This window comes from Candidatus Hydrogenedentota bacterium, from assembly GCA_035416745.1.
Taxonomy (GTDB): domain Bacteria; phylum Hydrogenedentota; class Hydrogenedentia; order Hydrogenedentales; family SLHB01; genus UBA2224.
Genome location: DAOLNV010000045.1, coordinates 1 through 44,941, shown reverse-complemented (window position 1 = coordinate 44,941; position 44,941 = coordinate 1). Strand labels below are relative to the sequence as shown.

At 61.4% G+C, this 44,941-nt stretch carries 40 protein-coding genes and 1 pseudogene; 21 read left to right on the top strand and 20 right to left on the bottom strand.

The window, feature by feature from the left end; all coding sequences use genetic code 11:
• On the top strand, positions 1-2,124 hold a 2,124-nt coding region (locus PLJ71_13930), incomplete at its 5' end, for a carboxypeptidase regulatory-like domain-containing protein (protein ID HQM49782.1).
• Between the two features lie 3 nt (positions 2,125-2,127).
• Here the strand turns inward: PLJ71_13930 and PLJ71_13925 are convergent.
• From PLJ71_13925 to PLJ71_13910, 4 genes are read right to left on the bottom strand one after another with little or no spacing between them, the layout of a single operon-like run.
• Entirely contained in the window at positions 2,128-2,913 is a 786-nt protein-coding gene (locus PLJ71_13925) for an SDR family oxidoreductase (protein HQM49781.1), read from the bottom strand.
• Positions 2,914-2,916: 3 nt separating this feature from the next.
• Positions 2,917-3,723, bottom strand: coding sequence for an aldolase/citrate lyase family protein (locus tag PLJ71_13920; protein HQM49780.1), 807 nt, complete (start codon positions 3,721-3,723; stop codon positions 2,917-2,919).
• Between the two features lie 37 nt (positions 3,724-3,760).
• On the bottom strand, positions 3,761-4,723 hold the full coding sequence (locus PLJ71_13915) for a Gfo/Idh/MocA family oxidoreductase (protein ID HQM49779.1): 963 nt from the start codon (positions 4,721-4,723) through the stop codon (positions 3,761-3,763).
• A gap of 22 nt (positions 4,724-4,745) precedes the next feature.
• Positions 4,746-6,173, bottom strand: coding sequence for a trimethylamine methyltransferase family protein (locus PLJ71_13910; protein ID HQM49778.1), 1,428 nt, complete (start codon positions 6,171-6,173; stop codon positions 4,746-4,748).
• A 239-nt stretch (positions 6,174-6,412) separates the two neighbouring features.
• Here PLJ71_13910 and aroB point away from each other — a divergent pair, with 239 nt between their 5' ends.
• The 3 genes from aroB to PLJ71_13895 are packed head-to-tail and all read left to right on the top strand — an operon-like array spanning position 6,413 to position 9,063.
• A complete protein-coding gene (aroB, locus tag PLJ71_13905) occupies positions 6,413-7,495 on the top strand; it encodes a 3-dehydroquinate synthase (protein HQM49777.1) in 1,083 nt (360 codons plus the stop codon).
• 40 nt (positions 7,496-7,535) lie between these two features.
• Entirely contained in the window at positions 7,536-8,357 is an 822-nt protein-coding gene (locus PLJ71_13900; GenBank protein ID HQM49776.1) for a tetratricopeptide repeat protein, read from the top strand.
• 46 nt (positions 8,358-8,403) lie between these two features.
• Positions 8,404-9,063, top strand: coding sequence for a hypothetical protein (locus tag PLJ71_13895; protein HQM49775.1), 660 nt, complete (start codon positions 8,404-8,406; stop codon positions 9,061-9,063).
• Positions 9,064-9,108: 45 nt separating this feature from the next.
• Here PLJ71_13895 and PLJ71_13890 read toward each other — a convergent pair whose 3' ends face one another.
• The 8 genes and pseudogenes from PLJ71_13890 to PLJ71_13855 form a co-directional block, all read right to left on the bottom strand.
• Positions 9,109-11,046 (bottom strand): SPASM domain-containing protein, encoded by a 1,938-nt coding sequence (locus PLJ71_13890; protein ID HQM49774.1) that lies wholly within the window; start codon positions 11,044-11,046, stop codon positions 9,109-9,111.
• Complete coding sequence (locus PLJ71_13885; protein ID HQM49773.1) at positions 11,046-11,858, bottom strand: ABC transporter permease; 813 nt, start codon at positions 11,856-11,858, stop codon at positions 11,046-11,048. Before PLJ71_13885 ends, PLJ71_13890 begins: the two co-directional genes overlap by 1 nt.
• An 11-nt stretch (positions 11,859-11,869) precedes the next feature.
• Positions 11,870-12,892, bottom strand: a complete 1,023-nt coding sequence (locus tag PLJ71_13880; GenBank protein ID HQM49772.1) for an ABC transporter ATP-binding protein — start codon at positions 12,890-12,892, stop codon at positions 11,870-11,872.
• Positions 12,889-13,596: a CPBP family intramembrane metalloprotease gene (locus tag PLJ71_13875; protein HQM49771.1), complete on the bottom strand. Its 708-nt coding sequence runs from the start codon at positions 13,594-13,596 to the stop codon at positions 12,889-12,891. Before PLJ71_13875 ends, PLJ71_13880 begins: the two co-directional genes overlap by 4 nt.
• Positions 13,593-14,222 carry a GNAT family protein gene (locus PLJ71_13870; protein HQM49770.1) on the bottom strand — a complete coding sequence of 210 codons (630 nt, stop codon included), beginning with the start codon at positions 14,220-14,222 and terminating at the stop codon, positions 13,593-13,595. Before PLJ71_13870 ends, PLJ71_13875 begins: the two co-directional genes overlap by 4 nt.
• 8 nt (positions 14,223-14,230) lie before the next feature.
• Positions 14,231-14,764 carry a GNAT family protein gene (locus PLJ71_13865; protein HQM49769.1) on the bottom strand — a complete coding sequence of 178 codons (534 nt, stop codon included), beginning with the start codon at positions 14,762-14,764 and terminating at the stop codon, positions 14,231-14,233.
• A gap of 432 nt (positions 14,765-15,196) precedes the next feature.
• Positions 15,197-15,343 (bottom strand): hypothetical protein, encoded by a 147-nt coding sequence (locus PLJ71_13860; protein ID HQM49768.1) that lies wholly within the window; start codon positions 15,341-15,343, stop codon positions 15,197-15,199.
• 312 nt (positions 15,344-15,655) lie between these two features.
• Positions 15,656-15,949, bottom strand: a pseudogene (locus PLJ71_13855) (hypothetical protein).
• Positions 15,950-16,220: 271 nt separating this feature from the next.
• Between PLJ71_13855 and PLJ71_13850 the strand changes: the two are divergent.
• From PLJ71_13850 to PLJ71_13830, 5 genes are all read left to right on the top strand, one after another.
• Entirely contained in the window at positions 16,221-17,375 is a 1,155-nt protein-coding gene (locus PLJ71_13850; protein ID HQM49767.1) for a sialidase family protein, read from the top strand.
• A 153-nt stretch (positions 17,376-17,528) separates the two neighbouring features.
• Positions 17,529-19,340: an L-fucose isomerase gene (locus PLJ71_13845; protein HQM49766.1), complete on the top strand. Its 1,812-nt coding sequence runs from the start codon at positions 17,529-17,531 to the stop codon at positions 19,338-19,340.
• A gap of 149 nt (positions 19,341-19,489) precedes the next feature.
• Positions 19,490-21,463 (top strand): glycoside hydrolase family 127 protein, encoded by a 1,974-nt coding sequence (locus PLJ71_13840; protein HQM49765.1) that lies wholly within the window; start codon positions 19,490-19,492, stop codon positions 21,461-21,463.
• A 40-nt stretch (positions 21,464-21,503) separates the two neighbouring features.
• The gene (locus PLJ71_13835) at positions 21,504-22,532 is read left to right on the top strand and encodes a uroporphyrinogen decarboxylase family protein (protein HQM49764.1); all 1,029 of its coding nucleotides are present in this window, start codon (positions 21,504-21,506) and stop codon (positions 22,530-22,532) included.
• A gap of 238 nt (positions 22,533-22,770) precedes the next feature.
• The gene (locus tag PLJ71_13830) at positions 22,771-24,519 is read left to right on the top strand and encodes a divalent metal cation transporter (protein HQM49763.1); all 1,749 of its coding nucleotides are present in this window, start codon (positions 22,771-22,773) and stop codon (positions 24,517-24,519) included.
• Positions 24,520-24,609: 90 nt separating this feature from the next.
• On the opposite strand, the gene PLJ71_13825 is transcribed toward PLJ71_13830, so the two are convergent.
• Entirely contained in the window at positions 24,610-25,461 is an 852-nt protein-coding gene (locus tag PLJ71_13825; protein HQM49762.1) for a carbon-nitrogen hydrolase family protein, read from the bottom strand.
• A gap of 271 nt (positions 25,462-25,732) precedes the next feature.
• On the opposite strand from PLJ71_13825, the gene PLJ71_13820 reads away from it, so the two are divergent.
• The 7 genes from PLJ71_13820 (at position 25,733) to PLJ71_13790 (ending at position 31,560) form a co-directional block, all read left to right on the top strand.
• Complete coding sequence (locus PLJ71_13820) at positions 25,733-26,479, top strand: glycosyltransferase family protein (protein ID HQM49761.1); 747 nt, start codon at positions 25,733-25,735, stop codon at positions 26,477-26,479.
• An 81-nt stretch (positions 26,480-26,560) separates the two neighbouring features.
• Positions 26,561-27,595, top strand: a complete 1,035-nt coding sequence (locus tag PLJ71_13815; GenBank protein HQM49760.1) for an isocitrate/isopropylmalate dehydrogenase family protein — start codon at positions 26,561-26,563, stop codon at positions 27,593-27,595.
• Between the two features lie 62 nt (positions 27,596-27,657).
• Entirely contained in the window at positions 27,658-28,110 is a 453-nt protein-coding gene (locus PLJ71_13810; protein HQM49759.1) for a DoxX family membrane protein, read from the top strand.
• 34 nt (positions 28,111-28,144) lie between these two features.
• A complete protein-coding gene (locus PLJ71_13805) occupies positions 28,145-28,954 on the top strand; it encodes an SDR family NAD(P)-dependent oxidoreductase (protein HQM49758.1) in 810 nt (269 codons plus the stop codon).
• A 310-nt stretch (positions 28,955-29,264) separates the two neighbouring features.
• On the top strand, positions 29,265-30,005 hold the full coding sequence (locus PLJ71_13800) for a lysoplasmalogenase (protein HQM49757.1): 741 nt from the start codon (positions 29,265-29,267) through the stop codon (positions 30,003-30,005).
• 16 nt (positions 30,006-30,021) lie between these two features.
• Positions 30,022-30,723, top strand: coding sequence for a lysoplasmalogenase (locus PLJ71_13795; protein ID HQM49756.1), 702 nt, complete (start codon positions 30,022-30,024; stop codon positions 30,721-30,723).
• Between the two features lie 21 nt (positions 30,724-30,744).
• Positions 30,745-31,560 (top strand): glutaminyl-peptide cyclotransferase, encoded by an 816-nt coding sequence (locus PLJ71_13790; protein ID HQM49755.1) that lies wholly within the window; start codon positions 30,745-30,747, stop codon positions 31,558-31,560.
• Positions 31,561-31,670: 110 nt separating this feature from the next.
• Here the strand turns inward: PLJ71_13790 and PLJ71_13785 are convergent, their stop codons facing one another.
• From PLJ71_13785 to PLJ71_13775, 3 genes are all read right to left on the bottom strand, one after another.
• Positions 31,671-31,883, bottom strand: a complete 213-nt coding sequence (locus PLJ71_13785; GenBank protein ID HQM49754.1) for a DUF4177 domain-containing protein — start codon at positions 31,881-31,883, stop codon at positions 31,671-31,673.
• A gap of 43 nt (positions 31,884-31,926) precedes the next feature.
• Positions 31,927-32,307 (bottom strand): CoA-binding protein, encoded by a 381-nt coding sequence (locus tag PLJ71_13780; GenBank protein ID HQM49753.1) that lies wholly within the window; start codon positions 32,305-32,307, stop codon positions 31,927-31,929.
• Positions 32,308-32,381: 74 nt separating this feature from the next.
• Positions 32,382-33,209, bottom strand: coding sequence for a hypothetical protein (locus PLJ71_13775; protein HQM49752.1), 828 nt, complete (start codon positions 33,207-33,209; stop codon positions 32,382-32,384).
• A 224-nt stretch (positions 33,210-33,433) separates the two neighbouring features.
• Between PLJ71_13775 and ilvD the strand changes: the two genes are divergently transcribed.
• The 4 genes from ilvD (at position 33,434) to PLJ71_13755 (ending at position 38,693) form a co-directional block, all read left to right on the top strand.
• Positions 33,434-35,104 (top strand): dihydroxy-acid dehydratase, encoded by a 1,671-nt coding sequence (ilvD, locus tag PLJ71_13770; protein ID HQM49751.1) that lies wholly within the window; start codon positions 33,434-33,436, stop codon positions 35,102-35,104.
• Between the two features lie 176 nt (positions 35,105-35,280).
• Complete coding sequence (locus PLJ71_13765) at positions 35,281-36,279, top strand: NAD-dependent epimerase/dehydratase family protein (GenBank protein HQM49750.1); 999 nt, start codon at positions 35,281-35,283, stop codon at positions 36,277-36,279.
• A gap of 54 nt (positions 36,280-36,333) precedes the next feature.
• Positions 36,334-37,707, top strand: coding sequence for a BNR repeat-containing protein (locus PLJ71_13760; protein ID HQM49749.1), 1,374 nt, complete (start codon positions 36,334-36,336; stop codon positions 37,705-37,707).
• A gap of 5 nt (positions 37,708-37,712) precedes the next feature.
• On the top strand, positions 37,713-38,693 hold the full coding sequence (locus PLJ71_13755; protein ID HQM49748.1) for an NAD(P)H-dependent glycerol-3-phosphate dehydrogenase: 981 nt from the start codon (positions 37,713-37,715) through the stop codon (positions 38,691-38,693).
• Positions 38,694-38,744: 51 nt separating this feature from the next.
• Here the strand turns inward: PLJ71_13755 and PLJ71_13750 are convergent, their stop codons facing one another.
• The 3 genes from PLJ71_13750 to PLJ71_13740 all read right to left on the bottom strand — a co-directional run bounded on the left by PLJ71_13750 (position 38,745) and on the right by PLJ71_13740 (position 41,887).
• The gene (locus PLJ71_13750; protein ID HQM49747.1) at positions 38,745-40,337 is read right to left on the bottom strand and encodes an FAD-dependent oxidoreductase; all 1,593 of its coding nucleotides are present in this window, start codon (positions 40,335-40,337) and stop codon (positions 38,745-38,747) included.
• 110 nt (positions 40,338-40,447) lie between these two features.
• On the bottom strand, positions 40,448-41,263 hold the full coding sequence (locus PLJ71_13745; protein HQM49746.1) for a sugar phosphate isomerase/epimerase family protein: 816 nt from the start codon (positions 41,261-41,263) through the stop codon (positions 40,448-40,450).
• Between the two features lie 228 nt (positions 41,264-41,491).
• On the bottom strand, positions 41,492-41,887 hold the full coding sequence (locus PLJ71_13740) for an ATP synthase subunit I (protein ID HQM49745.1): 396 nt from the start codon (positions 41,885-41,887) through the stop codon (positions 41,492-41,494).
• A 322-nt stretch (positions 41,888-42,209) separates the two neighbouring features.
• Here PLJ71_13740 and PLJ71_13735 point away from each other — a divergent pair, with 322 nt between their 5' ends.
• Entirely contained in the window at positions 42,210-43,754 is a 1,545-nt protein-coding gene (locus PLJ71_13735; protein HQM49744.1) for a sulfatase-like hydrolase/transferase, read from the top strand.
• A gap of 38 nt (positions 43,755-43,792) precedes the next feature.
• Here PLJ71_13735 and PLJ71_13730 read toward each other — a convergent pair.
• The coding region (locus PLJ71_13730; protein ID HQM49743.1) for a hypothetical protein at positions 43,793-44,941 on the bottom strand (1,149 nt) is incomplete at its 5' end.

Here is a 44,941-nt window from a genome sequence, read left to right as displayed (position 1 = left end):
TTTGTGGGTATAATCAAGCCGGAAAAAGGACGGCCTTGGGGGTGCGCAATGGCACAGACCGACGATCTCGCGCTCTACACGCAATGGCGTCAAGCGAAAGACCGGGAAGCATTCCAGGAATTGGTATCGCGCCACACTCCAATGGTCTATGGCGTATGCCGGCGCATTCTCACCACCCAATCCGAGACGGAAGAAGCCACTATCGAAGTCTTCCAGATGCTCGCCCATGCGCCTGCGGGGCCCCAGACGCATCTCGCAACCTGGTTGCACGCAGCCGCCACCACCCGCGCCCTCCAACGAATCCGTCTCCAACGCCAACGGCCTCCCGTCGAGCCCAAAGCCCCCCCCAGCACTGAAGTGAACTGGGAAACCCTCCAAACCGAGATCGACTCGGCCCTGCTCGCTGTCCCGTGGCAATCACGTATCCCGCTCGTCGGCCAATACATAGATGACAAGACTCAGTCCGAAATCGCGGAGGAAACAGGACTCGACCGCCAGCGTGTGATCGCCGACGGGGTGACGGGCCTCGAGGCGCTGCGAAAAGAGCTGGGAAACCGAGGGCTAGCCCTCACCGAGTCCCGCCTGAAGGAGTTGCTTGCGACGCACATGATAGAGCCTGTTCCTTCCACGCTTGTTTCCAGGCTCTCTGAACAGGCCATCGCGGAACCCCTTGCAGGGCGCCGTCTTGCCGCCGGCCTAGAAGTCGATGAAACCATCAAGAGAAAGTCTGCTGCCGCATGGGCGCTCCCGCTTGCTGCTGCCGTGGCCGTCATCGCGGGCATTGCCATATGGATGGCCGGCCGCGGCGCGCCCGAACCCCCCGTGAAACCTCCAGAGACGGGCCGCGTCGAGACTGCTGAGGCGCCATCCCCCGGCCCGGAGAACCCGTCCGCCGCGGTTCGGCCAGGGGCGATGCCCGGAGAAACCCGGACACCGGAAAACCGCGGGCCGCGCACCGCATCAACAACGCCCACGGAAGCCGCCCAGCCGGTCACGTACCGGGGGTCCGTGCGCGATGTCAAGGGAAATCCAATAGCGGACGCAAAGGTTTTCCGGGGGTCCCTGCCGCCTTCCCCGGAGACCGCTGACGCCAAGGTGAAGACCAGCCCCACGGGCCAATTCGAATTGGCGGATGTGCCCGCGGACACACGCCAAATCAGCGTGTGGCACGAGGACTACAAACCTGCCACCGTCCCAGTGTCCAGTGAAACCGCGTCACCACTGGAAATCGCGCTCACACCAGCGGCGCGCGTGACAGGGATAATCACCTACATTGGCTCTCCTGTTCCTGAACAGACCGTCGAGTTGGTAAACGCGGCGGGCAAGACTATTCGCACCGAGACGGGAAAGAACGGAGTCTACACCTTTTCCGGCGCGGACCCCGGCACAGTCCAGTTGCGTGCGCAACTGGAGGCCATGGAACCGGTCAATCGCCGCCGCACCATGTACAGCACGGCGGTCCTCGAGACCGGGCTGACCACCAGCGCGGATTTCACTTTCGGCGCTCTTGATGCGGCAGCGGAGGGCACGGTGACGTTCAATGACGAGCCCGTTCGGGGCGCAAAGCTCGTCGCGCGCGTCCAAACCCCCAGCGGCGGCGAAGAGCATTTCGACGCCTCCGTTCAAAGCGATGGCACGTATCTCGTCGAGTCCTTGCCCGCAGGGCCCACTATCCTGCAACTCCAGGGCCTTCGCGTTGGACGCACCGAACTACTGCGAAGCATAAGCGTGCAAACCCGAAGCGGACAGACTGCTCCTTGCGATTTCGTGTTGTCCGGCGATTCGACTGTCGTGGTGCAGGTTTCCGGCGTCGTTCCGGGAGCGACGGGCATCGTTGCGGCAATCGAACCGGGGACAAGCCTCCTCGATTTCGATTGGCCGGATTACGAGCTTACGCCGGTGAACCTGCTGGCCCGCATACCCTTGACGCAGGACGGCGAGTATACGCTGGAGGGATTGGAGGCTGCGGGATGCACCATCTGCGCCTACGCGAAACCGCCCGCCCCGCCCCCCGCCACGGAGACCCCCGGAGCCGGACAAGAGACACCGGCGCCCCTCTACGACGCGGCCGGAATCACCCTGCAGGCGGCCTCCGAAACCGTTATCGTGCTCCAGCTTCGGTAAAGGCTACTTGGCCGTGTACCCGGCGTCAACCGGAATTGTCGTCCCCGTGATATAAGTGGAGGCATCACTTGCCAGGAATACGATGATCCCCTTCAGGTCGGTGTCGCCCGCAAGCCGGCCGAGAAAAGTCTTGTCGCTGTATTGGCGCACAAACGGTTCGGGGTGATCCGGCGTCCGGTATCCTCCCGGCGCGATACAATTGCACCGCACGCTTTTCAGTCCATAGTAGCTCCCAATGAACCGCGTGAAATTGACCATCCCGCCCTTGTGGAAGAAATAGTCGGGGGCCCAGCCGCTCATGGTTGTGCCCCGGTAAATGGTCGGGTCAGGCGCGATGAGCCCCTGGATCGAGCCCACGTTGATGATCGAGCCGCCGCCTTTTTCGGCCATGATATCGCCAAACGCACGGGTTATCACAAACAGCCCGGTCGCGTTTACCGCCATGCTGTGAGCGAAGGTCGAGGCGTCGCTCTGGTATCCGTTCTTCATGGGCCGCGCAACCGAATTGTTCACGAGAACATCAATCGTCCCCGCTTGCTCGAGGACCTGATCGCGCAACGCGAGTATCGAGGCCTCATCGCCCTGATCGTACTGCAAAGCGGTCACGTCGTAGCCCTGCTCACGATGCGCGGCCGCCACTTTCTCGAGAGCATCCCGGTTTCGCGCGGCCGTAAACGTCTTTGCCCCGGCTTCCGCCAGGGCCTCCACAATCTGACGCCCGTAGAGACCCGCGCCGCCGGTCGCAAGCGCCACTTTGCCCTTCAGCGAAAACATGTCCAAGACGTTCATGACTCATCTCCCTTCACGCTGCTTCCGGAGGTACCTGGCTTCGTGCTCCCGGAAACCGGCCGATATTTGCTGATAATACTGACTCAGGGCAAGCACATCGGCGCCCAGGTTCACAAAACGGAACCCCATGTCAATGAGCTCCTGAAGATTTCCCAGGCCGCCGACGGTCCCCGCGACCTTGCCGTGCTTGTTGGCGCACTCGGCCACGCGCCGCCGCGCTGCCAGCAGGTCCGGATGATCAAATTGCCCCGGCGCGCCAATGCCATGACTGAAATCGCCCGGGCCGAACAGGATGATGTCGATGCCGTCCAGCGCACAGATGGCGTCGAGCTCGTCCATCGGTTCGGGATCCTCGATCTGCACGATGACGAACCGCTCCTCGTTCGCCTGCTGCAGATACTCGACAAACGGCACATTGCAGTATTTCCCGTCCGCATTGCCGCCGTCGACGGGCCGCCGCCCGACAGGGTGAAACCGCGTCATGCGCACAACGTTCCGGGCGTCGGCAAGACTCATGACATGAGGCACCATGATGCCCGCCGCATCCAGTTCGAAGGGCCGGACATAGTCGCTGTAGCTGCCGCGGGCAACCCGCACCAACACATCCACATCGTAGGCTTTTGCCGCGTATATCTGCTTCTCGATGTCCGAGAGATCGGTCGGCCCGTGTTCCATGCAGAGCCAGAGACAGTCAAACTCGAACATGGCGGCGATTTCCGCGGCGCGGGCGTCATACAGGTTCATTTTTGTACAGCACGCGATGCCGCCATCGCGAAGCTTCTTCAAAACACGGCTTGGCCGTATGCGCATTGCAGTTTCCTTTCACGAATACGCCGGTGCTTCCGGCTCATTTAATCTCTTCGAGAGGTATTTCCCGTCCGCCCTCTTCCCGGCTGCGGATCCCCGCAATGACGAGCTTCATCAGTTCCTCCGTCTCCGAGAAGGGGAAAGGATATACACCCGAGCGCAGGAAATCCACGAACGCCACGAGCTGCGCTTTGAAACTATAAAACGAATCCATGCTCTTGACATACGCCGCGCCGCGGGTCCCGCACAGCATGAGATCGCCAAAACTGCCGTACATGTCCCCCGTCGCAATAACCACCACGTCCACTCCGCGTTTGTGCTTCAAGTGCGCCACGTTGCGGTCGAGCGTACCCGTATTGCGCACGGATGCAAACCCCGGGCCCACGATGGGGTACATGCCCTCGAGGGCATGGATGCCGTAGCGCTCCCACGTCTTCGGCGTGGTGATCGTCACGTAACGCAAAGCGCCCAGATTATGGGTCGACACCCGGTAGGGCATGTACTCTTTACAATACCGCATCGAGCTGGAGGACAGGATAGGGCGGTTCTCGTTGATGACCCACCGCCGGAATTGCTGAAGGTCCGGCTCGTTATCCACCAGTGGCTTGTCCACGAACACCGGCAGTCCTGCCTCAACAAACGGGCGGCACCGGTCGACGTGTTCGTGGCCCTTATCCGTCGCCACAATAACGGCATCAACCTCGCCGATGACGTCTTCCGCGCGCTTCACGACGTTCGGAACGCGGGAAGCCGCCGCCACCTTGGGCGCGTCGGCCGGGTCATCGGTCCACACATGGGTAACCTTCGCTCCGGGAATGCTCAGGTTCTCCTCGGGCTCTTTGGAAAGGTAGTCCGGAATCGTCGGGAAGGGGCACTTCGCCATCTCCTCCGCTTCGAATCCGTTAAATATGGCGCTCCACGAATACGGATGCCCGTTCCCATCGACCATGCCCAGCATGGCCAATCGCAGTTCTTTGCTGCCCAATCCCGAAAAGGTTTTCATGGTTCCCCCTGTCACTTGCCTCTCAAATCCCGAGTTTCCTGTATTCGTCGTGAAAATACCGCCGAAGATTCTCCTGCACCTGCCCGGGCAGGGGGGATTCGCACTCCGACGTCAGCGCGGCCGCCTTTTCGTGCGCGCGCTCGAGCAGTGACGGCGTCTCGTCGTACCCGCCCCCGAAATCAAACAGCTCATGCTGGAAGAACTCCCCACCGCCCATCAGCGACAGCGTCACGTCGTCCGTGAGGAAGTTCGCGCCGGGTCCCGCAGCCGCCAGGCGGTCAAGAGCCAGGCTCGCGTCATCCAGGGGAATGCCGCGCAGCAAGTGCTCGGCTGCGCGCAGCCACGCCTCGTGAATCAGCATCATTTCGGCCGACATGCCGTTGGCATTGTGGCAGGAACCGATGCCGGCAAGGAGGTCTGCGCCCGAGGCCCGCGCCGCAGCCATGAACAGAATGCCCTCGGCCCCGTTCTGCTGGTCGTAACGATACGTGAGCGAGCCGCCGCATTCCGCCGAACACGGCAGTCTGTACGCCTTGGCAAGCTGTACCTGAGCCGCCTTCCACAGGACTTTGTCCAGCGTATAGTACAAATCGTGCCCCGACCGCATGTCTGTCACCGACGGCCCGAACACATAGAGAAATGGCTGGCCCGGCTTGACGGCCTGCGACAAGGCCGCCATGAATACGTTCTCCGCGTTCCCCAGAAGCAGCGTTCCTGCGAGCGTATATGGCGACGTCGACCCCGCCATCGGACATATCGTGGGCACCACGGGAAAATCGTATTCACACGCATGAAGAAGCAAGTCGCCGTTCATCCCGGCCAGGGTCAACGGCGACAGGACCGCCACGCCGGCGGAGATCAGCCGGCTGCCGCGCAAGTCGCGCCCGTCAGCCACGATCGCACCAATCTCCAGCCACTGCTGAAAGCTATCCCACGTGGCGGCCAGGACACAATAATGCTTCCCGAAATGAAGAACATGCTCCTCGAGCGCACGCAGACTGGAATGCGGGCCTTCGACGTCGGCCACGGGGAAATCCATGCGGCTGGCCGCCACGACGCACTCCAGCTTCTGGGCGATGACCGTATGCTTACGCAGATCCGCAAGAACAGGCCGCCGGGGACGCTGAAGGCCGTAGTCGATGATCCAGGGGTCCGTGACGATAGCCAGGCAATGCGGACTGCCCCCGCCGTACGTCACGCGCGTACCGTCTTGCCATGATACGTCAAACGAAGACGGGGCCTGAGCCAGCAGTTCGCGCAACAGTCCCCTGGGGAACCGCACGCGTTCGGCCGCATCCTCCACCCGTGCGCCCGCGGATCTCGCCCTGGCCCGCAGAACAGGGTGGGTGACGCGAAAACCCGTCTTTTCCAGGAGGACCTCGGTGGCCTCCCGGACCCGCGCAACATCGCCCTCGCTGAGCACATCGAACGCTAGTGGAAAACGTTTCATGACCGTCTCTGAATCCCGCCTGAACAGTGGGCAAGGCGCATACGATAGCCGATTGACGCCTCAAAATTAAAATGCCGCGACTCGGAAAGGGCCGGCGCCGCTTCGCGCATCCGAAGAGCCCCCATGGACGCCAAGCATGGCCGAAGGGGCATTTAACCTGCCGGTTATGCTACCCTTGGCGTGCTCGGGAAACGGATTGGGCGCCGCTTCCCGGCCACACGGCGAGGAGTACGGCTTCAATGGAAACCCTGACCCTGGCTCTCGGAGACCGGGGATATCCGATCCACATTGGCGAGAATTCCCTGAGCCAGTTGCCCGCGGAATTGGCGCGGCTGCGGGCAAAGGGCGCGGTCGCCGTGTGCACCGACGCCAATGTGGCCGAAATCCATGGAGAGCAGGTCCTGGGCCTCGTGCGTTCGGCCGGGCTCGCGCCGGTGTTGTGCGTCATGCCTGCCGGAGAAGAAGCCAAACAGCTCGCACGCGTCGAGGAATTCTGCGGGATGTTCCTCGAAGCAGGGCTGGACCGGTCGAGCGTCGTGATAGCCCTGGGTGGCGGGGTGCCCGGCGACGTGGCCGGGTTCGCGGCCGCAAGTTTCATGCGCGGGGTCCGATTCATACAGATCCCAACGACCATCGTGGCGCAGGTCGATTCCAGCGTAGGCGGGAAAACGGGCGTCAATCACGCCCTTGGCAAGAACGCCATCGGAGCGTTTCACCAGCCGTCCGCCGTGATCATCGATCTGACCCTCCTGAAGACCCTGCCGGAACGGGAACTGCACGCGGGGCTCGCGGAGGTCATCAAACACGGCATGATCGCCGACGCCAGCCTGTTTGAATACCTGGAGCGCCAGGTGGCTCCGATTCTGAACAAAGACCTTAAGGCCCTGATGCTGCCGGTCAGGCGCTCGTGCGAAATCAAGGCCGCCGTGGTGGCCCAGGACGAGCGCGAACACGGCATGCGCGCTATCCTGAACTATGGGCATACGTTTGGTCACGGAATCGAGGCTGTAACGGCGTACCGCCGGTTCCTTCACGGCGAAGCCGTTGCCCTCGGCATGCATGCCGCTGCCGTTCTTGCTCGCAACCTCGAATTGATCGAGCAAGACATTGTTGACCGGCAACGGGCGTGCATTGAAGCATACGGCCTGCCCATCCGGTGGCCTGCTATCCCCGTCGATGAAACGCTCGCGGCCATGAAACACGACAAGAAGGCGCGCGCCGGCACGCTTAAATTCATCGTGGCCGACCGGATCGGCCACGTGGTGCAACGGACGGATATTTCGGAGAACCAGGCTCGCGCGGCCCTCCTCGCCTTGAGGTAGAATACAGACCCCGCGGGAGCGGGAAAGAGGATTACCCATAATGGCATTCGGCGGCGACAATGCGGAAAGCTACTACGACGACGGCGTCACGGCCAGCATGAAAGGCGACCTGAAACGCGCGGCCAAGTGCTTCGAACTCGCCATAAAAAAGGACCCCTCCTTTATCGTAGCCTACCATCAGTTGGGCAAATGTTACCTGCGCATGGGCGCCACGAAACAGGCGGTGACCCTGCTCCAGCGCGTTGTAAACCACATGCCCGACAAAGCGCCGTTTCGTCTCGACCTCGGCCAGGCTTATCTGGCCGGTGGCGAGCACGAACGGGCGCGCGAACAGTTCGAATACCTTCTCGCGTGGGATGCTTCCCAGGCACGCGCTTACCTGGGCCTCGCCCAGGTGTCTTTCGCCATAGGCCGGTTCGACGAATCCGTCCACCATGCCCGAATGGCCATCGAACTCGGCGGAACGAACTTCGCAGCCCTCTTCATCCTGGGCAAAGCCGGTATGGTCTCGGAGGACCCCTCGCTCGCCCTCGAATCCCTGGACCGCGCCGACAAACTGCTCGAGAAATCCCTCGAGTTGAACCCCGATCAGGTGGAGGGCTACTATTTGCGCGGCGAGGTCGCCTACGCACGGAAACAATATTCTTCCGCCTTGGAGCAATACCGTGCGGCAGACGCCAAAGCCCAGCAAGGCGCATACTATTCAGCATTCGGCGAAAACTTCCGGTCTATCGATATCCTGGCCAAGATGGGTCTGTGCTATCGTCAACTGGACCGTATAGACCGGGCAAAGGAGCTTGGGGCTGAGATCTTGGCAATCGATCCGGAGCACAAAATCGGGAAAGCACTAAGCGCGCTCTAGAACGGCGCGCCGGCCGGGTACGAGGGGCCGCGAGACGGAACATGTCATGGCCGATGTAAACCTGCAACTGGTGCGGGAGTTCTTTGAACTCAACATGTTTGCCGTGCTGACGAACTGGCAGCGCGAATCGCTCCGCCAGCGCGGCGCTGACAGCAGCCTTCAGGTCTTCGTCGAAAACGTCAACCCCGCCCTCCCCCGTGAACTCGATTTCGTATTGAACCCCGCCGACCTGTGCGCGCTTGAGCGGGCCCTGGTTGAAGTGCGGGCCTGGCATGCCGACAAGTTCTATCCCTCGGTGATCGAGTCCAGCCCTGTGCTGTGGCAATTCGTATCAGCGGAATCCCTCGCGTTTGCGCGTGAAATCTTTGGCGCCCGCCCCTTCGAGACCATCCTCGTGATATCCGAGCTCCCGTCTTCTCCGGACCCGCGCGCCCGGTCCATTCAGCTCTTGCAGGACGCTGGTATCGGCCACGTTCTCGAGTTCTCGAGCGTGCTGCGAGATCTCCTTGACAAAGTCAGCATGCACGAGAACTACGCGACGTCCCCCACCCTGCAAATCCTCCGGCTCATGAAACGCTACAAACTGGTGCGCAACCAGCAGCTCGAATTCGCTTTCCTGAACGAGCCCCCCGTTGCGGATTCCGCCCCCTGCGTTGAAACCGTTGCCGAACCCGAGCTCCTTCCGCCCGACGACGGCGCAAGCTGACTTTCTCGTTCGCCCCGTTCAAGGCGCTCGGAAAAGCGCGAGAAGCTACAAGTTCGACACTGTCACGCCGTAGACGTGAACGTCCCGGTACTTCTCATGGAGATAGAGCGCTTCTCGCAACGTCCCCTCCCGGGAGAAGCCGCAGGATTCCAGAAACCCCTGCAAAGGCGCCTCATAGTCCGCGGCCGGGACCGTGATCCGCCGCAATCCTTGCTGCTGAGCAGCCTGCTTCAGCAAGAAGATCAACCCCTTGCGAATGTCGGGAGACGCATAATCCGCTTCCTTGCGGAAATACACCCACGCCGTTGCCGCATCGAGACCCTTTTCCGGGCGGACTTTCAGAAGCCCGAAAGGCGTGCCGTCCTTGCGCGTCAGGACCATCTCCTGGTCGATGGCTTGCGGATGCATGGCATCCATCTCGCGTTCGTATTTCGTGGCAATAAACGCCCCCCTTTCGTTGAAAAGAAAGTAAGACGACGCATTCCAGTTCTCCCAGCGAACCAGCATCTCGGCGTCCGATTCTTCCACGGGACGCATCCGGATAGTGAGGCTCATGGCCGCCCGCAACATGCTGAACATGGACAGGCCGGGAGGCTTGCCCGCCGCCGGCGTCAACGCTTGATAGATGCGCGTGAAATTGACTCCTTCAGAGGAAAGCATATTGAACGCCGACACCGCCGCGGCCATCCACGACCGTTGAGCATCGCACCAGGGTTCGTGCGGCTGATGAAAATCACCGCTCAGCGCATCATGCACCGCGGCGCGGCCGCCACCGCACAGATGCCGGGCCCAGCACCGCAAACACGGCCCCGTGGTCGGCACGCCCATGTCTTCGTAGCGTTTTATGCCCGCTTCGTCCAGCGCGCCCTCCTGCAGCGAGCCGTGGCGAAACTGTTCTTTGCCAAAGACCCGCCACGAGGCGTAGACGACGCCATTTCTGTCAACCCCCAGCTCGTTTGTCCCAATCGGGTCGGAGCGTTGAATCGGCTGGCCCTCGTAAATCCGGTAAAACAGCGGCGCGATCGGGTCCAACCGGAAATAATGGCCTTCCAGCAAACGGCGCGCATAATAGACTGCGCTCGAGCTCAGCGCCGGCAACATGTCCGCGGGAGCCATGTCCGGATGCGCGACGAATGCCCCGTCCAAATCGAGCTCGATGACCTTGAAACCGGCCTCATCCAGGGTCCGGACCGCTTCTCCGAAATCCGGCGTGTCGGGACGCACAATGACGCGCCCGCCGGATTCTCCCCCGCCCGGCTGAAGAGCCTTGGCAAGTTGCGCCAGCGAGAACGTGCCCTGCGATGCCAGCGGCCTGAGACATCCTGCAACGCTGTCCGGCGCCCTCATTTCGAGACGTGCGCTCACCGTATGCCCGCGCAGAGCGTCCGGCAAGGGGGCGATTGCCACACCGTGCAGACGCACCGCGGCCATGAGTTCCTTCCCGGCCAGCCGGGCCGCGCGCAGCGCATCCCCGCACAGGGCCGCAACGGTCCCGGCGTCGCGGATGCGTCCGTGTTCCAGAAACTCGAGTTCCAGCGTCTTCTGATTTCCCGAACGGCCAAGGAGAAGATAGGCGGCGTCGCGCCCAACGGAAGGGACTCTCCCAAACGCTTTCTCGGCATCGCGCCGGAACCATCCCCGCTTTTCCGACGAGGGTTCGGAAGCGGCCGCGTCCGGAAGTTCCACCGTCAGGCGCTTAAGACCCTGCTCGATATCGTAGCGTTTCTGCAGTTGTTCGGGGGTCAAGCGGGGCAGAATCGATTTGACGTTCCGTAACCACTCCAGCTCGCCCACGACCTCGTAGATCTCGTGCTCCGGATGCTTGCCCTTGAGTTCGTATACGATACGGCTGATCGTCGCGCCGGGATACAACGCCAGAACGTCCCAGCAAACGTCGTCACACTCGAAACAGAAACAGGTCTCAGGATCGATGGCGTAGCGTTTGCCGTCCAATTCGAATCTGTGCAGCGCGGGTCCCGGCATCAGTAGGCCCCCAGAGTGCCCTTGTCCCGGCTCCAATTCTCGAGTATCCGGAAGCATACAATGCCGATGAAGGTCCACACGATACAATTAAGGATCAGAAAATAGAAATTGGGTTGCATATAGACGGAACGGTAAGTCCCCCCGATCTCCTGTCCTTTCACCAGCACATACTTCAATGAAATCGCGGCGTCGGTGATGGGAATGCAGTGCGCCAGAGCCCGAAACCAGACGGGAAACCGCTGAATCTGTTCGGAGCCAATCGCAATCATCAACAGCACCAGCCGAATCAACATGGCGACCTGGCCCGTTTGCTTGAACACGAGAACCAAGCCCCCCACCATGAAACCGAAACCGATCAGGTTGAGGTACGTCAGCGCAAGAACAACCACCGTCGCGAACGGATCCCAGTAGATCCCGCCTTCCAGGCTTGCCGCCAGCAGGCTCAGCAAGATCGTGTACGTCAGAATGCTCATGACCGCGGCCACAAGAGACCGCGCCAGGAAATTGGTCACCAAGCCGTGCGGACTCATGCAGACCTGCTCCAATTCTCCGGTCCGCGCCATGCCCTGAAGCCCCTGGGTGAACATTCCCACCAGCCCCATGGCAAGCATCCCTACCAGGAAGCCCACGACCTTGTCGAAGATGGACTCCGAATAGGCCGCCAGCATCTGGGGGTTCGATACAAAGGCCAGAATGAGCAACATCAGGAAACCATAGCTGATGATGAGGCCCGTGAGCGTGGCGAACCAGTAGCGGCGCATGATGATGAGGCCCCGCACAACTTCCGCCTTAAGTACCAGGAAGAAACCCATACGCGCGTCCTTTATACAGTCGAATCCCCGGTAATCCGAAGGAAGACATTCTCGAGATTCTGCTGGCGCAAATTCACGGACCGCAGCTGCACCCCGCTCTCGCGAAGCCGTCCAATAACCTCATATATGGCCTCGGACCGCAGCGCGTAATCATGCTCGATAGACACCACGCACAAAACCTCCTCGCCCTGTTCCTCTATCGAGACGTCCAGCACGCCTTTGATGCCGGGCAGCGTGCCGTTCGGAGGCGTCCGGTCAAGCCGAAGCTCGTATACCTGTTCGCTGAACAGGTCCAGCAGTTCATCCGTCGGCTTGCAGGCCGCCAGTTCGCCGCTCTTGATGATGCCGATCCGATCGCACAGCTCCTGGGCGACACCCATGTCATGCGTCGTTACCAGGGCCGTCTTGTTCTGCTCACGGGTCATCTGGATAATGCGGTCCTTGATCGAGCGCGCGCTCTGCACATCCAGTCCGGTCGTAGGCTCATCCAGCAGAATCACCGGCGGATCGGCAATCAGAGCGATGCAAATCGCGAGCTTCTGCTTTTGCCCGCGCGAAAGACGGCGCACCTGCACGTCCTTCTTGTCGCTTAATCCGATGAAATCAAGCAGTTCATGCGACCGCTTCTTGAGGATCTTTCCGGAAACGTCCTTGAGGTTGCCGAAATAGGCCAGGTTCTCGAGGGGAGTCAACGGCCAGATAGACGTGCGCGTCCCCTCGAGCACTACGCCGATCTTCTTCAATACCTTCAAACGGTACCGTTCAACATGCAGGCCGTCCACATACACGTCGCCCGCCGTAGGCCGTATCAGGCCCGAAAGCATCTTCACCAGCGTGGTCTTCCCCGCCCCGTTCGGCCCGAGTAATCCGAAGATCTCCCCGCGCTGAATGCTGAACTCCACTTCTTTGACCGCATGCACCCGCCGCTTCTCGTAGAACTGCCGTTTGCCCAGTTCCTCGTTCTTACTGAAGAAATGGCGTGTGAAGAAGACCTTGTCGACCTTGTCTGCGCGTATTATCGGGTCCATATTCATGCCAAGTCCGATTGTTGGGACAACACGGAGCGTTCGACCTCTCGCAGGGCTTGTTGTTCATCGCCGAGTTCCTCGAGTTTACCCAGAAACTCGATATAGGCAATTTCAATATTCCGAATCGCATGAATCGCTATCACGAAGATGAGGCTCCCCGTGCTCCAATACAATACGCCGATCAGCACGGCGAATAACACAAACTCGAGCGATTGAGAAAAGGAGTTGCGGAAGAAATGCGCATGAACCACCGAGAACAAGACCGCCGTGAGCACGATCCCCGCCCACGCATGTCCAAGCAGGGAGACAAAGCTGCTTTGCGCCGTTGCACGGTAGATGATCTCTTCGGTGATAGCCACGCCCACGTAACGGCTCAACACCAACGGGCTCTCGATGACGAAACCCCATATCGCGCCGAAGCCCAGTAAGACCTCGCGGGCGTCGCTCACGCAATGGTGAATAACTAAAAGCGAAACGACGAAGATCACATGCCCGGCAAGAAGCCCTCCAAAAAGGTATGCCGGATTCAGCAGGCTTCTGCCCAGCGCGCCGCCTTCATAGGCGATACAACACGCAAAAACAAACAACGGGATCTGGATGATAAGAAGGTCGGCCCGAATCCTGCTCCGCCTCTCGGATTTGCCGCGTCCGTTCTGAATCAGCGAATGGGCGACGTGCAGACCGAGGAAAACCAGAAACGCGATCTTCACCCGCCAGTCTCCTCGTCTTTCCCGTGGAGAGCCTCGATCATGTCCACGAGCGATTTGCCCGTCATGCGGCCCTCGAGGCTTTCCCGCAATTCGTTGAACTCCCGCCGCAAGAGGCCGTAACAGTACATATCGTACAATTCCCCGTCGCGAACCACATGGTCCTTGAGCGTCAACTCGCGCTTGGCGTTGCTGCGCTCCATAATCCGCCAGGAGGGCGAGTTGAACGAGTAGATGTACGCACTCACGCGATGCAGGTTCAGCTCGTCAAAGCAATATTCCATGATGCGGAAAAACGCCAGGCCAATGACGATCCCTTTGCGAAGGTTTTTCTGGCCAATATAGACGTCCAGGCTGCACGAGCGATTGCGCCAGCTCACATTCTGCAGCAAGACCAGCCCCACCGGCCCGTCTGTCTCCGATTCCAGAATGAGCTGAAACGCCCCCGGCATGGTGTGTCCCGGAGCACGCCCCAGCAATCCCACAATCTGCTCGCGGATCTGCCGCTGCGAACGCGTCACATCGCCATAGAGGAACAACTGGAAATCGGGATCCTCCATCCACTCGACAATCGTGTCCAAATCCTCGCGTTCGGCCCGCCTGATGAAGATATTGCTGCGCAGCGCCATCGGTCCACCTAATCCTTACTGTCCGACGCAAATAAGGAGAGCGTCTCGTTGTTGAACCACCGTCCCTGGCTGAATAGTACCTCACGGGCGACCCCGTCGCTCCGAAAACCGTTCGCAACCAGGAATCCCCGCAAGGCCCCCTCGCTGTCCAGGCAATGCACAATAATCTTGGTGAGGCGGCGTTCCACGAACGCTTTGTCGCGCAAGAACGCCAGCGCCTCGGCGGCCATTGGGCTGGCCAGATCGGCTTCGTCCAGAAACATAAGAAGCATCTCGCCAAAAAAAACGTCCTGCCGCCCCGCCCGCAGACTGCAAAAGCCTCGGACCCGGCCGGTCTTGTCCTCGACGGCATAGTATTCGCCGAGAAGCTTGATGTCCTTGTTCGCCAAGAGTTCCCGCAATTCGTCGGTGGTGGGCTGATGCGGTTCGCGGCGGCGGTCCAGCGTGGCCGCGCGCGGGTTCGCGGGGTTATACACGAGTTTCAGGGTGGGCGCATCCTCCGGCTCCGCGGCGCGAATAACGCAGTGTTCGCCAAATATCACCGCTACCCCCTCGTGAAACGACTGTACAAAAACACCCTACGCCCCCGCATCGAATGAGGGCCCTATCCCACATGTCAGCGCGCCCAAGCCACAAAAATGAGTGCCGGGACCTCCCATTACAGAGCGCCCCGGCATGTGAAATTCATACTGCGTACTAGAAGGATTCGTTCTTCTTGGCATAGACGAAATTCGACCATGCGCGCGATATATCATTCAGGAAGTCGCTGAATGCGTCCGCCCGCTTCGACGTAATCTTTCGTATGTGTTTCATCCCGGACCTCCTACTTTTCCTCTCGCAAACCCCGTGCTAGCAGCCGGATACCCTTTCCACTCTCTCCTGAAACTTCAAACGGGCGAACACTGGCATTGAACATCAGAGCACATCCTCTCCACCCCGGCCTTGCGCTGGCAAGGTACCGGCCCCAGAGCGGTTCATGCCCCGGTCTCATCGGTTTCCTTGCTCTGAGTGAATGTAAGAACGGCTGTCAGAAATCCTTGAATCAAAGTCACAATGTTGATAAGTGTAGGGATATCCTGGGCCTCAGCCGGTCTTCTGGTCAACGTCTTAAGGTGCTTCATATTCGAAATTCCCCTTTCTGTGCCAACTTGTTCCTGAATACAGACTCTTCGCGCCCGCTCCCTACGTGGAACACGTCAGCGAGCGCATTCTACTATCCCCACCAGGGGTTGTCAAGTTCCCACACAGTGCCAATTCGTTCGTACTTACGGACTTGTGACCGCCAGTGCTATCACTTGACAGGACTTCTTGTTGCTCCTCTTGATCGTACCGGTGAACAGCGGCTTTGTTACACCTGACGCCTCCAGAATCCAAACGCATATAGCGGCGCGGAACATCAGCGCACGCTCTGTAAGCAACATGCACTCCGTTATTTAGGCCAACACGTATGTACACCCGAGGGCATCGTAGCCGTGTGAATTGGCGCTAGCCAGGTCCGACCTGCCCATCAAAGCAATATCGACCGAACGAGCCGCTTCACGCCCCTCGTGAATCGCCCAGACGACCAGAGATTGCCCGCGGCGCACATCCCCCGCAGCGAAAACCTTCGGGTGATGCGTCCTGTATTCTCCGTAACCGGCCTTCAGATTGCCGCGAGAATCCTGTTCAAGCCCCAATTGCCTGGCAACAGCGTGTTCGGAGTGCACAAACCCCAAGGCCAGCAACACTGCGGCCCCGTGCAGTCTATCCAGACCAGGTCCTCGGGCAGACGGCCTGTGTTGAGGCCTACAAACGCCCGTGGCACCGTCCGATAACACACGGGCGCATGCGCCCGTTTGCGCCGCATTCTTGGAATCAGACCCCTTTACCGAATACCATAGTTCTGGCGAAACGGGAGTGGCGCGTGGCTGGATCCAAGCGGCCGTTCCCCGTGACGGCGCCACGCGAAATCCCGGCCTGCGCACAGCAGACTATCCTCGGACCAAAGGAGCCCAAACAATGACGAAAACCGTGATCAAAGACCGGGGACGGGTAACGACAGACGCCCCGGACGGCTATCCGAGCCGGGCGTTTCCCGGCATCTGTGTGCTGCCCTCCGGGCGCTGGCTATGCGGTTTCCGGGGCGCGGTCACCAAAGACGCCGTAGACGGACAGAACGCTTTCGTAACATGGTCGGATGACCGGGGCGCCACATGGAGCACCCCGGCCCCGCCTTTCCAAGCCCCTGACCTCGATGGGAGGTCCGGCCGGTTCCGCGCGCTCTTTTGCACGCCGCTCGATGGCCGCGTATTGGCAACCTTGTACTGGGTGGACGCGTCCGAAGCCGGACGGCCGTTCTTCAACGAGTCCACCGAGGGGCTTCTTGATAGCCGCATCTTCCACTCGGTTTCGGCGGACGGCGGGGCCACGTGGTCCACGCCCGCGCTAATGGATACAACACCCTATCACCAGCCCGCGCCCATCACGGGACCCGCCCTGGTCATGCCGGATGGGTGCTGGGCGTGTCAGTTCGAGCTGAATAAGCCATACACCGACCCCGCGCCATGGCGGCACGCCTCCGTGATGATGTTCTCGCGCGACGGAGGACGCACATGGCCCGAGAGCGTCGAGGTGTGCCCTGACCCCGAAAACCGCGTGTTCTACTGGGACCAGCGGCCGGCTCTCCTGCGGGATGGCTCGCTGCTGGACGTTTTCTGGACCTATGACCGCAAAGCGGGCGCATACCTCAACATTCACGCAACCCGTTCGATTGACGGAGGGCGCTCGTGGTCCCCCCCATGGGATACGGGAGTGCCGGGCCAGCCCGCGCCAGTTGTCGCGCTCGACAACACCGTCCTGGCAATGGTCTATATGGACAGAACCGCCAGGCCAGCGCTCAAGCTGCGGATAAGCCGCGACAGCGGGGCCACCTGGCCCGCCTACAGTGAACGGGTGCTCGAGGATTTCGCGGCCCTGTGCTCCCAAACGGGCCATGCGACCATGCAGGACGCGTGGACCGAGATGGGCGCCTTCGCGTCAGGGCTGCCCGCGACATGCCGAACGCCGGACGGCGAGCCACTCGTGGTCTATTACGCGGGACCGCATACTGACCGCACCGACATCCATTGGATGCTGTTGGATAGCGCCGCGCTTCAGGAGGAAGCAAGCGGATAAGCGGGCTATGGCCCCTTTACCGGCATTTGCCTTCTGCACGGCAAAAAGGTACCGTAATAGGCGGGTAATGCTGAGGTTTTGGCGCGCCACCTTTCACGAAATGGGGAAGACCCCGCGCGTGTAACCGCAAAGACGTTGGAGTGGAGGAACACCATGAGTAAAAACGATAGAGCCGTTGGCGAAAACCGTTGGATTGGCGATTTCCCCAAGATCGGCATCCGCCCGGCAATAGACGGGCGGCGCAAAGGAGTACGCGAATCCCTCGAGAACCAGACCATGGGCCTGGCCAAAGCCGTCGCCAGGCTGCTGACACGCAAACTACGGTACCCGAACGGCGCCCCGGTCGAGTGCGTAATCGCCGATTCGTGCATCGGCGGCGTGGCGGAGGCAGCACAGGCCGCCGCCAAATTCGCCCGGGAAGGCGTGGGCGTCTCCATAACGGTCTCCCCGTGCTGGTGCTACGGCTCCGAGACCATGGATATGGACCCTCTCACCCCCAAAGCCGTTTGGGGATTCAACGGCACGGAGCGTCCCGGCGCGGTCTATCTCGCGGCGGTTCTGGCCGGCCATAACCAGAAGGGCCTCCCCGCGTTCAGCATTTACGGGCGCGACGTTCAGGATGCCGGCGACCCCTCGATCCCGGCCGATGTACAGGAGAAGATGCTGCGGTTCGCGCGAGCGGGCCTGGCCGCGGCCATCATGCGCGGCAAATCGTACGTATCGCTCGGCAACGTATCCATGGGCATCGCGGGCTCGCTGGTCGATCAGAGTTTCTTCGAAAGCTACCTGGGCATGCGCGTCGAAACCGTGGATATGTCCGAGTTCGTGCGCCGCATGGACGAAGAAATCTACGACAAAGCCGAGTTCGAAAAGGCCCTTAGATGGGTGAAGAAGAACTGCAACGAAGGGCAAGACGCCAATCCCAAGCACTTGCGCCTCAGCCGCAGGCAGAAGGATACCGTCTGGGAAACCTGTGTGAAGATGTTTCTCATCGGGCGCGATCTCATGGTTGGCAACCCCAAGCTTGCCAAGATGGGCTGGGGCGAAGAGGCCCTCGGCCGCAACGCGCTTGCGGCGGGGTTCCAGGGCCAGCGCCAGTGGACCGACCACTTCCCCAATGGCGATTTCATGGAGGCTATGCTCAATTCATCGTTCGACTGGAACGGTATCCGCGCCCCTTACATCATGGCCACCGAGAACGACTGCCTCAACGGCACGGCCATGGTCTTCGGCAATCTCCTCACGAACACCGCGCAGGTCTTCGCCGACGTGCGGACCTATTGGAGCCCCGCCGCCGTCAAACGCGTAACCGGCCACGAACTCGCGGGTAACGCCGCCGGCGGGCTTATCCATCTCATCAACTCCGGCGCGGCGGCTCTCGACGGTTGCGGGCGCCAGACCGCGAAAGGAAAGCCTTTCATGAAACCGTTCTGGGAAATCGAGCCCAGCGAGGTCAAGGCGTGCCTGGCAGCCACTACGTGGTATCCGGGCAATCGCGAATACTTCCGCGGAGGCGGGTTCTCTTCGTGCTTCCTCACCAAGGGCGGGATGCCCGTCACGCTCATTCGCCTCAACCTGGTGAAAGGCCTCGGGCCGGTGCTCCAGTTGGCCGAAGGCGTCACCTGCGACCTGCCGCACGAGGTGCACGCCAAGCTTAACGACCGGACCGACCCCGGCTGGCCCACGACGTGGTTCGCGCCGCGTGTCAACGGCAAGGGGCCATTCAGCGATGTCTACTCGGTCATGTACAACTGGGGCGCCAACCACGGCGCCTTCGCGTTCGGCCATATCGGCGCCGACCTCCTGGCTCTCGCGTCCATCCTGCGCATCCCGGTTTGCATGCACAACGTCGACGAAGCCGACGTGTTCAGGCCCAGCGCGTGGACAGCCTTCGGCGCACACGAGCTGATGGGGGCGGATTACCGCGCCTGCGCCAATTTCGGTCCCCTGTACGGAAAATACTAGACGGCCGCGTGTTCTCCGGGGGGATCTTCCGTCGGGAAGATTCCCCCGGCCGTTTTTCTGGTGAGACGCGCATTGCGGATGTCCGTGCGGTTTGATAGCGTCTTCAGAGACTCCACAAAACAGGAGCCCGTTTCCAAAGAGGATTCACCATGCGAAGATTCTGGGTCTGCTACACTGCGCCGTTGATCGTGTGTGTCACCGCATCGGCAGCCGATTCGCAAGCGGTACAGGGTTCGGGGAACGGACACCCCTCCGCGCTCCGGCCGTTGGCGTTGCAGCCGTTTCCCCTCGGGGCCATACGGCCCGCGGGCTGGCTGGAACGCCAGCTCCGAACCCAGGCCGACGGCCTGAGCGGACACCTTGACCGGTTCTGGCCGGATATCCAGGGCAGCGGATGGATCGGCGGCAAAGCCGAAGGATGGGAACGCATGCCCTATTGGCTCGACGGGACCGTACCGCTGGCCCACCTCCTCGACGACCCCGAACTCAAGGGCCGGGTCAACGGTTACATCAACTACATCCTCGAACACCAGCAGGAAGACGGCTGGCTCGGACCGGAACAGAGCGTCACCCCGCAACAGAGATACAAGCCCCGCGACCCATGGCCCGTGTTTGTCATGCTCAAAGTGCTCACGCAATATCAAGAGGCCACGGGCGACGAACGGGTCATCCCCGCCATGCAGCGGTTCCTCCGGACACTCGACAAACAGCTCGATGAACGGCCCCTGTTCGACTGGAATAAATCGCGGTGGCAGGACCTCGTCGTGAGCATTCACTGGCTCTACGACCGCACCGGCGAACCGTGGCTGCTCGAGCTCGCCGCACAAGCCCGCGAACAGGGACAGGACTGGCTCGCTCACTTTCAAGATCTGCCGTTCAAGGAAAAGGTCGAAACATGGCGGCACGAGAGCCACGTCGTCAACAATGCCATGGCGGTCAAAGCCCCGGCGGTGTGGTACCGCCAGACCGGCGACCCCGCCCTCGAAGGCGCTACGCGGCACGCAATCGCAGAGCTGGACCGGTACCACGGGCAGTTCTCGGGCATCTTTACGGGCGACGAGTGTTTTGCAGGCAAGATGCCCTCCCAGGGAACGGAATTGTGCTCGGCCGCCGAGTACATGTTCTCTCTCGAGACAGCCACAGCCATTCTGGGCGATGTTTTCTTTGCCGATCGGCTCGAACGCATCGCTTTCAACGCGTTTCCGGCGACCTTCAAACCCGACATGTGGGCCCATCAGTACGACCAGCAGGCAAACCAAGTCGTGTGCAAAGTCAGCGAAGACCGCATCTACACCACCAACGGGCCCGACGCGAACCTGTTCGGGTTGGAGCCCAACTACGGGTGTTGCACGGCCAACATGCACCAGGGCTGGCCAAAGTTCGCCACGCACCTCTGGATGCGCACCCCGGACGACGGGCTGGCGGCGGTCGCCTACGCGCCTTGTGAACTCTCGGCAACGCTCGGCGGGGCGGAGGTAAAGGTTCGCGTCGAAACCGACTACCCGTTCCGTGATGCCGTGGCTATCACCGTCGAGACCAATACACCGGTGCAGTTCCCCCTGTGGCTACGTATCCCCGGCTGGGCGAAGAGCGCCGAGGTGCGCGTTGGAGATGGCGGCACGCAGCATGCCGAGTCCGGCACGTTCCACACGATTGCCCGGGAATGGAACGGCACGACCGCCGTCGCGCTGCGTTTTCCCATGCAGGTCCAGCTCGAAAGGCGCTATAACGAGTCCGTCGCCATCGAGCGCGGTCCCTTAATCTACAGTCTGAAGATCGGCGAGTACTGGAAATACCTGCGCGGCGAGGAGCCTCACGCCGACTGGGAGGTGTTCCCAACCACGCCCTGGAACTACGCGCTGGCGGTGAACACCGGCGATCCCGCATCGTCCATCACGTTTGAAGAGCGGCCAGTGGGCGGCCTGCCGTTCTCGCCCGAGGGCGCGCCGGTCGTTGCCACCGTGAAAGGCCGTATGCTGCCGGAATGGCTGCTCGAAAAGAACGCCGCCGCGCCGCCGCCCCAAAGCCCCGTGTCCTCCGTGCAACCGATGACGAATCTGATCCTCATCCCCTACGGGTGCACCAATCTCCGGGTCACGGAATTCCCGCTCCTGGCCGAATGATCCCGAAGATATGCAAGCAGTCAGGAACTGACGACGGCCTATGACGCACGACCAATGGAACACGCTGGTGTCCGTGGTGAATGGCGAATCGCTCGATGCGCCGCCCGTGGGGTTTATCATCGACAGTCCCTGGCTCCCCAACTGGGCGGGCATGTCCATTCTCGACTATCTGACCAGCGAGACCATGTGGTTCGAGGCCCATATGCGGGCCATCGAGCGATTCCCGGCCGCGCTCTTCCTGCCCGGCTTCTGGGCGGAATACGGTATGTGCACTGAACCCTCGGCTTTCGGCGCGAAATGCGTCTTTCCCGAAAACGAGTTTCCCTTCGCCAAAACAATGTTTGACGATGTCTCAAGAGCCGCTTCGGTCCGGAAACCGAACCCCAAAACCGACGGCCTTGCACCGTTTGTGCTGAAACGGCTGCAACACCTCGAACCGCGCATCCGGGAAGCCGGCCACGCCATCCGTTTCGCCGTCGCGCGGGGACCCCTGAACATCGCAGGATTCCTCCTCGGCAACACCGAGTTCCTTATCGGCCTGAAGATGTATCCCGGCGAGTCCCACGCCCTGCTCGATACGATCACGTCCTATATTGAGGATTGGCTGAAACTCCAGGCCGCGACCTTCCCTACCATTGACGGCGCCCTGATTCTCGACGACTTGGCGGGATTCGTCGGACCCGGCGACTTCGAGGAATTCGCCAAGCCCTATCTCAAGCGCGCGTTCGAGGCCATCGACGCCCGGGTCCGTTTCTTCCACAACGACGCCGAGGGCATGATTTGCGCACCTCATCTCGCGGACATCGGCATCAATCTCTTCAACTTCTCCCACAACCATCCCCTCCGGACTATGCGGGCCGCCGTGGGGGAACGGGTCGCGCTGCTCGGCAACATCCCTCCGAGAGACGTATTGGCTCAGGGCGCCCCGGAACAGGTGTACGATGCCGTACGCCAGCTGCTCGAATCCGTTAACGGCACCCGCGGGCTCATCCTGTCCTGCGGCGGCGGCATGCCTCCGGGCGTGCCAAGTGAGAACATCGACGCGTTTATGGCCGCGGCAACCGCGTAACCACAGCGGCCCGAGCCAAAGAAGCTTGAAAATGCCGCATGTCCAACGCATCATGAGATTGCCGGAAGAAAAGGGCTGTATGCGCCGTCGGTTTCATAAACTGATTTCGGCGCGGCCAGACTGGTTTTTGCGCATTTCCATATAATCCCAACCCCATGCGCATCCGCATGCCATCCCTGTTGGGGGCTGTCCGGAACACTCGTATCCGGTAAGGCGCGAGAGAGGAGAAGCAGACGCGATGGACCAGAAAGTTCAACAAAGGAAGAGCGCCTTTTCCATGAACCCGCAGATCGAGCGCGACCGCGACATGCTCGTCCTCGCCCGCAAGAAGGGCAAAGGCGCCCTGGTGGGCGCATTCGTGCGGCTGTCGGGTCCCGGCTGGTTGCAGAGTGCCATCACGCTCGGCGGCGGCTCGCTGTCGTCAAGCATGTATCTGGGCATCTTGGGCGGATTCGCCTTCCTTTGGCTTCAACCCCTTGCTATGGTCGCGGGCATCGTCATGCTCAGCGCCATCTCTTATGTAACGCTGAGCACCGACGAGACGCCATTGAAAGCTATCAACCGGCATGTAAACCCCGTTCTGGGCTGGGGCTGGCTCGTAGCTTCAATGACCGCCAATATCGTCTGGTCAATCACGCAGTACAGCCTGGGGATCGCCTCCCTGCAACAGAACCTGTTCGAGGGAATCCTGGGGGAAGGCGGAGCGCTGGGCGGCGCAGGCAAATATGTGGCCGCCGCCATAGTCCTCTGCGTGGCCGTGTCCGCAAGCATGCTGTACAGTTTCGGCGGCAGGGGCGCCAAGACTTTCGACATCCTCGTGAAATGCCTCGTGGGAACAACCGTCGTCTGCTTCGTCGCCGTGGTGGCAAGGTTGCTGTGGACCGGCCAGATTGCCGTGGGCGAACTCCTCAACGGGTTCCTGTTCCATTCGAGACTTCTCATGCAACCGGTCGAGGCCTTTTCGGACAAGATAGCCCAAGTGGCCCCCGCATACCAGGATTTCTGGTCGAATATAATCGTCAGGCAGCAACGGGACGTTATGATCAGCGCCGGCGCAACCGCAGTCGGCATCAACATGACCTTTCTCCTCCCCTATTCGATGCTGCGCAAGGGTTGGGACCGGGAGTTCCGCGGTCTCGCCATTTTCGACCTGGCTACCGGGCTTTTCTTCCCCTTCGTGCTGGCCACGAGCTGCGTGGTCATTGCGGCCGCCAGCCAGTTCCATGGCGTCGCCGCGCCCGGCCTGCTCGGCGAGAAAGACCCCCACGGAAACCCCGTCATGCCAGCGAAGAACCTCATCGGCCCCTTCGACGAGCTGCTCGCGCAGCGTGTAAAGGCCGAGCTCGGCAAGGAAGCCTATAACGCCCTCAGCCCGGATGAACAGCAGGCGCGCAAGGACGCCTTGCCGGAAGCGGACCGCAAGGTCGCGGCTATGTTCGTGAAGCGCGACGCATTCAATCTGGCGGCGGCATTGGCCCCGATCACGGGCGACCGCTTCGCGAGATATGTTTTCGGTCTGGGCGTCATGGGTATGGCCATGGGCGCTTCCACGATGCAGATGCTCATTAACGGCCTGTGTTTCTGCGCCCTGCTCGACGTCCCTGCGAAGGGCTGGCGACAACGCGCCGGCATGCTCATGCCGGGTATCGCGATCGTTGTGCCGCTCTTCTGGAAAGGCGCACAAATGTGGTTAGCCATTGTCACCTCGGTTTTCTGCATGACTCTCTTGCCGTTTGCCTACCTGTCATTCTACCTGCTCATAAACCACAAGAAATATCTGGGCACGGACGCCCCGAGCGGCGCAAAGCGTATCCTGTGGAACGTGCTTATGGTCCCCTCGTGCATATTGGCGTGCATCGGCGCGTTCTGGAGCATCTACTCCAAGCTTGGCGGGATGTACTCGGCCCTGGTGATCGGCGCGTTTCTGGTCCTTGTCGCCATCGGCCATGCCATCCGCGGCGTCATCTACCCGGAAACCTCCGCGTAAGGCCCTTCTATAGAGCTGCGCCTCGGGCAAAGCCCCCCTCGCCCGGCGCAGGCGGGCGGCATCGGGCGCGAGACGTTTCCCGAGCCCGGCTTATTCACCGCCGACAATTACCCCATACAGTTCGGGGCGGCGGTCTTTCAGATGATTGTCGTCAGTGGCCCGGCTCAAATCGATGTCGCAGATCAGGACGCCCCGCGAACCCTTTTTCTGCGCTACGATTTCACCCTTGGGTCCGGTGACCAGGCTCTCTTCGGGATGCGCGAATGCTATGAAACACTGGTTCTCGAACGCGCGCGTGCGCATCATGGCCTCGTTCAACTCGTTATGGAAGCCGTACGTGGGGTTCAAAATGAGCTTGGCGCCCTGCAGCCGGAGCACGCGGGCCGTCTCGGGCCAGCGTCGATCCGCGCAGATCATGATGCCCAACGGTCCCCATGCCGATGGCCACACGGGCAACGACTCCCCCGCATCGAACTGCACGTCGTGGGTCTGGATGTGGGTCTTGTGATACACCCCCACCCGTTCGCCCTCGGCATTCCACAAACCCGCCGCGTTGTATGCTTTGCCGTTCTCGAGCGACGTAAACCCGAAACAGATCCACATCGAGCGCGAGCGCGCCTCCTCCGACACCCTCTGAAGATAGCGGCTGCTGTTCAGATCCTGAGCCACTGCGACAATACGCTCGCGGGTCGAGTCTTTGGCCGGCGCGGCGTATCCGTCAAGCCAGCATTCGGGCGTGATGAAGATATCGACGTTCTCACCCCTTGTGGCGTCCAGAAGTTCGAGGAAGGCGCCGAAGTTTTTATCCAGATTCCACTTTTCCGGCACGGCGCGCAGCAGACCCAGCCGCACGCTTGTTCGCGGCGGCGCCTCGCCGTCTTGTCCCGCAGCTGCCAGGCAGGCGGTCCCCACCAGCGCGGTCAAGGCCAGAATACGCGCCATGTCCGTCTCCCATCAGTGCAGTTGGATTACCCACATTCGAACGCGCCGCGGAAGCTTTCGGCGCGCGCCCCGAACCTGAGAAGAGGGCCCTCAATAGACTTCAAACCCAGCAATGACGCCAAGGGCTTGATTCCGCTATTCTACCATGTGCGATCCTGTTTCCGGGTGAGGAGGAGAGAATTGCTTTGGGGGTCTTGAATATGCATGACAAGTTCTGTGCGCCCGGTGATGCGGTGTCGCTTTCCGCAAATCGAGAGGACCACGGCGGCCGATGAAGCGTGTGGTTGGGGTCGTGCAGGCGCGCATGGGCTCCACCCGCTTGCCGGGGAAAATCCTGGCGGACATAGCGGGCAGACCCATGCTGGCGCTGGTTATGCAGCGCCTGGCCCGGGCTGCCGCCGTCGACGAGGTGGTCGTCGCGACTACCACCAACGACAAGGACCGGCCTATTACCGAGCTGGCGGCCCGGATGGGATTCCGGTGCTGCATGGGCGACGAAGAGGACGTGCTGGCGCGTTATCTGACTGCCGCCCGCGAGACGAACGCCGGGATCATCGTCCGGGTCACTTCAGACTGCCCCTTGATTGACCCCGCCCTGGTCGATGAGACGGTTTCACTCTACTTCAACGAACATGCCGATTATGCCGCCAATTGCTGTGTGGACTACCTGTTCCCGCGCGGCTCGGAGGCCGAGGTATTCAGCGCCGCGGCCCTCCGGAGAATCGAGCCTCTCGCCCGGGAACCCTATGAGCGCGCGCATGTCACCCCCTATTTCTACCGGTGCCCCGAGACGTTCAAGATCGCTTTTCTGGAAGCGCAAGGGCCTTACCGCCAGCCGGACCTGCGCGTGTGCGTCGATACCCAGGAGGACCTCGACCTGGTGCGGGCCATATACGAGCGCCTCGATACAGGCGGAAACGATTTTTCGATACTGGATGTCATACAATTACTCGACCGCGAACCGGCGCTGAAAGCCACCAATGCCCACATCCACCAGAAGAAGCTGCAGGAGGGGTAGGCGCCGACTGTGGAATACAGGACAGCCGCGAAATGTCTCCTGAATTGACCGCGGCCTGCTCTCGCGAAGGAAGGAAACCATATGTCGCACACCGTTTGTCTGATTCCGGGCGATGGCATCGGCCCCGAGGTTGCCCAAGCGGCGCGCCGGGTTATCGATGCGTCGGGCGCCCCCGTCAACTGGCTCGAATTGCCCGCCGGGGCTGGAGCGCTCGAGACCTGCGGCGAAGTACTCCCCGACAAGACCGTCGAGGCAATCGAAGTGCACCGCGTCGCGTTGAAAGGGCCCATCACCACGCCAATCGGCAAGGGGTTTCGGAGCGTCAATGTGCAGTTGCGCAAACGGCTCAATCTATACGCCGCCGTGCGCCCCGTGCGCAGTCTGCCAGGAGTCAAAACCCGCTATGAAAACGTCGAACTGGTCGTGATACGCGAAAATACCGAGGGCCTGTACTCGGGACTCGAAAACGAGGTCACCACGGGCGTCGTTCAAAGCCTCAAGATTGCGACCCGAACAGCGTGTGAACGCATCGCGCGTTTCGCATTCAACTACGCGCGCGAACGCCGCCGTCACCGCGTCACCGTCTTCCACAAGGCCAACATCATGAAGTTGTCCGACGGGCTGTTCCTCGATTGCGCGCGCGAGATTCACGAGAAGGAGGCGCCGGATATCGCGTACGACGAATTGATCATCGACAACGGCTGCATGCATCTCGTGCGCGACCCGGGCAAGTTCGACATCCTGTTGCTCGAGAACCTCTACGGCGACGTCGTCAGCGATCTGTGCGCCGGTCTCGTGGGCGGTCTCGGTGTCGTGCCAGGCGCGAATATCGGTGACGGGTGCGCCGTGTTCGAAGCCGTACACGGAAGCGCCCCCGACATCGCTGGCAAGGGCGTCGCAAACCCGCTGGCCCTGATCATGAGCGGCGTGATGATGCTGAACCACCTGGGCGAAACCGCCGCCGCCAAACGTATCAAGACCGCCTACGATCAAGTGCTGCGCGACGCAAACCCCGGTGAAATCACCCCGGATATCGGAGGACAAGGCACAACCGAATCGTTCGCCAAGGCCGTTATCAGCCGCATGGAGTGCAACGGGCATCAATCAGGGGAGTGAATTCCTCCGTTCCGCGTGTTAGGCTTGTGCAAAAGGGCGCAGAAGCAGGAGGAGGTTCAACAATGCGGGACACAGAACATGTAGCACAAGGTCTGTCCCCAGAGAGCGTTGCGGGATTTCTGTTGAGGCTGGCTCTGGGGGTGCTGTTTCTTTTTGCTGCCGTAGGCAAATTTCTGGGCCCGGGTCCCATCGGATTCGCAAAATGGATTCTCCAGGAGTTCGACGGCACCTACCTTCCCAGGGCTCTCGTGCTTCCCTACGCATTTACCCTCCCGTACATCGAGTTCCTCCTCGGATTGGTGTTGATTCTCGGGCTCTTCACCAGGGCATCGCTATTCCTGGCGGGAATGCTGCTCATCAGCCTGGCGTTCGGGAAAATGGTCCAGCAGGACCAAGCGACCGTCGCCGACAACCTCAATTACGTGTTTATGGCCGCCGTGGCATTGTGGTTCGCCTGGCGGGACAATCCCATTTCGGTTGACAGGCTCGTGTTCCGCAGAGGACGGAACGAATAGCGCGCGCACGCGGCGCATCCGAAAGAGGAAAACCATGGCGCAGCGCTTTCAAGGCAAGTCCGTGTTCATAACAGGCGCATCCTCGGGCATTGGCGAAGCCCTTGCCCACGCGTTCGCGGCCGAAGGCGCGCGCCTGGCCCTTACCGCGCGGCGCCTTGATCGCCTCCTCAAAGTTCAGGAAGCGCTCGCGCAAGAAGGCGCCCAAGCGCTCGCGCTCCAATGCGATGTGACCGAACGCGCGGCTCTGGACGCAGCCGTGGCGCAAACGGTCGAGACGTTCGGCGCCATCGACGTCGCCGTCGCCAACGCGGGGTTCGGCGTCGCCGGGCCCTTCCAGAAGCTGAGTACCGAGGATTTCCGGCGGCAATTTGAGACCAATGTGTTCGGATTGCTCGACACCGTCTACGCCGTCCTGCCTCATCTTCAGGCGTCCAAGGGACGCCTGGCGCTCCTTTCCAGCGTGGCGGGCCGTGTGGCATCACCGGATACATCCCCCTATTCGGCAAGCAAATTCGCCGTGACGGGGCTGGCAGAAGCCATCTACTACGACCTCTTGCGCGACGGCGTTTCCGTGACATGCATAGAACCCGGGTTTGTCGAGAGCGACATCCGCATGACAGACAACAAGGGGCGATTTCACGACGACTGGAAAGACCCCGTGCCGCAATGGCTGGTCGTGCCCCGGTCTCGTGCCGCCCGCGCCATCGTCAACGCCATCTACAAACGAAAGCCCGAAGCCGTCATTACCGGACACGGCAAGGCCATCACATGGCTCGCACGCCACTTCCCCCGCACAACCCGGTTCATCCAGCGCCACGGAACCGTACGCAGACGGAACAGATAACTCCCCACGCCGGCGAATACGCCAAGCCGAACACTGGCACCCAAACCAGCACCCTCGGGCAACCCTTTTCCATCTACCCTCACGGCGGCGCCGGGTTCGCACCGGTTCGGAAACCCAAGCCCTGCCCATCCCGCCGAGAGGCCGTTTCTTGACATTCCGTCAGATTTCCGCTAGGGTAGCGCCTATCATAGGAGTCCGCCCTGCGGGGCCAAGCGTGTACGGCCTCTAACTCTCGTGCAGAAGATGGACTACGTATCCTGTGTCTGCCGCCGTCGCGGAATTCACCTCAACATATACAAAACAGGAAATCATGGAATTTCAAAACGCACCGCGTTACTCCTGCCCGCCGGCAATGCCCCTGGCGGCAGGATGGCCGCGCAGCCGTCTCTATTGTAGCCTGTTCACGGCTCTCACTTCCTTGAGCGTGCTCGCCGTCTTGCTGAGTTTCCGCATGGAGCCTGTTCACCCCTATCGCTTCGGCTTCCTGATGATTGCTTCGGCGTGCTTCTTGCTTGTGGCCGTCCTGGGCGGGGCGCTGCGTTCCGTCTACGGCCGGTTCATTTTCACCGGGCTGCTCTGTTGCGCTCTCGGGGACTACGTTGGATTTCGCAACTTTGTTTGGGGCGCGATAGCGTTCCTGGTGGCGCACGTCTTCTTCGTGGCGGCCTTCTGGACCTTGGGTGTGGATTGGAAACGGGCGTTGCGTTTTCTGCCGTTCCTGTTGTTGGTCGACGCCGGCATTCTGGCATCGCTTTATCCGGGCATTTACGGCACCGATCGCCCGGTGGCCTTTGCCTACATCGTGTTCATCTCCGCGATGGTGGTGTTTGCGTTCGGCGTGTCCGCGCCACAGCGGCGAACGCTTATTCTGGCGGCCGCAACCCTCTTCTACTTCTCCGACATCTTCGTCGCCCGGTGGCGGTTCACGGATACGGGCTCAATCAACGGCTATTTCTGCTATCCCATCTACTACGCGGCATGCGTCCTTTTCGCGTGGACCGTGTGTATGCGCCCTGACGAGCGTCCCCTGGTTATGTACCGTGTCGAATAAGCCACTCGTGCATTATATGCTGATTGGATTGCGCGTGTTGTGTGTCTGCGGAACGGCCGCGGGATGCGCGGGGATGCTGCTGGCGTGGTCGGCGGGAAACGGCGAACTGGCCCGAGTGTTGCGGTTTGTCGCATCCATCTCCCCCCTTTCGCTGGCCGCCGCATGTGGCGCGTTGGCCACCTGGTACGGACGGTGGACTCTCCTGGCCCTGGCGTATTGCGGGTTCGGTGACTGGTTGCTGGCATCCCACGGTTTCGTGCCCGGCCTGTTCGCGTTTCTGATGGGACATGTCGCGTTCATGGCCGCCTCTCTTGCCCGCGGCATCGACACGAAGCCGCTCGCAATGTCCTGCGCGGCGCTGATGTTGCCGGCATGCGCCGTGCTGGCATGGCTGCATGGCCGGATACCCTCTCAGCATATCGTCCCCGTCCTGGCCTATCTCGCCGTCATCTCGGCCATGGTGGCGTTCGCTGTGGGCGCATCCTGGCGTCACAAGGCCCCCGTGCTCGTCCTTGCCGCATGCACGTTCTACGTATCCGACCTGTTTGTGGCGCGGAGCACGTTCGTCCGGGGCGGTCTCATCAACGCGGTACTAGGCCTGCCCCTCTATTACGCGGCGCTGGTGCTGTTCGCTCTGAGCACGCTCGGCGCCGCTTCGGATGAAATGAAACAGGCGCCGCCGAGCATGGTAGAATCGAAGAACCGAACAATGCCCTGACAACGACAATGGGGTTCCACGATGAGCCGACACGCCCATAATCCACGCCCATATATCCTGGCGTTCGCCGTCCTCTGCTGCATCCCCCTATCCTGTGTGAAAATGCCCGGCGACCCCAGCGACGACGCGGACCAGGGCATTCTTACCTACACCTATCGCGTAGTCAACGCATTTCCGCACGATCCCAAGGCATTCACCCAGGGGCTCGCCTTTGAAAACGGGTTCTTCTACGAAGGAACCGGACTCCGGGGAGAATCCTCGCTGCGCGAGGTTGTCGCCGAGACCGGCGCCGTAGCGCGGATGGTCCCGCTCGAGAGCACGTATTTCGGCGAGGGGGTCGCCATTGTTGGCGACCGCATTATCCAACTGACGTGGCGCAGCCATCTCGGCTTCGTCTACGAAAAGAGCACCTTCAAACGCACCGGACAGTTTACCTATCCTACCGAAGGCTGGGGGCTGGCATACGACGGAGACCGGCTCATCATGAGCGACGGAAGCTCCTATCTGTATTTCCTGGACCCTGCTACCTTCGAACGGACGGGCCAGGTGCAGGTGACCGGGCCCGATGGGCCTATCGCCCGGCTTAATGAACTCGAGTACATCAACGGCGACCTCTACGCGAACATCTGGCGGACGGACCGCATCGCGCGAATCGAGCCCGCCACGGGCAAGTTGCTCGCCTGGCTCGAGCTCGAGGGCATCCTCGCCCCCGAAGACCGGACCGGCGACGAAGATGTCCTCAACGGTATCGCCTACGACCCCGCGACCGAGCATCTATTTGTCACGGGCAAGCTGTGGCCCAAGGTTTTCGAGATCGAACTGGTAGCAACCCAGTGACTGGCCGGCTCCGGCCTGTTTCACGCCTTCGGAGCGGGCTGGCGTGTTTCGTGCCGCTGGCGCGCGCCCGCCCCGGCCCGTCAGGGTTTGAGAGCCATTCAGAAAGCCGGTCAGCGGCTGAAGGCGGTTTCCACCGGGCGCTCAAAGATGAGTTCGTAATACGTGGATACCCCATAGACACCAAGACTCGGCGCGAAGACGGTCACGAGCCGCCAGCCTTCGCGGGCATGGCGATGCACCGTCTCCCGGTACTCTTGTTCGGCATGATTGCGGAAAATGCCTACTTTGATCCGCACAAATCTGTATTCAAAGCGCTGTTGCATGGATGCGCCTCCCTTTCCTCTGACTACAATCCAGGGCGGAGGCCTATTCGTCGGGATACATGTCCGGCCGGAGACCGATATTGACGATGCTGCAGGCACGGATCGGGCTGAGCCCCAGTTCGCGGGCACGCTGCTCCAACGCCTCGTCTTCGGAACCCGGATTCAGAAAGAACTCGCCGGGCTGTTTCGCCGCGATGGCCTCGAGCATCGGCGTCCCGACCCTGGCGGGCACGTACATCGAAACGCGGTCGACCGGACCGGGCACATCACCGATTGACGCATAGCACTTCAGCCCCTCGACCTCGTCCAGTTTCGGGTTGACGGGATAAACGGTCCAGCCGCCGTCTCTAAACGCCCGGACCGCTTTGTTGCCGTACTTTTTCCGGTCGCGTGACGCGCCAACAATGGCAATGGTCTTGCTCATGAGATCCTCTCCTGTTGCCGAACCTTCGGGGCTTCGCGGAAAAGAATGCCTTGCCGCATCAGGACGGCCAGCGATCAGAAATAACGTTTCACACCCAGGGTATATGCCGGACCCTCGAAATCCCAAGCCCGGTCCAGAAAGAAGTTGTATCCGGCGTTGAAGGTCACGTGGGTGCGGCCGGTGATGGGCGCATCCAGACCTACGTTCGCGCCAACGCTCGACACCAGCCAGCCATCGTCCAATTTCAGGCTCACGATATTGTCAAAGGGTTTGAAGCCCACCTTCGCCTTGACTTCATAGGTGGCATAGGTACAGGTATAGCGGAGGCCGACGACGGGTTTGACCCCCCGGAAACGGTCCGTCCACGTCTCGTATTTTTTCTGTTCGACCTGTCCCAGGGGCAGGTAATCGAGGCCAAGACCGGCATACGCGGCCCCGCGCTTGATCTCGAAATCGGTATGAAGCGGAAACAACAGAATGCTCGGATCGGTAGCCTTGGTCCGGACCTTCCCCGACGAATACCCGCATTGAAAGAATACCGTCCAGCGGGGCGACACCACGCGGCCTATACCCACATGCAGCGGCCAGATCAAGTAGTCATCACGCAGATCGCCCACGGTATAAACATCTTCAAACGATGGCGCGAAGAACCGCATCGCCGGGTTAAAGAACCTGTCAATGAGTTCCTCGCTCTCAAGGCGCGGATACGTGTTTACCCCTGCAATCAGAAAGAACCATTTGGCCTGTTCTGCCTCTTCGGATGCACGGTTCTCCATGTTCGCGGAATGGTCGGTGAGAACAGGCGGCTTGTCGCAAACCGTGCCGTTCTCGAGCCCGCCGGCCTGGGCCAGCGCCGACGTGCCCAACACAATCGCTCCCATCACGGACGCATATACTCTCATTGCCTTATCATGTCCGTTCGGGTCCCATCCTCCGGCTGTTTCCGCCAAAGCGGCAGCGTTAAACCGTGACGGCCCTTCCATGCCCTCGCCTACAATATCTGAAACGCGCGTTGCGGTTCCGCCGTTTACAGCATGAGACCGCAATTGGCACGTCCCGTCGAACAAGGGTATACTATACTTCCATCGGAGATCACCGAAACTCAACCAAGAGGACCTGTTTTGTCATGAGAAGCGATGTTGTCAAGAAAGGTTTTGAACGCGCCCCCCACCGTTCGCTCCTCTGGGCGACCGGCCAGATTAGATCCCGCGAGGATTTCGACAAACCCTTTATTGCCATTTGTAACAGTTTCACCGAGATCGTTCCAGGACATGTCCACCTGGATCAACTCAGCAAGCTCGCCAAGGAAGCCGTGCGCGAGGCCGGGGGCGTCCCCTTCGAATTCAACACCATCGGCGTCGACGACGGCATCGCCATGGGACACACGGGCATGAAGTACAGCCTTCCGTCGCGCGAACTCATCGCGGACTGCGTCGAGAGCATGGTGCGCGCGCATATGTTCGACGGGATGCTCTGCATTCCCAACTGCGACAAGATTGTGCCCGGCATGCTGATGGCGTGCATCCGCTGTAATATTCCCACGATCTTTGTCTCGGGCGGCCCCATGGCTACGGGGCGCGCACGCGACGGCCGGGCCATCGACCTGATCACCGTGTTCGAGGGCGTTGGCGCCTATAAGCAGGGCACGTTGAACGACGAGGACTTATTCGACCTCGAACGCAATGCCTGCCCCGGATGCGGCTCGTGCTCGGGCATGTTCACCGCCAACTCGATGAACTGCCTCTGCGAAGCCCTCGGGATGGCCCTCCCCGGCAACGGGTCCTATCTGGCCATATCGCCCGAACGCCGGGAACTCGTGCGGGCAGCCGGGCGCCAGATCGTCCAGCTCGTCAAGGCCGACCTCAAGCCGCGCGATATCATCACCCCGAAATCCATCGATAACGCCTTCGCACTGGACATGGCCATGGGCGGCTCGACCAACACCGTGCTCCACACGCTTGCCATCGCGAGCGAGGGGGGTATCGAGTATCCCCTTCAACGGTTGAACGAGGTCTCGGCCCGCGTGCCGAATATCTGCAAGGTCTCGCCATCGAGCACGGTACACATGGATGACGTGGACCGCGCCGGGGGTGTTTCGGCCATTCTCGCCGAATTGGCGAAGAAGGACGGCATTCTGCATCTCGATTGCCCCACCGTCACCCAGAAGACTCTCGGCGAAAACATCGCGGGCGCGGTGTCGAAAGATCCGGAGATCATCCGCAGTCTGAACAACGCTTACTCCCAGACGGGCGGCCTGGCGATACTGTTCGGCAACATCGCCCCGGAAGGCGCCGTGATCAAAGCGGCCGGCGTTGACCCGGACATCCTCCAGCATACCGGCACGGCCATCTGCTTCGAGAGTGAGGAAGAAGCCATGGCCGGCATCCTCGGCGGGAAGGTCAAAGAAGGGCATGTCGTGGTCATCCGGTACGAGGGCCCCAAGGGCGGACCAGGCATGAAAGAAATGTTGTCGCCCACCTCGGCCATCATGGGTATGGGCCTCGGCAGCAAAGTCAGCCTCATTACCGATGGCCGTTTCTCGGGCGGCACGCGCGGCAATTGCATCGGCCATGTGAGCCCCGAAGCGGCCGCGGGCGGCCCCATCGCCTTGATTCAGAACGGCGATACCATCGAAATCGACATCCCCGCACGCACCCTCAACGTCAAACTGAGCCAGAAAGAACTGGATACGCGCCGCAAGACCCTGGGACCGCCCCCCGACCGCAAGTTGACCGGTTGGCTCAAGCGCTACCAGCGCGTGGTCACCAGCGCCAACACGGGCGCCGTGTTACAGTAAAGACCTCACGACACCTATCGCGCCCGGCGCGCTCCACGGCAAGCGCCGGGCGCTGGCCTTGACCCTCGAGCTGTGAAGAGTCCGCCGGTATCAGGACGGGCGCCAGGATATGGTGGCGCATTCGGCCTCTGGTTGTGTATGCTCTCTACAGGCTAACGCTGGAGGAGAGCAACACCGTGTCAGGCCGGAACGATGCTCGCTTCGCGGACAAACGCGTGCTGGTGCTGGGCGGACTGGGGTTCATCGGAAGCAACCTGGCTATTCGGTGCCATGAACTCGGCGCCTTGGTAACCGTCTACGACTCGCTGACGGCGTATGGCGGGGGAAACGTCGCAAACCTCAACGGCTACCGGGCATCGATCAGGGTCATCATCAATGATATCCGCGATTACAGTCTCCTCAATCCGGTAATCGCCGAACAAGACATTATCTTCAACTGCGCGGGCCACACGTCTCGTGCCTATTCGATTCGCGACCCCTTCCTGGACATCGCCGTCAACTGCAAGGGCGCGATGAACGTGCTGGAATCCGTGCGGCAGGACAATCCTGGCGCGCGCATCGTGTACCTGGGGACGAGCACCCAGTGCGGACCCATGCTTCTGAACCCCATCGATGAACTGCACCCCGAGTTCCCCCTCGACATTTACTCCGCGAACAAGAGTGTGGCTGAGAAGTACCATCTCATCTACCACCACATACATGGGCTCTACACCGTCGTGGTGCGGCTGGCGAACATTTTTGGGCCGCGGGCGCAGATCAAGAGCAGCGACGGCGGGGTGCTCAATTTCTTTATCGGACTCGGACTTCAGGGGAAACCGCTGACGATCTATGGCGAAGGCGCGCAGAGGCGCAATGTTCTGTATGTGGACGATTGCGTCGACGCCCTTCTCGAGGCGGTATGCAGCGATGGCTGCCTGGGCGAAGTGCTCTTCGCCGCCGGAGAGAACGAATATTCCATCGCCGAACTTGCCGAGATGGTCTGCGGCGCCTTTAGCGGCTCCAAGCTGGAACACGTCCCGTGGCCGGAATCCTGGGCCGGCCTCGATGTAGGCAGCGTCGCCATCTCGAACGACAAGATCAAACAGTATCTCGATTGGCGGCCAAAGACGGACATCATGACCGGCCTCGAGCATACCCGCGCCTTTTTCGAGAGCCGCCTTGAATCCTACCTCTGAAACACTCCATTATCCCCATCGCCGCTTTCAACAGATACGAAAATGAGGGCGATTATGCCGGAAGCAAGTGTCCTATTCCGTGTGATATGCGTGGCGGCTGCCGTGCTCCTGTCAGGGATGGCGCCGGAGGCCGCATCGGAATTGTACGGCGTGAAGGAGGTCGTGGATGTGGCCCCCGTATGGTCGGCCCACCCCGTAGGGTTCTGTCTGCTCACTCATGGCGATCAGCAATATGTGGCCTTCTACGACGCGGACCGGCGGATGACCGTGGCCCAGCGAACACTGGACACCACCGAGTGGACCATGGTACGCCTCCCCGAACAAGTGAAGTGGGACAGCCATAATTCGGTCACCATGGCGCTCGACGCGGCAGGCTGCATCCATCTCTCCGGAAACATGCACTGCGCGCCGCTGGTGTATTTCAAAACACGCGAACCAGGAAACATCAGCACCTTCGAGCGTGTCGCGTCGCTTGTCGGCGAGTTCGAGGACAAGTGCACCTATCCCGCATTCGTGACCGGCCCCAAGGGCGAGCTCATCTTCGAATACCGGCACGGGTCAAGTGGCAACGGAATAAACCTCTTCAACGTCTACGACCCCCAAACGCAATCGTGGCGGCGGCTGGCCGATGGCCCATTGCTCGATGGCAAAGGCGAGATGAACGCGTACCCCATCGGTCCCCAGCTCGGCCCGGACGGGTGGTATCACATGGTCTGGGTGTGGCGCGACACGCCGGATTGCGCCACGAACCACGATCTCTCGTACGCACGCAGCAAAGACCTCGTGTTCTGGGAGACCAGCCGGGGCGAACCATTGACGCTGCCCATCACCATCGACAACTGCGAAATCGTCGACCCCGTTCCTCCGGGCGGCGGCATCATCAACGGCAACACCCAAATCGGGTTCGACATGCAGAACCGGGTCATCCTCAGCTACCACAAATTCGACGAAGCCGGAAACACACAGATCTACAATGCGCGCCTGGAAGACGGCGCATGGAAGATATACCAGGCTTCGGACTGGACAAAGCGGTGGGAATTCAGCGGCAACGGCGCCATTCAATTTGACGTGCGCCTCAGCGGCGTGTCCGTGGTGAACGGCAGCCTGGTCCAATCGTTCAGCTCTCCCGAAAGCGGCGGGACCTGGGAACTGGACCCAGCAACCCTCAAGCCGGCAGGAAAAGCCCGCCGTGGACCCGCCAGGTCCGTTGTCGGCCCTGAGAAAGATCGGCAACCCGAAAGCGATTTCCCCGGAATGCGCGTGCAGTGGCGCGGCGATGCCTGCAAACAATCCGATGAAACGGACTGGTATGTGCTGCGGTGGGAGACATTGGGGCCTAATCGCGACCAGCCGCGCGAAGAACCGTGGCCGGCCCCCAGCATGTTGCGGGTCTACAAGATGGGCCTCTCCGTTCAAACAGGAGACTGACCGCTATGTATCTTCAAGTCTTGGGCTCGGGAAGCTGGGGCCTCGCTCTGGCGCGCCTCCTCGCGATCAACGGCCACCGCGTGCGCCTCTGGGCGCGCGAAGAAGACGGACCCGACATGCTCCGCGACGAGCGGCGCAGTCCCCACTATCTCCCCGGCGTCACGCTTCCCGGCCAGATAGACGTCTCCCGCGAAACCGACCCCACTGCCGAAGCCGTGGTCCTTGCCGTGCCGTCTCACGCCATGCGGGCGGTAGTCAAAGCGCACCCGTTTTCCTCCAATGCCATCCGCATCAACGTCGCCAAAGGTATCGAGAATGATACGTTGCTTCGTATGGACGAGGTGATCCGCGACGTGAGCGGACCGTCCCCCGTGGTCACACTCTCGGGGCCGAGCCACGCCGAGGAAGTCGCCCAGGACCTGCCGGCGTCGCTCGTCGTCGCGGGCGATGACGCCGGCGTGTGCAAGAAAGTTCAGCAGGCATTCATGTCGGATGTGTTTCGCGTGTACACAAGCTCCGACATCATCGGAGTCCAACTTGGGGGGGCGCTGAAGAACGTAATCGCACTTGCCGCCGGCGTGTGCGACGGGTTTCAGCTGGGTGATAACGCGAAAGCTGCCCTGCTCACCCGCGGACTCGCCGAGATCACGCGGCTGGGCGTCGCCATGGGCGCCGAACCTCTGACATTTGCGGGACTCAGCGGCATGGGCGATCTCATCGTGACCTGCACGAGTCGCCACTCGCGCAACCGCGGCCTTGGCGAGCGCATTGCCAGAGGAGAGGCCCCAGACGATTTCGAGAAAACCTCGCACATGATCGCCGAGGGCGTCCGCACAACCAAATCAGCTGTCGCGCTGGCCCGCAGATTCAACGTCGAAATGCCTATCACGGAGCAGGTCTACCGGGTGCTCTTCGAAGGCGCCGACCCGAGCCAGTCCATCGCCGCCCTCATGCAGCGCGGCCCCAAACCCGAGCTGAGGGACTGACCCGGCGCGGCTGACGCGAGGGCGCGAGCCGGGTCTGGCCCGGGCGTTCCCCTACTCTCCCAATTCGAGCACCTGGCCGTCTTGGAGCAGCCGTGCGCGAAGTCTGCCGTAATCGATTGCCTGGACGCCGCAGCCGCCGTCAATGGCCTGGACGGCGGCGGTGGCGGCGCTCTGCCCGAGGATCATGAACACGGGCTCCATGCGGATCGAGCCGTAGGCGATGTGCGACGACGAAACGCATACCGGCACAAGCAGGTTGGTGCATTCGGCCTGCTTAGGCACGATGGCCCCGTACGAAATCGGGTATGGTCCGCCGGGACCAATCTGGACGTCGCCCTCGTTGAGCACATAGTCTTGCCCGTTCGCGACCTTCACCACGTAGCGCTGTACGTGGTGCGAATCCATGTTGTACGAACCCATGCCGATGGGCATCGGCGTCGGCTGGGTGCGCCGGAGATGCAGTTCCGTCATCACGAAATCGCTCACCATCCGCCGGGCTTCGCGCACGTAGATCTGGTGAGGCCAGTAGCCGTTATCGAGAAACTCATCCTTCGCCAGCCCATATTGTTTCATCTCGTTCTGTATCGCCGGCGGCACGCGCGGATCGTTGGACAAGAACCACATCAGGCCTTTCTGGTACATCTCGTGTTCGCGCACGATCTCAGCGCGCCGTTCGTAGCTGGCCTCGGGGTACTCGTAGTTCATGCCGATGTTGTCGGTCGAAAATCCGCCGTGGTTATTGGTATCGGTCTTGGCGTTCGGGATGGGGTCGAACTTACGGAACACCTTGTCCCATCCCGTGGCGAGGTTGCGCGCTAACAGCTCGTACTGCATCGCGTCGTATCCCTCAGGTTTGGAAAAGGCGGCGCGGTTCTCGGGAACCTTGGTCAGGCACATGCGGAAACAATAGGCCTGTACGCGGCGGTCGCCCGAGCCTTCTTCGCCGGGGCCCCCGTCGTGTACCCGCGGCACAAGACCGCTCGACGGCTCGCCCGGCACGAGATACGGCGACACGGGGCTCTCGAACTGGTGGTATGTCGCGTTCTGGGTCTGAACGCCGTTCAGGGTCTCGCCGTACACGCTGTTGGCTTCGCGGCCGACGGTATAGGTCACGCCCGCCACTGCCATGAGATCGCCCTCGTAGGTCGCGTCAATGAACATTTTCCCGCGAAAAATCCTGCCGCTCAGCATGCGGATGGCCGAAATGCGCCCGCCTTCCTTCGTGACGCCACCGCCGCGGTCCAGCCACTCATTGCGGTACACGGGGATGCCGCATTCCTTCACGAAGCCCTCGTAGATCTGTTCCGCCACGTGAGGCTCGAACACCCACATGGCCTTTTCGCCGGGTTGATGCGCGCCGCGCCGCAACGCGGTGTATTGCTCGTGGGTCTGGTACTTCCATGCGCTGTCGTCGCGGTAGTGAGCCGCCACGCGCTCATAGAACTCAAGCGCGATGCCGCCGATGACTTCCTTGCGTCCGGTATCCGCCCAGCCCAGACCGCTCGACGACAAGCCGCCGAGATGTATGTCGGGACCCGCGATGATGGCCGTCTTCCCCATGCGCACGGCCTGCACGGCGGCCGCAACGCCTCCCGAAGTGCCGCCGTAAACGATGACATCGGCTTCGTGCTGTTCCTCCCCCATCGCGGCGTATCCTCCCAGGCATGATGCCAGAAACGTAAGTGCTGCCGTTGCCAAACTCGTCCCTCGTGTCATATTCGCCTTGTGCCTCCACACCGCGCCCAAACGCACGATTACCCGTTGGTCCAGTTTCGTATCACTGCAAAACCGCGTTCGGCCGCGGCCATGCGGGCTCTAGCAACCGTAAGTTCCAGCGAGAACGTGTCCACGCTGGAGCTCTCGAGGAATTTCGCGATGATCGCTTCATTAGGGATGATGCCCTCGCCCACATGGCAGCCCGCCACATCGGCCAATACCGGCCGCGTGCTACGGGTCCAATCCTTGATATGCACGTAGACCGTGCGGTCCGCCAGTTTCTCGAAGGCATCGAGGGGGTCCTCGCCGCAGAAATAGAAGTTGCCCGTGTCGAACACGAAGGCCAGACCCGGCACAGCATCGAGAATCTCGAGGCAATGGCCGGAAGCGCACTGCAACGTTGGCGCAACGCCGAAATTCTCGATCGCGAGGGTGATCCCGGCATCCCGGGCGTCGGCCATGCATGCCAACAACGCCTCAGCGACCATTTTCCGGCCATCCTCGGGGACGATGCCGTCCCCGAGCGTGCTGCCCGCCGCCAGAACGAGCCGGGCGCCCATCGACTGGGCAAGCTCGATGCCGTTGAGGAGCGCCTCGACGCCCTTGTCGCGTGTTGCAGGGTTCGCGCTGACAAAAGTGCACATGACATCCAGGCACGTCACTTCGAGAGACGATTCGGCGAGGTTGCTCCGATACGTATGCTGGATCTCGGGCCCTTCCATCAGCCGCGGCGACGTGAGTTCCACTCCGTCGAAACCGATCTCCTGCAACCCGGCCAGCATGGCCACGTCGTCCAGTTTCCCGGACGCCAATTCCTCCCCGAAAGCCATGGTCATGATGCTGATCTTCGCCATATCTCTCCTCGAGCGCGGCCACCGTGGCGCACATCCCGCCGGTTGCGCTACGAGGCATCATATGCTCTCCACGCCCGGATGTCATCTCCGCAAGGAGCAGGGCAAATCTGAACGGACCGCGCGAAGGGCAACCGTAAGCGGCCCGCGGCGAATTGCGAGGCGTCTCCCCCCGCGAAATGTCCTGAGCGCGTGCCCGCTGCGACGAGGTTTGTCAACCGCGCAGCGGTGCTATCTTCTCGGATCGTTTCCTGCCTTCAGGCCGAGCCCCGTCAAGCCCAGGAAAAGGAGCACCCCTTGTATGATGAACAGGCCTGCCGTCGCACCCAGCAATCCCTGCAGGGGATGCGGGTCCAGGCGGGATGCCCATGCCAGGACAACCCCGTAGCAGAGCAGGCGCAGGGCCGTCCACGCATACGTGGCAGCACGCCTCTTCTCATGCGGCAGCATTGCGAGTTTCTCGGTCTGCCGGGCCAGAATCCAGAAAGCCAGGAGCCCCACAATGCCCCCGCCTAACAAGCCTTTGCCCAGCGCGGGAGACACGAAATACCCGCCGGCGGCCGCGACTCCTGTCAACGGGAGTCCTACTCCCACCGCCATCCGGCGAAACCGCCTCAGTGCTTCCACAACGTCTCCTTCGCGAGAAGTCGGCGCCGCCCCCTTACCGGTCGGGCGCGCCCTTTCTCCCGCGGAGGATGATTATATCCTGGACAGCCGCGGGAATGTTCCGCACCACGGGAGAAAGGCCCGCGGTTTTGGGAAGCCGCACGGGTATCTGAGCCGTGAGCCGTTCCCTGCAGCCACCGCCCCCGAAGTAACGCGTCCCAGGGTTTTGCAGCGGCGATTCTCTTGCCTATTGACTTCGCCTCCGTATGTCGCGAAACTGGAGGACGGCCGGGGTGCGCCCCCGGTAGTGGACAGCAACACCGAATCCGCAGGGAGCAGAATGATGACGCACGCATCAGACCAGCAACCGTCCCGGCGCATGTTTCTTGGGCGCCATGTTGCCGCTGCGGCAGCAATGGCGCTCAGCAGAAGGGCTCGCACGCAAACCGCTCCCGCACGCAAACCAAACCTCCTCTTTCTCTGGACGGACGAACAGCGCCCGGACACCATGGCCGCGTACGGCAACCGCGTCATTCACACTCCAACGCTCAACCGTCTGGCGCCAGATTGCGTGGTCTTCCGGAACGCCTATGTCAGCCAACCGGTTTGTACCCCCTCGCGCTCGACCGTGATGACGGGACTGTGGCCCCACATGAACGGCTGCACGGAGAACAATATCGCCCTGCCGCAGGACGTGCCTGCGTTTCCCGAACTCTTGGCGGACCCGGCTTACGCCACGGGCTATTTCGGAAAATGGCACCTCGGCGATGAGGTGTTCGCCCAGCACGGCTTTCAGGAATGGCGCAGCATCGAAGACGGCTATTGGCGCTATTACCGCGAAGAGAGGGATTCGGCGAAAAAGAGCGATTATTGGCATTTCCTGCGCGGGCTCGGGCACGAGCCTTCCGGCGCCCGCGGCGATTTCAGCCGGGGATTCGCGGCCGGCCTGCCGTACGAGCACTCCAAACCGCGATTCCTCGAACTCGAGGCATGCGAGTTCCTGCGGCGCCATCGAGACCAGCCGTTCATGCTCTACGTCAACTTCCTCGAACCCCACATGCCGTTTACGGGACCGTTCAACGATGAGCACTCGCTCGACGAGGTCTATGTGCCCGCGAATTTCGATGACCCTCTCGAAGAAAATGAGTCCGCGCAATATCGCACGCTTCGCGACTATTACCTCGCAAACGGCTGGAACGATATGCCTCTCAAGACCGAGGCCGATTGGCGCCGCCTCATCGCCAATTACTGGGGGCTGGTTTACGAGGTCGACAAGGCCGTCGGCGGGATTCTGCAAACCCTCGAAGACTTGGGGTTAATGGACAACACCGTCATCGTCTACACGAGCGACCACGGCGACATGATGGGCTCCCACCGCCTGCTCGCCAAGACCGTCAGCTACGAGGAGTCCGAGCGGGTGCCGTGGCTCATGCGCATTCCTGGCGTTCCAGGGCGGACAATTGAGGAGCCGGTGAGCCACATCGACCTCGTGCCCACTCTTCTCGACCTCATGGGTTCGAAAGCCGGCGAATCCTTGCCCGGCAAAAGCCTCGTGCCCTGCATCCGCGACCAGCGCAGCCCCGGACCCGTGTTCGTCGAGTGGCACCCGGGCGAAGGCGTCGTTTCGTCGAGGGTCAATCCCGGCGGCGCGGCTCGCGCGGCGGACGCCCCCAAAGGCAACGCGTTCCGCACGGTCGTCACGTCTGATCGCTGGAAACTCACCCTCCACACCCGCGAGCATCATCAGCTCTACGACCTCTCCAGCGACCCCGGTGAAACGAAAAACCTCTTTGGCAAATCCGAACACACGGACAGGGTCCGTGCTATGACCGAGACGCTTCATGCCTGGCAGAAGGAAGTCCGGGACCCGCTTGACATCGGTGTCTGAGCGTCACGCCGGTCCCGTTCCCCCCTGCGGCGGAAACGCTATTCGCTCTGTTGCGGGAGGAGGTTCTCAAACAACTCCCGCAGGGCGGCGGTGATAGTCACGGAAGCGGCCGGTTCGAGATAACTCGAACGGGCGCGCCAGGTCTCGTAACCGCCCAGCTTATGCTGTTCGGGCGTGGGAAGGTACCCGTTGTAGCCGTTTGCCAGCTCGATGGTAAACGCGTCGGCGAAGGGGCTCTCGGCCTTGATCTCGAGCCCGATCTCAGCAAAAGCTTCACAGGGGATGGCCGCAATGCTCAGCTCGCCGACCCGCAGCGCCTGAACAAGCAGCGAGACCTTCTCGGGATACTCGCTCAGCAACACGGTTTCCCGTGCATAGATCTCCGCGAGCGATTTCATCTCGGGACCCTCGGCGGCAGCCACAATCTCTTTCGCACGCGCCACGTCTTCTTCGCTGGGCAGGCGGACGCCGAGTTCCAGTTCTTTTACAGCCGCGCCGAGGGCGGCCCAGTCGCGCCACTCAAGGCTGCTGTAGGCTGCGTGCACGACGTCCGCGGCCGCATGCGCCACGTGCGTCATCTGCTCGCCGGGCTGCCTGCTCTGCCCGGCCTCGCGAAAGTTGATGTTGTTGACGTCCCCGCTGGTGCCGTTGGACATGATACCCACGAAGGGAGGAGTGAGCCGGTCAGCCCCAAGCAGTTCCTGAATACGGTCCGCGAAAACGCCATGATAGTCGGCCGAGACCTGCTCGCCGCCAACACCGCCCACGTAGTGAAGCGAATAGTTGGCAAGCAGGGCAATCGGACGGCCGTCTTTCGATTCAACCGCGATGAACGAAATCTCGGGATCCGTGGGACCTGCAGGGCGGATGAGGTCTTCGCTGGCGCGCGCGGGGTTCATCTTGACCGCGTCGTCGCGGCGCCCGAATGGGTTCTCGGGCATGCTCTCGGGCTTGAGATACCACCGCCGGTTGAATACCTCGCCGGGAAGCTCGCCGCTGCCCCACGCGATGCGGGCGGGTTCGAGGTTGTTGACCGCGCGCCGTACGCCGTCGGCGATCCGCCGCTCGAGAAACGGCAAGTAATCGGTGTTGGGCTCGCTCTGGAAGATCCCTGTCGCGGTCGGGGTGGAATGGCTGTGCGTCGCGGCTATCAGGACATGGTCCGCGGGAATGCCCGTCTCCTGTTC

Coding starts and splice junctions, on each gene's coding strand:
- PLJ71_13890 (HQM49774.1), bottom strand. CDS start 11,046: ATGCCGGGACCCGCGCTGCACAGATTCGAATTGGACGGCAAACGCTAC.
- aroB (HQM49777.1), top strand. CDS start 6,413: ATGGAAACCCTGACCCTGGCTCTCGGAGACCGGGGATATCCGATCCAC.
- PLJ71_13845 (HQM49766.1), top strand. CDS start 17,529: ATGAGTAAAAACGATAGAGCCGTTGGCGAAAACCGTTGGATTGGCGAT.
- PLJ71_13830 (HQM49763.1), top strand. CDS start 22,771: ATGGACCAGAAAGTTCAACAAAGGAAGAGCGCCTTTTCCATGAACCCG.
- PLJ71_13910 (HQM49778.1), bottom strand. CDS start 6,173: ATGAAACGTTTTCCACTAGCGTTCGATGTGCTCAGCGAGGGCGATGTT.
- PLJ71_13800 (HQM49757.1), top strand. CDS start 29,265: ATGGAATTTCAAAACGCACCGCGTTACTCCTGCCCGCCGGCAATGCCC.
- PLJ71_13750 (HQM49747.1), bottom strand. CDS start 40,337: ATGGGGGAGGAACAGCACGAAGCCGATGTCATCGTTTACGGCGGCACT.
- PLJ71_13805 (HQM49758.1), top strand. CDS start 28,145: ATGGCGCAGCGCTTTCAAGGCAAGTCCGTGTTCATAACAGGCGCATCC.
- PLJ71_13870 (HQM49770.1), bottom strand. CDS start 14,222: ATGGCGCTGCGCAGCAATATCTTCATCAGGCGGGCCGAACGCGAGGAT.
- PLJ71_13735 (HQM49744.1), top strand. CDS start 42,210: ATGACGCACGCATCAGACCAGCAACCGTCCCGGCGCATGTTTCTTGGG.
- PLJ71_13885 (HQM49773.1), bottom strand. CDS start 11,858: ATGGGTTTCTTCCTGGTACTTAAGGCGGAAGTTGTGCGGGGCCTCATC.
- PLJ71_13760 (HQM49749.1), top strand. CDS start 36,334: ATGCCGGAAGCAAGTGTCCTATTCCGTGTGATATGCGTGGCGGCTGCC.
- PLJ71_13850 (HQM49767.1), top strand. CDS start 16,221: ATGACGAAAACCGTGATCAAAGACCGGGGACGGGTAACGACAGACGCC.
- PLJ71_13775 (HQM49752.1), bottom strand. CDS start 33,209: ATGAGAGTATATGCGTCCGTGATGGGAGCGATTGTGTTGGGCACGTCG.
- PLJ71_13810 (HQM49759.1), top strand. CDS start 27,658: ATGCGGGACACAGAACATGTAGCACAAGGTCTGTCCCCAGAGAGCGTT.
- PLJ71_13745 (HQM49746.1), bottom strand. CDS start 41,263: ATGGCGAAGATCAGCATCATGACCATGGCTTTCGGGGAGGAATTGGCG.
- PLJ71_13915 (HQM49779.1), bottom strand. CDS start 4,723: ATGAAAACCTTTTCGGGATTGGGCAGCAAAGAACTGCGATTGGCCATG.
- PLJ71_13780 (HQM49753.1), bottom strand. CDS start 32,307: ATGAGCAAGACCATTGCCATTGTTGGCGCGTCACGCGACCGGAAAAAG.
- PLJ71_13790 (HQM49755.1), top strand. CDS start 30,745: ATGAGCCGACACGCCCATAATCCACGCCCATATATCCTGGCGTTCGCC.
- PLJ71_13825 (HQM49762.1), bottom strand. CDS start 25,461: ATGGCGCGTATTCTGGCCTTGACCGCGCTGGTGGGGACCGCCTGCCTG.
- PLJ71_13925 (HQM49781.1), bottom strand. CDS start 2,913: ATGAACGTCTTGGACATGTTTTCGCTGAAGGGCAAAGTGGCGCTTGCG.
- PLJ71_13755 (HQM49748.1), top strand. CDS start 37,713: ATGTATCTTCAAGTCTTGGGCTCGGGAAGCTGGGGCCTCGCTCTGGCG.
- PLJ71_13835 (HQM49764.1), top strand. CDS start 21,504: ATGACGCACGACCAATGGAACACGCTGGTGTCCGTGGTGAATGGCGAA.
- PLJ71_13795 (HQM49756.1), top strand. CDS start 30,022: ATGCTGATTGGATTGCGCGTGTTGTGTGTCTGCGGAACGGCCGCGGGA.
- PLJ71_13785 (HQM49754.1), bottom strand. CDS start 31,883: ATGCAACAGCGCTTTGAATACAGATTTGTGCGGATCAAAGTAGGCATT.
- PLJ71_13840 (HQM49765.1), top strand. CDS start 19,490: ATGCGAAGATTCTGGGTCTGCTACACTGCGCCGTTGATCGTGTGTGTC.
- ilvD (HQM49751.1), top strand. CDS start 33,434: ATGAGAAGCGATGTTGTCAAGAAAGGTTTTGAACGCGCCCCCCACCGT.
- PLJ71_13815 (HQM49760.1), top strand. CDS start 26,561: ATGTCGCACACCGTTTGTCTGATTCCGGGCGATGGCATCGGCCCCGAG.
- PLJ71_13860 (HQM49768.1), bottom strand. CDS start 15,343: ATGAAGCACCTTAAGACGTTGACCAGAAGACCGGCTGAGGCCCAGGAT.
- PLJ71_13900 (HQM49776.1), top strand. CDS start 7,536: ATGGCATTCGGCGGCGACAATGCGGAAAGCTACTACGACGACGGCGTC.
- PLJ71_13895 (HQM49775.1), top strand. CDS start 8,404: ATGGCCGATGTAAACCTGCAACTGGTGCGGGAGTTCTTTGAACTCAAC.
- PLJ71_13820 (HQM49761.1), top strand. CDS start 25,733: ATGAAGCGTGTGGTTGGGGTCGTGCAGGCGCGCATGGGCTCCACCCGC.
- PLJ71_13920 (HQM49780.1), bottom strand. CDS start 3,723: ATGCGCATACGGCCAAGCCGTGTTTTGAAGAAGCTTCGCGATGGCGGC.
- PLJ71_13880 (HQM49772.1), bottom strand. CDS start 12,892: ATGAATATGGACCCGATAATACGCGCAGACAAGGTCGACAAGGTCTTC.